Here is a 56,982-nt window from a genome sequence, read left to right as displayed (position 1 = left end):
AGCTAATCAGGCCGAATGACATCGAAGGGCTTTTTGGTGGCCAATCACGGCTACGCTCAGTCGCTTGCCGACGCAGCGAGTAAGTGAGATTGATCAGTTGCTGTCGCGTCGGTGGATACCGGACTGACTTGCGCAAGGTGAGTTGGGCGGACGCTTACCGCTCAATTCGTGATTGAACGGATATAGTAGCGTCGTGTGCGCATTGTCCAATGCAATACGTTGAAAGGAGTCGACATGAAGCTGATCGCCAATCGAATTAACGGGGTACACCTGCGCGACCTATTACCTGGGGCCGAGGTCGAGGTAGATGGCGTGTTGGCTGCGGTGGCCTATGGCAGTAGTGCATCCGATATCACCCAGGATCTGGTCGGCCATTGCGTCGTTAACAAGCTGCGTCTGGACCTATGGATGCGCTACGACCACACCGTGCCCGTTTCGGTAGAGCTGCTTAAGCGCCTGTTCAAACATCAGAAAGACAATGTATTTACGCGCTTTGTCCCCGACCGCTTCCACCCCAAGGTAATTTGGTGGAAAGGTTACGGCGCCTATATTGGCTCGGCCAACCATACTGATAATGGGTGGCTTACAAACATTGAAGCGGGAGTTTTCCTGACGGCGGACGAGTTGCTCGCCAATGGCATGGACAACCAGTTGGAAAACCTCTTCGACTACCTGCGTGAACTGGAAGTAACCATCCCTATTTCGGCGGATTACATCGCTGAAATGGAGCGCTTCAACCTCTGGAACAAGGGCATCTACGACGAGTCGCGCAAGAAGCGCAGCCATCCCGAATGGGAAGGGCCGAGCTTTGTCCAAGAGAAGGCCGCCTTTGACCGACGGAAGGACAATTTCAAGCAGGAGTGGTTAGAAACGCTCGGTATTCTGCAGAGCATTCAGCAACAACTGGGAGACTACCGACCCAAATGGGTGAGTGCCGATGTCCCAAGTGCTTGGCATGTCGATCAATTTCTGCATGGTTACTATTACAATCATGTCGGTGACGCCCAGCGCAAGCCATACGAGGACTTCCACGAAAACCATCGGGCCAACCCGCAGGCTGCACTGGAGGTTGAACTGAGGTGGTGGAAGTCTTTGTCGGAAGCGCCATCGTACGAAGACTACGCGCTTTATGAGAGTGCACCGGCGGTGCGTGAGTTGCTGGCCCAGGACAGGGTGCTCGAATTATCTAGTGAGGAATTCGCCGTCCTGTGTCGCAACACCCACGCGACCATGGAGCACATAATAAAAGTGCCAACCGCCGAGCTTGGCTTTCCTGAGCTGAAGACGCTGGACAGGGAGTCACGTGTGCGGCCCTTTGCCGAACTCATCCTGCGTCAGCGCAACCGCAAGGGATGGGATGTTCGTAAACTACTCCACCATGTGCTCTACGAAGGGCAAGATAATGAGATCTGGTTGCGCCTGTACCATGCTGGGCGCGACTGGGATTACAGCATCCCACGCTATGGCCTGAATTCTCTAGCCGAGGTGATCGGCTGGGCCCGGCCGGAAGTGGTCCCACCGCGCAACGGTCGCACCAGCAAGGCGTTGAGAGCACTGGGCTACGATGTGAAGGTTTATTGAATTCCACAGCACAGTTGCCACGTTCAAGCGCTGTATCGCTTGGCGGATAGTTGAAATATTCAGTGCAGGAGCGTCTGCTAGTGGCCGATAGCTTCTGCTTGCTGGGCGCGCGTCCAGTTGCCACCGGTCTGACAAATGCTCCTTTCTGGCTTGTCGGGTTGGGCGCAAAAAAAACCAATGCCACCATTGCGATGCGAACCGTTTGTTACGTCGCTCAATCGCTTCCAAAATGGGCACACTCTCCAGACTTTAGAGGGATTACCTCCACGATCTGCTGTATTAGCATCCATTCAGATTAGCATCCATTCAGCCCTGGACCGTTAAAACGGACTAGCATAGAGGCGTTGACCGAGCGCGAGGTTTGGCCAGCCACCATTGGCGTAGGGCTAGAATGTACAAAATTTGCGCCAGATGCCGGGAGCCTTTCCAGTCGATTTCAGCACGTGTACTGCGATAGCGCTGTTTCGAGTTGCTCGCGGACATGACAGCGAAGGTGCGCGGGCGACACGACTTCGACGTCTGCGGCATTGCTCATCAGGAATAATCTAAGACCCTGAGTGTCGAGCAATTCACACCGCAGCAACCATCTATCGCCATCTCTTTCGACCTGTTGATTCGCCGCAAGCGCGTTTTCCGTAAGGCGATTGTGAAGGTTCTCCTTCAACCGCAACACCAACTCTATCGTCTCGTTCGCGTGGACAGAAATTAGGTCTCGCTGAACCTCGATGGAGCGAACGTCATAGCCTTCAGGTTCTTGGATAGCATCCCTCGCCACCCGCACGTCCACCATCCGATGCAACATCAGCGCACAGGTTTTACCAATCCCGTTGCTGCTGTACTTTCCTCTTGGCAAGCCAGGATCGGGCGCCTCTCCATGCCAGGTCTCCTTTGCTACAAATGCTGACAGGTAGATGTTGCTGTCCTGGTACGCGAGCGCGAGCGGTTTCAGAAGGTAGGAGCACTCCACGCCGTTGGCATCTCGAGGTCTATAACGCACGGTCAGGCTATGATCGTCGATCATTGCACCTTGTATGAGCTTGAGGTGCTCATGGTCATGTTGCCCATGCTCCAGCACAGTGAACCGCGTGCCAGTGATGATGCGACCCTCGGCGACTAAATGCCGGGCTGATCGAGACTTCAGCTCCCAGGCCGCGTACTCGCGCAGCTTTGTAAGCTCTTTCGTGTCCATCCAGAAACCGAAGCGTTCAGCATGTTGGAAAATAGCGCTAAGGGTCATCGATTCTTGCGGCGAAAGCGCCAAGTCAAAACTGCCCTTGCCCAATTTCCAGCGATGCGCTCTGCGTCGCTGTCCTGATTCTTCGGGTACTTTTTCTACAAACCCTTCCGCCTTCAACTCAAACAGGTCACGCCGAGTTGTCCTCGGATTGGCGGTACCGTCCGCCCATTCGAGCAACTCTTGATGCAACTCCTCGGTCGACAAAGCGCGGCCTGCACGTTGGAGAATCTTGCGCAAATATTTGCGCCGCTTTTCTCGGTGTTCAGTTTCATCTGAAATAATTCGCATAATTTTTCAACTCGGACAAATCAGTGTCTAGTAGGGCTGCATCATAGCCCCGCTGGCACGCAATTGGGCGTTGAATATGCCAGCCCACAGGAGCATTCATGAACACTAAACACCCCTACGCTAAGCTTGATCACGTCCCCGAATTCATCGACTGGTTGGCGGGTCATCTTGATTCGGACACGCTCATCACGCATGAGTACGTTGATCGTCGCTCGGGAGTACGGTGGTCGTGTAACAGCCTGTACGGCGCGTTTACCTCGTATTGCTGGAATCACCCGGGTAATACCCGCCTCGCGTTCAACCCAGGGGTTAGCGCTGCCAGCAACGAAATGGCGCTGTCCGCACTGCGCGCAGACTTGATCGCTGCTGGCAGCAGCGATGCGTTGATCCTCCAGGCGTCCCTCGACGTCATGGCCTGGGGAGGTGTCACCTCCCGCAACAACGAATGGTTGAAAGCCAACAAGACTGGCCTTGCAAAGATGATTTCGGATGTCGCTACAGCATTGGTAGACAATGATCCCGACGCCCCGATTCTTCGTAATCAATCGCTGCGCTTCAATTCGGGAATGACCAAAATCTATTCGTTGCTTTGCCCTGATTTCATCATCTACGACAGCCGGGTAGCCGCTGCATTGGGATTGCTGGTGGTCAAATACTGCAATGTCAAATGCCTGACGAAAGTTCCGCCGGCGCTTAATTTCCCTTGGGCCGGGGCGAAAGAGTCGACCACTGCTCTCGCACCTAAACGCCGTAACCCAAGTATCGGAAGTCTTCAGTTCAAACGCCTGCGCTCAGGGTCGCATCACGCACGTTGGAACATGCACGCCAGCTACGTGCTCAGCCAAGTGGCAAAACATCCTCTCTGTTCTGGGAGTCCTTTCCGGGTCGGTAAAACAACCCAACAAACACTTCGCAGCATCGAACAGGCTCTGTTCAGTATTGGGTATGACTTGCCGGTGAACGACTGACCACCATTGCTTTGGTGAAACGATCTCACAAGTCACCCTGCTGGAGGAGGCGAGGGGGCGTCCTGCGCCCTTGCGCCCCCACTAACTTAAATCGGAGGCCCCAATGGCCGAGATGACCTCGCTGCAACTCATGATTGTCGAGTTGGCGAAAAGCGGTATTAGTTCGTCGGCGCTCAAATCTGCTGTCCTAAGCGTTCACCCACACCTGAACGATGGTGCTTACTTGGGGGAATTGGCCACCTTGCAAGTCGAAGGCTGGCTTGTTGGTGAAGAGGCGGAGGGCGCTTGGTTTTTCACGTCTTTCGTCGACGACGTGGTCGCTGACCGGGTACCTGAGTACAGCCCGGAGTTCGCCGAAATGATTGTGGCCGCGGATTGTGGCAACTGGACCGAATTGGACCCGGATGAACTCATAGCGCAGTTGGATGAAATGCTCAGAAAGGCAAACGCCCGGCGTTCGGGAAAAGCGTAGCGTTGGATTTACAGAGCTCCGTTGTTGTCTTCACCCTGACAACGCACAGAATAATGGAGTGACAACGCTCCATTCACCATCGGGGGATCCTAAAAATGGAGTGACAGCGCTCCAGTTAGGCCTTTCGCTACGCTAAAAATATTACTAAAGTGCCACTATCTAATAGCGAGATGATGGCAATGAATATCCTCACGCCTCAACCCATTCAGGTTTCGCTCGGCCAATGGTTTAGCCGCAACCTATCCTCCGTTCTCGCTGTCGCAGGTGCGCTGCGGGAAACGCAACACGATGCCGACGGCCCCGGGCCTTTGTCCGCGGTGCAGATCCAGCAGCAAACCGGCATCGCTCGTAGCACGCTGCGGGCCCTGAAATCACCAGCGCAAGGTAGCGATGCCAACCCGGACCTGAGCACTATCGAGCGTCTTGCCCAGGCTCTGGGGGTGCCACCTGCTTTCCTGTTGATGCGCCCCCAGGACTGGGCACTGCTGGCCAGCGCGATCGGCAACAGTGGCGATTACTTGGTTGCAGCTCACAAGTTGGAGGCCGAAGAGCGGCTTCAAGAGATTAATCCGGTGGAAAAGGTCTTGCGCGAATGCAAGGTCCATCCGGATCAGCGCCCCAGTATTGTGGGTGCCTCGCCGGAAGTTGCCCGGGCCAATGCCCGCGATGAGTGGCGTAGACGCGCATGTCTCAAGCTCGATGCGCTGATGCTGCGCGAGATTTCAAAATCCGGCCCACGCAAGTGGTTGGCCGCGATAGCGGGCGCCTGGGTCAGCCAGACCACGCCACACGATCCTTCTTCTAGCGAACAATAAGGAGTGCCGGGATGCCGATCATTCACGACCCCGATCTTGCCGATGTATTGATGAGTGCCAGCGCCGACGACGTGGGCCTGTTGATAGATGTGATCACCGACAACGGCAAGGGCCGCATCTCCCTGTCATCTTCAGTCTGTCGTCAGTTGATGTCCGACAAGGACAAGGGTGTCGGCGAGTCGACCCGGGCTATTTTCGCCGAGGAGCTTACCCGCTTTGGCGGCAACTCACTGGTCAACCTGTTCCGCGGCGGCAGTGGTGTGCCGTACCGCGAGCTGTTGGCTGATGTGGCCGGGCACGTCGGCGCGAAGAACAAGGCGAGCGCCAGCTGCGCCGAGATGGAAATGGCGATCATCACCAAGGTATTCGCCCAGTCCCTGGCGCGGATGAGCGAGGAAGACCGCAAAACACTGTTCGAATCCCTGGGCGGACTGACGTACCGACCCGGCATGGGGCCGGGGGCATTGGCGGCTTTGCTGGCTTCACTCGGTAGTTCCGGGTTGGCTTCCTACAACGTGGCGGCGGTGGTCGCCAGCGCGACCATGAGCAGCCTGGTAGGGCGTGGCGTGGTGCTGGCGGGTTCGAGCACCCTGGGTCGTGGTCTAGCAGTGCTGGCTGGCCCGGTGGGCTGGGCCATCACCGGGATCTGGACGGCATTCGACCTAGCAAGCCCGGCGTACCGGGTCACCGTGCCCTGCGTCATCCAGATCGGCCATATGCGCCAGAAGATGTTGCTCAAACCCACCTGTCCCGGTTGCCACGCGATAGTCGCGGCCGGCGCCAACTTCTGTGGCAAATGCGGGATACGCCTGGGCGCCTGATGCCCACTTTAGACGACCAAGGAGTGAGTCAATGAACCCTGTGATTTCCCCTCTCGAATTTCTCCTGACCAACGTCATCTGCTTCGCCGCTGGCGCGGCCACGGTGGTCGCGCTGAACCTTGCGGCGAAAGCCGTGCATGCCTCCGGCAAACGCGCCGCGCAGAGCGCCACCTGAACCAACGGATTGAGTAGGAGCGAGAACCGTGTACAGCAACCATCACGCCAAGCGACTGGTATCCCTCAAGGGGGAAATCATAAAGATCAATGCAGACATCCAGAATCTGCGTGCCGACCTCGAATGGTTCGAGCGATTCGACCAGGAGAGCAACCATAGCAGGCTCGCTCAGGTGCAACGGGAAACTCTCGCCGCGCGGGAGCAGCTTGCCAGGGTCGAACAGAGCATCAAGGCCAGCCGCGCTGAGCTGAACAGCGCCAAGGGCGTTGCCGAGGCGGGCTGGTCGCCGTTGCACTGGTTTTCCAGTGAACGGCGCGTGGCTGAGCGCCAGGTCAGCACCCTGCAGGAGCGGCTGGCGCAGTTCAAGAGCCGGCAAGAGGGCTTGGTATCCGGGCTCGGCGAAAGCGAACGGGAGCAGCTGCGCTTGAGCGCCAATTCGCGGCGATACCAGGGCTTCGATTCATTGCAGGCCAAGGCCACCATCACGCAACTGGACAACGACGTGCAACGCCTGCAGGGCGTCGCCGACGAAGTCAGAAAGGCCAGCGCCCACTGGGAGGCGGTGGCCGGAGAGGTGTATCGCAATTGGAAAACTACTCATGACCAGTTGCGGGCGACGGAGCGGGACATCATCGATGCCGAATGCTTCATCAACCAGTTGGACAATGCGCAAAGCTCATTCGATAAAAGGATGGCCCATGACGAATGTGAAAACCGCTTTGGTGTCGGGCAACGCAGTCCGGATAGGGTGTTGAAGGATCGGCAATTCCACCAGCGCAAACTGGAACGGGAAGAGGAAAAACGCAAGCGCCGCCTGCGCGACACCATTCGCCTGCTGGAAAACGAAATCCGCAACTTGGTGGTAGATGGCAATAATCTTTGCTACCTGAACGAAGCGGGCGGAAAACGGCGCTTCATCGGTCTGGAGGTGCTCAAGACACTTGTGCCTCACCTGGCCGCGACTTATGGCGTGACTTTGGTCTTCGATCCGGGCATCCGCCGCCAGCTCGATATGAGCGACAACGCACTCCAAGCGATGTTTCCGCAGGCCCGGGTACTGGTTATGCCGCCCACCCTCACCGCCGACCATCCGGTGCTGGCCGCCGCGGAGTTCGATGTCGAGACCTATGTGATCAGCAACGACCACTACAGCGATTACCCGGACATGGCTGCGGTCCGAGAGGATCGGGTACTGCATACAGTGGTCCATCGCGACTCCGTGCAGATCCCGCAACTGCAGGTATTGCAGCCTTACTGATGCCCCACGCGACCGGTGACTACCGGTCATGTGCAACCCACGCCTGTGCGCTCGTGCAGGCTAGCAACGAGTCAAGAAAGATGGATCTGAAAGGCCACCTGCTGTACATCGATATCACCCAAATTTGCGGCATCGGTTGCGCGTTCTGCATGTACGCCGACAAGCACAAGACGGGGATGAGCATGGAGTTATCGAGCCTCGCCCGGGAGAACCTGGCGGCGCTGATCAACGCCCCCGACGTCAAGCGCATCTCCATCAGCGGAGAGGGCGAACCCCTCAACAACGGCAGAGTCTTCCACGAGATTCTTGAGCTTTCCCAGGGCGGCAAGCGTTTCGAGTTCATCACAAGCGGCTTCTTTCCCCACGAGAAGATGGCGGAATTCTATGACACCACCAATCGCATCGTGGTCAGTCGGGGCGACACCTGCAATATCAGACTGAGCTCGGACAGCCACCATATCGAAAAGGTGAAATGGCGGGCTCATGGCTTCAGCCTGGATTACCTGCGACGAAACAAACCGGCCGGGCTGAGCTTTTCGTTTCGCTCGATCGACACTGATCGGGAGTTCACCCGCGACTACCTCCGGGAGGAACTGGCGCGCTGGGGCCTCGACGCCGGGATCGTCGCGGGCAATGCCCTGGAAGATACGCTGGTGGTCGGCGAGGAACGGTTCGGTATCGACTACAAGAACCTCGTCCACCCAGCGGCCGACACGCCACCAGGTTACCTGGATCTGCATGGCTACATCGACGCGATCGAAGCCCGGGTCAACAAGCGCTTCACCCTCGGCAGCCTCAACCCGCCTCCCCACGCCAACGGCATGGACCTGACGGTGAAACCTAATGGTGACGTCTACCTGTACGGCATCGAGCACCAACGCCTGGGCAATATTCACTTTGACCGGATTGGCTGGGAGCGACTGGCCAGCCATGTACGCGACACGCCCCTGGTCCGCGCCCTTTACAGCCAACCGCTGAGGGACCTGCTGGCGCGTCTCGACGACCTCGAACTGGTGCACAAGATCCTGCGCAAGGCGAATAACCCCTACTGGCTGGTCAAGGAACTGGCTAATCACGATGGTCTGTTAGAACGAATGGTGCCGGCATGATCGACTCCCACAGCCATACCTTTTATTCCAAGCATGCCGTCGGTACGGTGGATGAGTTGGTGCGGGCGTCAATCGCCGCCGGAGTGAAGATCCTCACCATCACCGACCACGCGCCGTTCCCGGTGGACAGCGACAATCGCCTGTTGGAGGCGGAACTGGAGCGCTATTTCGCCGAGATTGAGCGGGCACGACAGAAGCACCAGGGGAAGATCAAGATCCTACGCGGACTGGAGTTCGACTACATGCCGGGTGCGGATGCCTACAACCGCGAGATGCTGGCCCGGTACGAGCTGGATTTCGCCATCGGCTCGATCCACTACGTCGAGTTGCCGGGCGAGACCATGGCTAAGGTTTGGGAGTTGGCCCGGCTGTCCGCCCCAGCCTTTCTCGACCGTTATTTCGCCCATCTGCAAGCCTTGCTGGAGTGCGGGCTGTTCGACGCAGTCGGGCACGCCGACACGCTGCTGCGCGGCGTGGCGGAAGACGTAGTGCTGCGCCGGATGGAACCGCTGCTGCCGCTGTTCGCCCGCAATGGTGTGGCCTACGAACTGAATGCCTCGGGCATTCGCAAGTCGAGCCTGTTGCCCGGTTCGACTCGTGAGGTTCAGGGTGTCTGGAGCTATCCATCACGCACCCTGCTGCCCCAACTGATCGCCCACGGCGCGGCCTTCACCATAGGTTCAGACGCCCACGATCCGCTGGACGCGGGGGCAGGCATCCGCACTTTGGTCGACGAACTGCAACCGCTGGGCCTGGACCGGATCAGCTACTTCGAAGGGCGTCGACGCATCGACATGCCCCTAGACTTCTTCAGCCTGTCGTCTGGCACCGATACAAGGATTGTCCCGTGAACTCCCGATCGAATGACTGGAAACTACTCGCCAAGGCGCCTGTCGACGAACAGCTGGCGCGCTTTCGCGAGGCCGTGGCCCGGCCGCAGGCGGAGGACGTGAAAGGAGGTCTGCGCGCGTTCGCTGGCGGCTTGCTTGCGCAAGACCTGATCGATATGGACAGCTATGTCGCGGTGCTCGGTGGTCATGCCCTGAACTGTCTGACGCCCGACGGCACCAACGGATTCCGCGACATGAGCAGTGGCGCAAGCGCCTCCGCGCTGACAGCCATCTACAGCCGTGCCAAGTACGGCAGCCAGAAGGACATCCGTTTTCTCGCCGGCCTGGTGATCAACTATCTGGAGCGGCAGCTGGATGACCCGGCATCGCACTGGGCACGGCTGTTCACCAGCGCGCGGGAGCTCAACGACAATGTGGTGCTGATGACCACTGGCTGGCGCAACGTGCCTTCGACGGCCAACGTGCTCTACGACGTCGTGGTTGAGGAGATAAACGTCAAGCTCGCCCATATGGGCCTGCCCACCCTGATCAACGTCAAGCTGCCGCGCATCGCCCCTCCTTGCGAGAACTACGCGAGCCTGAGTACTGAAGAGCGCGAGCGGGTCAATCTTGTCCAGGACCATGTGATACCCGCGGAGAACTTCTATCGCTGGAGCGGTGTGCACGTCATCTTCGGCGACGATGTGCTGGTGACGGGGTCGACTGCCGACAAGGTGTTGCGTGAGTCCCTGCTAGCCGGTGCCCGCTCGTTCCAGGCGATCTACCCGGTTGCCATCGATCCGCGGGTCGCCCTGGCGGATGCCACCGTCGAGGAGCGCCTGAACATGGTGGAAATCAGCCATCAGCTGGACGACACATTGGCCAAACTGCTTGGAGCCGTGGATTACCAACCCATCCTGCGCACGTTGCGTCTACTGTTTTCGACGAACAACTACCAAGCCTTGCCGTCATTCCTGGCGCGAGTGCCGGCGGCCAATTGGTTGCGGCTGTACAAGGCGGCTCTCGGAAACGAGTTCCTGCGCCAGGCCGAATGCATACCCTCGCTGACGCTGCTGCGGCATTACCTGGAGGACCATGGGCTGCTTGGTAGTAGCGGCGTGAAGGCAAAGAGGGCCCCGTTGTGCGTGTGAACTACGTGAGCTACTGGGAAACGGCGGCGGGGCAGAGCATGCCGCCGTGGATCGCCTTGGCCCTGGTCTCCATGCAGCGGGCGCTGGGGGACCATTTCACCCTGCTAACCCCGGACAGCCTGGAGCATTGCATAGATGCTTCTATCCTCGGCAAGGTTTGGCGCTTCGAGCCGCTGACCTTCAACATGGACAAGGGGATCGAGGCGATCGTCGCCAGGAGCGACTTCATCCGCATGGCCTACGTGCATCGCCATGGCGGCGCATGGATCGACGCGGACAGCATCCTACTGCGCGACCCGACCTCGCTGCTGTTCCCGACGGGACTCGACGAGCGGCTGCACTGGCACAGCGAATGCCTATTCGCCTCACTGCCGGGAAATGTCCATCTCGCCGAGGCACTGGCGACCGGGCTGGCCGTCGAGGCACATGCCTGGGGCAATCCGGGGGGGATCAAGGAGATAGTTGCCAGGTTGCCGTACCAGCAGGTGCTAATTTCGCCCTCGGTATGCGACCCGGGTTTTCGACCGCTGTACAACTTCGACAGTTGCGCGGTGATGAGGCGCACGGACATTGACGTGAGCGATTTCCTGCTGCGCGACGTGAGCCTGCTCAAGCTGTACAACACCTGGTTCAAGCGGACAGCGACACGCGATGAGTCGGTGGCCGAGTTCCTCGACGAGGAAACTCTGCTGTCACGCATCTTCCTGCATATCGAACCCGACCGTGGCTATTGGCTGGGAGAGTGTGAGCGCTTAATCGAACGCTGCGGCTGAGGGTTCAGGCCAGATCCACCGCATGCGCCGGCAGGTGCACGCGGCAACGTTTGGCCCCGTTTAGCTCCAAGCGAGTCGCGATCACCTCGTGCACTGTCGGGGTCCGCCGGTGTGGCGAGCCATGGGCGACATATAGCCAGGCCGGCACGCGGTGGGCAAGGTGGTCGAATTCCAACTCGATGCGCAATAGGTCGAACACCTCTTTGGTACGTCCTCTCGGAGTCCAAGCCAGCGGCGCGCTGCGGTGATGAGGATGGATCAAACGCAACGGTCGTGACAGTTGCAGGTTCAGCGTGCCCGGATGGCACTCGGCGACTTCAGGAAAAGACCGGCTGATCAAGGGCAGCTGGCGGGCTAGGGTGCCAGTGGCCACGCCCAGGCCGGAAACGATATGCGCATCCACTGCGAGAGTCGCAGCGATCGACTCTTGCAGCAGTTCGGCGACGGGTTGAATCACGTCGACATCAGTGAATTCGTTCATGTTTTTCCTGCCGGTGTGCGGGTACTGACGTGGTCCCTGGCGACTAAACACAACCCGGGTATGGGGGGAAAGCGGCGGCAGCCAGGGATTGGAAGAGTTGCTGGCCGGATAGATCGCGACCAATGCCGCCTTCAGTCCGACGGCCATGTGCACGATGGCAGTATCGACACTGACAACCACTCTGGCCCGCTGGATGGAACCCGCGACCGCGCGGGGCGTATCCAGTTCGACCAGTGTCCGGACGTTGCTGCGGGCGATGGCGTGTCCGAGCTGCAGTGCCTCGGCACGGCTGGCGGGACTGCACAGAATGCCAATATGGTGCTGCGGCCAGACATCCGCCAGGGCACGGACCAGCGAGAGCGCTCTGGCGAACCCAAGGCTTTTATCAGGTCGGCTGGCATAGGGGTTGACCAGGATGTGCGCGACGTTGTCGTCCTGTCGTTCGGGAAGCGGGACGATATAGTCGCGGTTGATACGGGTCGCACCGAGGTCGAGCAGGACCCGGGTATAGCGCTCGACCACGTTGAGCTGCGCGGTTGCTTCACCAAGCTTGCCGCTGACGCAGTGCAAGGCATCATCCAGCGAGTAGACCCGGGCGGGCTTAAGTAAGCGGATGAACAGCATCTCGATGGGTTGGATACGGCCAACTAGGTGGACAAACACATCGACCGATCCCAATTCCCGTACCAGTGGGCCCAGCCCGGTCAGCGTGGGTGCGCAAGCGACAGAGATGACCCGGTCGACGCCGAAATCGAGCCGATGCAGGTCGACCAGCTCCGGTACGGTGAGCACGGTGACCCGGGCACCGAGCTTGTGCGCTTCGCGAAAGAAGAATGAAGAAACGATCGCGTCGCCCAGTTTGGCGTCCCAGCGGGGAAGCACGATATGCAGGGGTTGGGCAAGGTCGCGAGGTGCCAGCTGGCGGTCCACCAGGCAGCGCATCAACAGGCGCGCCATAGACTTCCGATGGTTTTGCAAAATCGGCATCAGTTCGCACTTTCCGGAATAGCTGGCGATGATATCTATGGCACGGGGCCGTTACCAGTATTGGCCTAAGGCGCGTGACATATGGCGACGAGACAGGTGCCCGCGTACCAACTGCCAAAATATATTCACTACGATGCTAGTGCCTAAGCTTAGCTGCGTTATCAGGGAAGAACTCAAAGCTGCTGGCTTCGCTGATACAGTTCAGTGACCCAAGGCGAGTGATTAGCTTTCTGAAAAACCAAACAGAGCTCTTTTCGAGGCCGCGTTACGCCGACATAGAACAGACGTCTAGCTTCGCGCATGCCTCGTTCTGACTTAGCGTCGCGCCAGTTGGGGAAGTCTTGAGCATTGATACCAAACATGATGACCGCGTCAAACTCGCGACCTTTGGCGCTATGTAAGGTACTCAAGGTCACTCGGCCAGAGCCATCTATCCGTCCCGCAAAAACATTGAGGGGCATATCAAGCTTCGACGCCGGGTCTGTCCGCACTAACAACTCAGAACAGACTTCCCATTCCTGATGAGTGTTTCGGGCAATTTTCTGCCAAGGCTCAATCAGCTCGCGGCAAAAGCGTGTCAACCAAGCATGGGCGGTTTCCTCTCGATCGATTCCGCTACGCAAGAAGCTGATCAAATGGTGGGTTATAGCCAGTTCTTCATCCGCGCTAACTCGCCCACCATACACAATCGCGAGAGCTTGGCCGAGTAACCGGTGATAGGTCGGCGAAGCATCACGCCAACCTCCAGTGACCCACCGGCTACAAGCTTCGACGAATCGGGCAAGACGGGAATTGCGCCTCACCAGCGCGTTACCATCAGTACGCAGAATGGCGATATCTGTATCCTTAAGTGCATTGGCAACCTTATCTCCGAGCCATGCAGCGCGATACAGAATTGCAATTTGATCGGGCTGGAACTCTCGGTCAAGCAGTGAGGGCAGGACTGCCTGAGCGATGTGTAGAGCCTGCTCATCATGGTCGCCATCTACCGCCCAGAATCCCAGTTCTCCATCGGGGGCACCCTCCACACCACGGTAGTCGCGCTCTTCGCCAAGTGCCCCTAAGGAGGCTCTGATGATTTTCGCACCAGATCGATAGTTGAAGCGCAGACGGATCGTTTTAATTTCGTCGCGCGCGATGAGACTTTGCAGCAAGCCTGGGTTGGCGCCGTTAAAGCCATAGATCGACTGATCAGCATCGCCAACTGCAAAGAGTCGGATTCCGCTCTCAAAACAGAGCAGGAGCACCAGTTCATGAAGTGCATGCCCCAGATCCTGATATTCATCGACAAAAAGGATGGGGAACCGAGCGCTTAGAGCGTTACGAATCCAATTGTGGTCCTTGATCATTCGGAAGGCGAGGAGTGGCATATCATCAAAGTCGATCAGCGCCTCGCAACGCAGTTCCGCCTCGTAAGCCTCGATAAAAGATGCAAGCTCTGGATTCTGTCCCTGCCAAGCTGGCAGAGTACGATCAACGTCTCGACGTCGCTTCTCCTCGGCAAGGCGCCAACGGTCCTGTGCATTGCCCATCTCGCCGAACACCGACTTGTATGCGGTTTCGACTGCAGCACGGCACTCGGTATTCGTAGCAACTCGGAAGCCGTCAGGGAGGAGATGAGGAATGCAGCGAGCATAGGGAGTAAGAACTTGAGTGAGCGCGAAGCTGTGGACAGTGCCGATGAAGCTGCGGTCGCTGTTAGCAACGCCAAATCTAGCTAAACGCTCCTCGAGCTCCGTAGCGCACTCATTGTTATACGTAATGCAGGCAACTCCACGCGGATCGACAACATCGTCCATCAGGGCACGTGCCATTGCGGTAGTCAGCGTCTTCGTTTTCCCGCTTCCTGGGCCAGCCAGGACAACGCAATGACCGCATTCAATGGCTGCATCATATTGTTCGCTATTGGGCTTGAGCTCTGCAAGCGCTTGTTCCAACGCGAACCTACTAGACATGGGACGCCAAGAACTTAATAGCCGAAGTGATATAGTCGGGCGGAGTGAGCCCTGTCAGTTTGCTCGCGAGCTTTGCACTCAACCGGCCTTTGCCGATGTCAGAAATCATTGCAAGCAGTTGAGTAGGATCGACGGGAGTGCCCGTACGCCAAGCCTTAATACGCGACGAGCGGACAGATCCGAATCCCTGCTCGTCAAGAATGTCCAGCAGCGCCCCTTGGAGGCCAGGTGTATTTGCCACAGCTACTTCGAAGGTCTGATCGTTCAGAAAGATGCCGAACGACGCCCAAGCCTTACTGAAGCTATCGAAGTCAGCTGTTTCACACCAAGTGCGGTTCTCGGGTGTCAATTGGCGCGCACCAACGGCAACCGCACAGTAGGCGTCCCAAATACCTACCGTCCTCGCTTTGCCGAGCGGAGGTTTTGTGCCGTCTAGCGGATCCCAATCAGTGATGACCGCGAAAGGCATACCGAGACTACCTGCCAGCTTCACGTAGGGAGCGAAATTCACGCCCGCCACGTTGCAAACGGTGATGCCAAGTTGGTCCAGGTTGTACCCCAGCGCATCGGCGAAGCCGGGGAGCAATGCTTCTTCCGCGTCGCCTTCGACGAAAATCACACCTCTTGCGAAGAGCAACTCAGACCGTGTAGCAGTGAGATACCGCTCGATATCGTCGAGTTCGTCAGCTGTCACCGGTAGCGCAGCAAGAGAGTAAGCCTTAGACAAACCATCTGGCGTTCGCCGCAGGGTTACGATTGAACGCAACGGCGCGATTGCGGCCAGAGTCGGAGAGTGGCTGGTCACGATCAAAGCCTGCGCGGCGTCAGGGTTATTGAAGAGCTTCTCAAAGACCGCCCTCTGCAACTGGGGATGGAGGTGGGCCTCAGGTTCCTCAATGCAAAGCAGCGAATAGTTCCGTTCATTCTTCGTGCGACGCCAAGCAAACTCAGCCAGCTTCAGAGCTATCAGCGCAACGTTCGCTGAACCAAGGCTGGCCTCCGCGATACCGCGCTTACCGTCGTCGATGAACATGGCGATAGAGCGAATGAGCCGGAGCGGGTCGGCGGGCGCGAAACGTAGCCTTGCGTTGAGATCATGCGCGTTACCAGCCAAATTGAGAATGCCACTCCGTAAAGAACTCTCCAGAGCTTTTACGGATGGGATGCTCTCCATCTTTGCTGTAGCCGCCTCTAAATCATTTGCGACGCTGTCCAGCTCGGCCCGGCTGACTGAAGCAAATGAGTCCTCAAGCAAAGGCCGGAGTGGGGAGTGTCGCCAGGAAGCGAGCTGTCCTTCGGCGTCGCGCAAGGCATCCAGCATGTCAATTGCAATACGACGGCGTACTCGGCTGGGAATGCTGCGGGACTCATCACCCCCGCCGAAGACAATGAACTCACAATCCTCGCTGGATTGTAGTCCGCCAGTAACATCGGCTTTTTTGCGGTAGACATAGCTCAGCCGTGCAACCGTTGGATTGCCTGCAGTGCGGAAGTCAGTGAGCAAAGCAACGAGCATGGGGTCGCTATCGAAATCAGCAAAATCTAGATGCACTTCGATCTGAGGGGTTGCTGTCAAATCGCTACCGTCCGAAAAATCAGACAGTCTCAACTGCCGCAGCGAATCAGGAAGGGCGGGATCAAGCACAAGGCGAATGGCGAGCAGCAGGTTGCTTTTGCCGACACGATTCTCGCCGAGCAACACAATGTTGCCCGCAAGCGGGATATCGACCGATAAAAAATTGCGGAAGTTGCGAATGCTCAGGTTTGCCAGGCGCATCAAACTCCCTCTCGCATGCGGATCGCGTATTTCGGCTTCACAGCTGTCATCTCGAATCACCTTCCGACAGTTAGGCAAGGAGCTGGCGAGGATGATTTATGATGGCCACTGGCCTACATCCTAATTCCTATACCTACGAGCTGTCTGCTAGATTTTGTTCTGAATTAGACAATACCACCTAGCCGCTCTTGGCCGTTCACTACCGGTTATGGTTGCTAGGGGGGCAAATCCGTTGCAAATGGCTGGTTAGGTCGATTGCAAATGAGTCGTCAAGTCAGTGCAAATCCCCAGGTGTCAGCGGATCTGGAGAAGTGGCTCCAGCCAGCGGCGTGTTCAGCTAGTCTTCCCACACCATTTACTCAAGGACGATCCCAATACCAGATAACTCTGAAGCCAACATAGCCACAGCGGACGCTCTCACACTGCTCCTCCACAACCAGCACGCCCTGGCAGCGGCCCTTGAAGAAGTGACCAAATGGATCTCAGAGGATGGAGTGGAAAGTGTCGCCGCTAACGCAATGGGGGCCATGGAAACGCTGGACGAGAATGCACGAGCCATCACCGATGCGATTATGCGCCTACGCCAGTTATAGGTTTCATCTAAGGCCCGCTGCCCCCTTGCAGGTAGCGAAATGATTCTGCTGAGTCAACCTGTAATCTGCCACTCGACTCGCTGGATCTGGTCATTTGAGATGTGGGGGAGTATTGATGCGAATTGACCAACCTTGTTCCCTCCGGAGAGTAGTGCTCAGAACACATTCCGGTGCTGGAAACTGCCTCGCCAAGACTAGCTGTTAGAATGGCGCTGGTTTAGTGATTAGGCCCTTGAGAAGCAGTATGAACAAAGAATGGACCGAAGAAGATATGCGCCAAGCGTTGTTCGGCAACGCTGAAATATCTGCACCGGTGAGCACCTCACTCGTGGAAGAAATCCAGCCGGACGTCGCTGCCGTGCCCGTATCAAAGGTGGCGAAAAAGAAGGTCTCCAAAGCCTTTACCCCGAGGCTTTTGGTGACTCTCCGAGTGAGCAATGAGTTTGAAGGAAGGATGCTTGAGATCGTCCATGAAGCCGATACGCTGAGTACGCTGGTGGCAGAGCAGGAAGCCACCAAAGCAGCCAGGAAAAAATTCCGCTATGTAGAAGTGGTATCGGTCAAGTCGATGTAAATCATGTTTCCATCGAGAGGGCTTCTTTTGCAGTTGCGTCGCGCAGCGCTATGAAGCTGATTTTTTGAGCTTTAGCATGGCCAGATTTGTTAGGGCATTGCGATGGCAAAGGATCAAGAGGTAGGGATCGAGTGAGCTTAAATACATATTTGCCAGGACGGCTGCGAAATACACCTCTACCACGTAGCCACGGTTTGATGCCGCTGTTCGAGGCTGTCGTGAATTCGATTCATTCGATTGCCGAAACTAGCTTCGATCCTGAATATGGCTGCATTAGGATTGAGATAGTCCGCGTGCCGCAATCCAGTCTGGCTTTGGATGCTACCAAGGCGAAGCGGGGCGCTCCTACCCAAGAACCAATCATGGGTTTCAAGATTACTGACAATGGCGCCGGCTTCCACGACAAAAACATGGCCTCGTTTGAAACGCTTGATAGCGAATATAAGGCTCAACAAGGGTGTCGGGGGGTAGGGCGCTTGCTTTGGTTGAAAGCGTTCGAAGCGGTCAACATCAGTAGTGATTACAAGGATGAAACCGGTGCTATCAAACATCGCTCATTTGCGTTCACGGCAGCTCAAGGCGTTTCAACCCTCTCTTCGAGGATGAAGCCCGTTGGCACAGAGTTGCAGACCTGCGTACATCTCTCTGGATTCAACAAACCGTACAGAGAGAACTCGGCAAAGACGGCCCGAAAGATCGCCACGAGTCTTTTCGAGCACTGTCTTTGGTACTTTGTGCGTGACGCCGGCGCGCCCAAAATTCAGATCAAGGACGGTGAAGAGGAGATTGACCTTGATGAGGTGCTTGATCAATACCTGTTTACGTCGTCACAAAAGGAATCTATTCAGATCAAGGGGCAGCCATTTGAGCTCACCCATCTGAAGCTTAAGGCTAGCTCGGCCAAGCAACCTTTCATTGCTTGGTGCGCTGCCAGTCGCGTTGTTGAAGAGGAAACTCTTTCAGGTAAGGTGCCAGGGTTGTACGGAAAAATCCGCGACGATGAAGGTGATTTTGTCTACGCCTGTTATGTGACGTCTCCCTTTCTTGACCAGAATGTGCGACCCGAACGAATTGGTTTCGATATAGAGGAGATGAGCGACGATTTGTTTTCGGAAACGGAAGTCAGTTTGAGCGATATTCGCAAGGCAGTTATTGCTTCTTCTAGTGGTTACCTCGAGGGCTATCTGCAGGAAATCCGAAAAACTGGGCGCGAGCGTGTAGAGCGGTTCGTGTCGGTCCGTGCGCCGCGGTATCGACCCATACTGCGTCGAATCGATGAGGAAAAGCTCCGCGTCGACCCGGATATTTCAGATAAGGACCTTGATCTTCTGCTTCACAAACAGCTTTCCGAAATTGAAAACGCCTTGCTGTCGGAAGGGCACGACGTGATGAGCTTCGGCAGGGGGGAAACCACAGCCCAGTACCAGAAAAGGCTCGTCAGCTACCTTGAAAAGGCAGATGACATCAAGAAGTCGGATTTGGCCAACTACGTATTCCATCGAAAGGTTACGCTCGATATTTTGGCGAAAGCGCTTGAGCGTGGGGATGATGGCAAGTACGCCAAAGAAGAGCTGATTCACGAGCTCATCATGCCAATGCGTAAAACATCGGATGACGTTTTCCTCGATAGCTGCAATCTGTGGTTGCTCGATGAGCGTCTGGCTTTTCACGACTTTTTGGCTTCTGACAAGTCACTGCGCTCCTTCCCTATAACGCATTCAACTGACACCAAAGAGCCGGATATTTGTGTGTTGAATGTGTTTGATGAGCCTCTGCTGGTTTCCGAGAACAGGAGAATGCCGCCGGCGGCTCTGACAATCGTGGAGATCAAGCGGCCGATGCGAAATGATGCTGGCGAAGGAGAGGAGAAGGATCCGATTGAGCAGGCACTTGGTTATCTGCAGCGGATTCGCGATGGGAACGCCCAGACGTCCGCGGGACGACCGATCCCCAAAGGGGATGATATTCCGGGATTCTGCTACGTGATTTGTGATCTCACGCCTTCGATGGAACGGCGCTGCAAGATCCATGACTTGACGCGCGCGGCCGATGGACTGGGGTATTTCGGGTACAAAACCCGCTTCAATGCCTATGTGGAGGTCATGTCGTTTGATGGGGTCATCAAGTCAGCGACTGAGCGTAATAAGGCATTTTTCGAAAAGTTGGGATTGCCAACGAACTGACACGGTCAGGATGTACCGTCCTGGTAGATTGGCAACGGGGTACGGGTGACATGTCCAAATGTCAGCGATGTTGCGCCAGCCGAGTGTGTCACGCTGCTAATATGTAATGGTAGGTGAGTTGGTTTTGAGCTTGTCCACCAGATGAGCAGGTTGATCGCAGAGGGAACGAAGCGATCACGAAGAGGAAGAGGTTCTACGATGTTTCTTATGCAAGTCTCGCTACGCAATGTGCGCTCGATAAAGTCTCTGGACCTTGACTTCAGATCCTCAGAGGGCAATGCACGTCGCTGGACGCTTCTGTTGGGGGAAAATGGCTGTGGAAAGAGTTCGGCTCTGCGTGCCATTGCGCTGTTGCTCGCAGGCAGCGAAGCGCTCCCGGATTTGCTGGGCGAGCCTGATGCATGGATTCGAAATGGATCGAAGAAATGCCTTATTTCAGGAATTTTAGCCACTGCCAAGGGGGAGATTCGTGAGATTGCATTGGAAATTAATCGTGGAGATGGAATAAGACAAATATTTTCTCGAAACCACTCTTCGCTAGAAGCTTTGGATAAAGCGTTATCCTTCGCGGAGCGTAACTATTTTGTATTGGGTTACGGCGTATCTCGGCGTCCAGCTGCGCCTAAATCGAGATCGACCTTCCCGGATGAGCGCTCTAGAGTTCCTCGTTCAATGGGTGTCGCTACGATGTTCTCCCCCGACGCGACCTTAATCTCACTAGAGCAGTGGGCGATGGATCTCGAATATCGCAAAGGTAGCAGCTCGATGGATGCGATACGTCGAGCGCTTAATCAGTTATTACCTGATATGCAATTCTCCAGAATCGACCGTGAATCTCGGCAAATTATTTTTGACACAGTTGATGGGGAAATTCCATTAAGCCAACTATCTGATGGATATCAAAATATCGCTGCCTGGTGTGGAGACCTTTTGTATCGAATTACAGAGGCTTTTCCAGATCGCAAGGATCCCTTGTCCACGAGAGGGGTTTTGCTTATTGATGAAATTGATTTGCATCTTCACCCAACATGGAGACGTAAATTAGTTGAGTTTCTTTCTCTGACATTGCCGAATTTTCAATTTGTTGCGACGACCCACTCAGCATTAACTGCTCAGCAAAGTGGTGATGGGGAGCTGTATGTTATTCGCCGCGAGGGCAAGGATCACCTTCCGACATTGACTCCATTTGTGGGTGAGCCTCGTAATATGATGCTACACCAATTGTTGATGAGCCCTATGTTCGGCTTGCGAACGATGGACTCGGTGGCAGTTGAAAACGCAAGATCTGTCGTGCGCACTCTCAGCAGTAAAAAAACTCCTTTAAGCGTCGGCGAGAGCAGGGAGTTGAAGCATATGTATGAAGTTTTAAGTGAGGCGCCGAATTGGGACGCGATTCCGGAATATGCGAAAGAGCAAATAGATTTACTTAAAAGAATAAACTCAACTTTGGATAAAGATGGAAAGCGCCCAGCCGTATCGGCGCGGAAACTGAAATCGGTCGTCAAGGAAATAGGGAGCAGCGATTGATCCAGATTGCGAGGACACGTACCGGTCGGGGGCTGGATGGATTTACTGGCGTGCAGCTCCAAGCAAAGCTTGAAAAGCTCTTGCAGTATTACTACGACGATGGCGCCAACGGCAAGGTCGACTTTAAACCCAAAAAACGTCAAGTTTGGGGGAAGGCGAAGCCACAGCTAAAAACAGAGTCGTTCAGCAAATGTGCTTACTGCGAGGCAGACACCGCAGTAGTAGCTTATGGGGATGTAGAGCATTTTCGTCCTAAAAGTGAGTACTGGTGGCTAGCGTACTGCTATGACAACTATACGTTTAGCTGTCAAGTATGCAATCAAGTGCACAAGGGGGATAAATTTACGGTCAACGGTACAAGGTTGCCCGCACCACAGGTTCCCCATTCTCTTCCTACTGACTCGGCTCAGCTAGAGTCCCTTTTGGCCAGTCTTTGTCCAGATCCTGTCATCACTACAGATGTTGCGATCGGACAGATCTATTCAGCAGAAGATGCTGATCTGATTAATCCCTATGTAGTGAATCCTGAAGAATACTATGCTTGGAAAGCAATTCCTGCCACTGAGGAAGTATGGCTGGTCCCCAAGCCTAAGTCCCAACGCTCGGTGAGAGCAGTTAAAGCAGCTGAAGAAATTCTTGGTTTAAATCGAGAAGAACTTTTACGACTACGTTGGAATGCTTACGATGAAATCGAGACACTTGCGCTCGCAATTCAAGAGGGCACATTTACCGATGAACAAAAAAGAGACCTTTTGATTCGCATTAAACGCACTGCGGGTAATGACCGACCGTTTGCAGGGATGAAACGCTTTTTTCTACGTGCTTGGGGGGTGCTCACATAATGGGAGCGTCTTCCACACTCTCGGCGGGTTTACCGGTTACGAGTTTAAACAGCTGCTTCGTGATAGAGCGGCCCTCACTCTGAAGACAGTGAAGAAAATATCTGCACGATTAAGCCAGTGGGCAGATGATTGGTTGCGGGGAGTGGGAGTAAACCGATCGAGTGATGAGCTTCATCGCAATGACGAGGCCCATCGCCGGCACTGCTCAGTGCTTCAAAAACCATCGTTCAAATAGCTTGTTGGTGCGTTCAATCATGCTCCGGATACCAATAGCTGCTTCCAGCTTGAATCACACATGGTAGGTATCCGTACCTCTCTTTCAGTATTCGTTGCAGGTCATGGTAGCTGCTCCCTACCGTATCTTGAATCATGGCAACGTAGGCTTCAAAGGTAGGATGCTTACGCCAATATTTGCCATGGATCGCATCTGCCAGCGACCGATCAAACCAGCCACGTAAAAGCATCAGAACGCCCTCCACTCTAATCTCCACGGACTGACCAGATTCAGCCTGTTCCCGTCCATCACGTTTCATAAGCTCCCGTTGCACGTAGTTACCGGGTTGGTAGCCCAGAGATACGCACGCTTCGTGAAATTGCTCATGGATTTTGCGATGTGATTGAAGATCCTCCTTGATATCTGGGGCAAAGATGAATTCACAGTAGGTACATTTGCTTACTCGGTCAGCATCCTCTGAAGGATGGGCATGGAGCATGACCCATTTGTCGTACAGGCAGTGCACTTCATGATAGTTCCGGACACCCAAATACTGCTTGGCTGCTTTGTCCAGGCGTTGGCCCAGTTTCAGTGTGGGGTAACTGCTTTCAAGCTGTTTGGCCAGACGTTTGACCTGCTTGATATGGATAGAAGTAATCTGCATATACAGCTCCCGGAAGGGCTGTGCCTGGCGTCCACTACGAGGTCACCTGATTGGGGGTCAGGTTAGGTGTTTCGACTAATCACGACAGCGCTATTGCTTCGCCAGTGTGGACGGCAGGTACCTACCGAGTACCTTAAGGGAGGGAGGCTAGCATTCGGGGATAGATGAGTTCAAATCAGTGCAAGTCGTGGCGAGCGAGTTGTCACGGTCGAGCACCTGGAATCGGACCTTGCCATCGACCTGGGGAGGTTTGGGTTTGCGTTGTCGCTGCTTCTTCGATTTGGCCCAGTGGCCACGCCCAGGCAGACGGATGCCGGCTTTGCGACAAGCTTTGCCGACGGCGACGTCGGAAACACCAATGTTATGGGCCAGTTTGATCATGGGTGTTTGCCATACTTTTTCGAACAGTTCCACGACGGTGAAGTTCACGAATCTGTACATGCAGTCTGTCACCTTTGCTCATGGCTAATTTAAGGTCATGACACAGGGTGTCGCGGTGTTAAATTCCGGAAAACTCTGGGTGCAACAGCCTATGACGGTGTTCGCGTCTCTGGCGTCGCGTACGCTGGAAAAGACAACATCGACTCGTTTGGCGTGTGCTCGTAAGTTGAGGACAGCACGGCACTGAGCTGATCGCTTAACAGGTTCCAGGCGTTTTTCTTCTCTCCGGCATAGTCGTGATGCAGGTAATGGCGCCTCACCCGAGAGCCTGCCAACACATGGTTTTGGCAGCGATCGATGACGTCCAGGTTGACCCCCAAAGCCTGCATCATGGTCGCGCCCGTGCGGCGCAGGTCATGCGGCGTCCAGTCGCCGTTTTGGCCGTCGGCAAGGACCAGGGTATCGTCATGGCACCGTCTGGAGAGGGCCTTGCGGTTTTTGAACCGGGCTTGGCGGTCACCCACCTGCTTGCTCACCACTTTCACGTCCACATGTCCGTCATCCTGCTTGTTCGGAAAGCACCACTGGGAGTCTCCCGTCAGGGTCTTGAGTTCCTGAAAGAAATGCAGGGCAAAGGGGGAGAGGAAGACATAGTGGTCCTGTTTCTTGCCGCGAGTGCCTTTGACGTTTTCGCTGGGGAGGAACCACGTCTGCCGGTCCAGATCGACATTTTTCCATTCGGCCTGGAGCAATTCACCAATCCGGCACAGCGTGCCCAGGCTAATCCAGAGCGCGAGCTGCGTTTCCTTCTTTAGTGGACGAATGCCGTCGTATTTTTGGCCCGCGGGGAGGGCGTCGTAATCGGCGGTCATTTGCTGGAAGCGGTTGTGCAGTTCTAACAGCTCCGCCGGGGAAAGGATGCGGCTTCTTTCCGCTTCGTAGTCGGCAGGGATCAAGGGGGAGATGTCGACCAGCTCAGTTGGATCACCCTCGATCAATAAGGCCCGCCAAGGTTGGCGCTTTCTAGCCCAGCTAAACATCTGGGTGAGGTCGGCGAAGAAGCTGATGGCTTGCCGGTGAGCGCCGCGGTTGACCACGGTGCGGATCAGCGCCCGAACATCGTGTTCGGAGACGCTGCTCACTGCGGTCTTGCCGAGTGCTGGCAAAAGGTCCTTGTTAAAGCGTCTTTGCAACTCGGCATTGCCGTCTTTACGCGCGACGCCATCCAATAGCCAGGCCTTGACCAGGTCCTGGACGGTCAGCGTTTTCACCTTCGTCGTGTTTACTTGTTCGGCCTCTACGTTAGCAGCAGCGTATGCCTGTGCCTTGGCGGTTTTCTTTTGCTCGTTGGGATTGATCTGCTCATCAAGGAGCGCCCTGGCCTGGTTACGCGCCTTGCGGATGTCCGTCAGGGATTTGCGCGGCCAGGTTCCGCAGGCGTACTCTTTGTTCTGGTCGCCCCAGCGATAACGATAGAAAAAGCTGACCGATACACCGTCCTTGCGGGCTGAGATTCGACCGGCCAGATTGCCGTCCTCTCGGAGGATTCGGCCGGCATCGTTGGGAGTCAGCGACTCGAGTTCTTTGATGGTGATTTTGGCCATGAAATGGACTCCCCCTACTTTTACCCCCACAAAAACGTCGGCTCTTGATGGACGTTCCTGGACTCTCGTAGAGCAGAACACCGCTGGAGCTCAAGTAAATACTAGCTTAGTAAAATCCACAGTAAAGTTTTGGAAGCTTTCAAGAAGTATGAAAAAGGAGATGGGGTGCTAGGGGTCGAGTGTTCGAATCACTCCGTCCCGACCATTATTCCTGAGTAAAGTCAGACATTTGAGCCGATCAACTAGATCGGCTTTTTTGTGCCTGCGCGAAACTCGCGAATAACGCAAAAGCTGATTGGGCGGGTACTTGGAGATGGCTAACTATTTCCATTGGGAATATTCTTGCTGAATGACGAACGACAGACGCCAATTGCTGGACTGGGAGCGCGATGAGTGCGCAGCTTTGAAAAAGGCCCTTGCGGACTACAATTCCGCACGCGCAAAGGACAAGCGCCTCACCCAGGATGAGATAGCCCATGCGGTAGGGATGAGCCAGGGAACGCTGGGCAGCCATCTCAATGGGCACCGACCATTATCCCAAAAACTTGCGGTTTCCATGGCGCAAATGCTCGGCATCCCAATTGGGTGTTTCAGCAAGCGGATCGAAGCCGACATAGGCCGAATGGCCTCTGCCGTTGGCATCAACTCGACAATCGCCGGCGCGAATGTAGACGAGCGCATTCCACCGCGCGGCTTTGACCTCGCTGGTGACGAGAGCTACACCGGCGTGTTGCAACTGAGCGCTCGCGGATCAACCGGTGGCGGCGATGACAACTCGCACGTCGAGATACGTGGTGTGCTGGCTTTCAAGACAGAATGGTTGCGCGCCAACAACCTCAACCAGCGTCATCTGGACGTGATCTACGCCAGCGGCCACAGCATGGAGCCGACCATCAATGATGGTGACGTATTGCTGATTGATGAGTCGAAGATCGAGCCAAAGGACGGCCAGGTCTTTGCCATGCAGAGCGTTTCCAAGGGGACGATCGTAAAGCGCTTGGTGCGGTCCGACGTTGACGGCTGGATTATCCGCAGTGATAACCCTGACAAGACGCGCTACGGCGACGAGGCGCTGCGTGACGGGGAGATAAATGAAATTCGTATCATTGGGCGCGTGGTCTGGCGCGGCGGCGTGCTTTAGTTACCTGAATGCCTTTGCAAGCCTCATCCAGCTCACCAAGCCCGGCCCAGTGCCGGGCTTCTTGTTTCTGCTTGCCACGGCTTCACCCGCAAGCTTGCCACTGAGTGTTTTTTATCTCCTTGGGAAATAAAATCTCCAATGGAGTTGACATTAATACTTCCATAGGAGATATTTACTCCATCGCCGGGTAACAACCGGCCAGACAGTAGGCAGCGACGAACCGACCTCCGCGAGCACCGTCCGGTCCTGGAATTTTTAGCTTCCTACACTGACTTGAGCCTCACCCAATGCGAGGTTTGTGATTGCCCACGGAAAGGGCGGTTCAGCAAAAAGGAGTTTGCTGATGTTGAAAGAGTTCAGATGCGGCAACTGCAAAAGACTGCTCGCCCGTACGGGTGGGTTTACAGAGCTCCAGATCAAGTGCACCCGATGCGGGACCTTGAATCATGTGAAGGCCACGAGCCTCGAGCAATCGCCTTTGAGCGACATGAAAGCGGAATTCTCCGCGACCAATCATTCGACTCAAAGGTAAATAATCATGGAACAATTGAAAGTAGGTGCAAAATTCATCAACTACGACGGCTTCGTTGAGCCTGTTCGTCCAATTATCACACCGGCAGAAAATACCACCGGCATCGTGCTGCGAACCTGCTACGCCTACGGCGGGAAAATGCTTACCGGCACGGTAACTCCCGTTCCAACTAATGGCGAGTTTACGGCGTTCCCGATTGTGTTCCTTGGCTTGGGCAGCCCGTCGGGCGAAGTTGTCATTCCGGCAGGTCAAGGTCTTTGGTGGGCGCCGGTCGAAGGGGGGTTCAGTCCCTCTTACGCTTACACCACCTATGACGATCTTGCCTGATTGAACGGGTCTTAAAGAGGGTTTTGCCCTCTTTGGCCACCCCTAAGGCCCAGCTCAGTGCTGGGCCTTACCTATCCAGAGCCTCTGCAAAGCAGGGGCTTTTTCGTCTCCAGCGCCAGAAAAGGCCTGATTTGCCGACGTATCAGCGCGGGCGAGGCGTTCTGCCTGGGAGCCGCTCAGGTGTTTGGCCCGTTCCCGTGTCGACCAAATGTCACCGCCCCAATCACGCGTCGAAGAACACCAGCGCTCTTACCTCGATACTTCGCCGTGGTGGTGCACCATCTGGCGTTGTGGGGTCGTCAAACGCCGTGTGTGCGCTCAACCTCGCCACATCCTGCCGCGAATCATGGATCTTCAACAGCAATGCTTCATCAGGTCGCAATTGCGGGTAGTAATACCAACGATGTGCCGGGTTGGCCTTGACTGAAAACGTCTCGCCGACCTTGTCGCGATACACCAGGTCACTGGGCAACAGGTCACTCGCCGCCATACTGCGTGCGTCGCACAACGCCAGCGGGGTGCTCAAAACCGGCGTTCCGATCGGTCGCCATACATTAATAATCGCAAACCGCTTGAGCAGCCGCTGCTGCGCTTCATCGCTGGGCAGGTGGTCATGCACTCGGCGAACGGCCGAGCGTTCGGTCTGGTCGTTGTGCACGTACCGCACGGGTTCGCGCAGCCCGCGTGCTTCTCGACCTGGGTTATCCACGCGAATCGTATGATCGAAAATCACCACCTTCACGGCACCCGTCTGCTGCTTGAGCAGGGCTTCGGTTTCTGGGTAGTACAGCAGGCGCACTTGTTCATCATCTTCCAGGTTGGCGACGGCGCTGATGTGATCAACTTTCTCGAAGCCGTTGCGATTGATATGGGCCGGTTCAGCCAGCAGCCGCGCGTTATGGATCGTCACCTGGGTGGGATCAAGCACACCGCTGCGTTGGGCGACGCCTTCGGGCGGGGGATAGGTGTAGTTCACCGGACGTTCTCCGGTGTCCAGCAGGTAATTGAGCACGCCGCGCACCGAAGCGGGGGCGAGCTGAGTCTGATGGGTTCCCATAAAACCACCTCTTTATGCGGTCGCCGTCGATCGAGCCATCGATGACAAAATGAGCGACATGGACATTTTCAGGGCCGAACTTCCTCGCGAAGGACTGCGCTACCGAACGCTACCCAGTCCAGCCACCGCGCCGATCCCTGCGATCCACACCACTGATTCCGCCATCAACCTTCGCTCCCATGAAGTCCATGGCTATCAATCTACCGATCCGGCCCCGCCAGGAATAAGAATATCGACAGCTAAGGATATGCCCTCACGCTGTTACTTCCGCCCACCAACGGGGCGTTTTCTGAGCCTTTTGGTAGCAGATTCCTACATCTGCATTCCGGCCGATCAGCCGCAGACCTCATCTATCCCATCCGAATCAACCACTTGCCCCACCACCCACCCAATTGGCACGCATCCTGCTTTTTTGCATCCATGGATAATTGGATACAAAAATACAAAAGGTGCTGCCGATGCAATTTGCCCCCGCTTACGTTGACCGCCAGCCCCTCACCGCCGAGGAGGAGGCCTACAACTTCCTGCTTGATGCCATCTGCAGTGGCCGCTACCGCAAGGGCGACCGGCTGATTGCCGAGGACATCGCCAGTGAAATCGGCATGAGCCGCATGCCGGTGCGCGAAGCCTTCCGCCGCCTGGATGCCCAGGGCCTGGTCACCCTCAGGCCCAACCGTGGCGCCGTCGTCAGCGGCCTGGATATCGACGAATTGCACGAAGTCTTCGAGATGCGCAGCGCCCTCGAAGGCCTGGCAGTACGTGTGGCCGTCAGCCGGATCGGCGAACGCCAATTGGCCGCGCTGGAGCGCATGCTCGACGAGATGGACGACTACCGCGACGAAAGCGCCGCCTGGGTCAGCCGCCACCGCGCCTTCCACGAATACCTGTGCAGCCTCAGCGGCCGACCGCGCTTGATGAAGCAGATCTCGGCGCTGTACTCGCTGGTGGAAGCGCCCATGCGCCTATGGCTGCAACACGGCGATAAACCCCTCAGCGCCCGCGAAGAACACGCGGTGATCCTTGATGCGATCCGCGCCGGTGACGCCGCTCGCGCCGAAGCCGTGGTGCGCGAACACATCGAAGGCACCGTGCCGGCGCTGATCCAGTTTTTGCAGTCGGAAAAATAATCAGAGGTGGGCCCAAGCCCACCCGTGTTTTGACTTTGAGTCCTGCCCCGTTAACCAACGAACTGGAGTGTCTGGTCATGCATAAACGCCGCGCCTTGCTGGTGGCTGTCTCCCTCGGCCTCTGTACCCAATGGGCCTCTGCTGCGCCCCAGGTACCGGAGCGCTTGAAGAACGTCGACAAACTCGTCTACTGCTCGGGGATGGATTCACCGCCCCTCGTGTCCTTCGATGAAGCGCAGAAACCGCGCGGGCTCACCGTCGACCTGGGTCTGGAAATCGCCAAGCGCCTGGGCGACAAGCAGGTGCAGTGGCGGGTGATTCCGTTCTCCGGCCTGGTGCCGGCCTTGCTCGCCCAGCAGTGCGACATGATCGTCGACCAGCTGTTCGACAAGCCCGAGCGGCGCCAGGTGATCGACATCGTCAACTACATGTACTCCAGCCAGTCGGTGGTGGTGCCCAAGGGCAACCCCAAGGGCATCAAGACGCTGGATGACTTGTCCGGGCACAAAGTCGCGGTGCTCAACGGCTCCACCATCAAGACCTTGCTGGACACACAAAACGAAAGCCTGTCCAAGGCCGGCAAGCCACCGATGAAGCTGGTGGTCTACAACACCGACACCGACGCCTTCCAGGCCCTGCGCATCAACCAAGTTGATGCCTACGGCACCACCGTGGAAACCGCTGGCTACTACGCCGCCATGGCGCCCGACTTGTTCCAGGAAGGCGTGCCCGCCTTCAGCCGCATCCTCACGGGCCTCGGCATGCGCAAGGACGATCCGCAACTCGCCGCCGCCGTGCAGCAAGTGATCAGCGATATGCGCAGCGACGGCAGCTACGTGGCGTTGCTGAATAAATGGCATGTCAGCAGCGACACTCTCGACTGAGGTTTCCAGCCATGAACTTCAATTGGGATGTGTTCTGGCAGTACCTGCTGCAGCCCAGCGGGGTGTACCTCACCGGGCTCTGGCTGACGTGCCTGATCGCGGTGTCGGCGATGCTGCTGGGCTGCGTGCTGGGCTTGGCGGCGGCGCTGTTGCGCCTGTCGAAGAACCCGCTGCTGCACCTGCCGGTACGCTTTTATGTGTGGTTGATGCGCGGCACGCCACTGCTGGTGCAAATCGTGTTCCTGTACACGGCGCTGGCGGCGGGCGGGATTTTCCGCTTCGAAGATATCGAACTCTTCGGCCTGATCGTGCCGGGCAATATCCAGGCGGCCATCATCGCCCTGGGCCTCAACGAAGGCGCGTACATGGCCGAAATCATCCGCGCCGGCATCGGTGCCGTGGACAAGGGCCAGTACGAAGCCGGGCGTTCCCTGGGCATGGGCTTTGCCAAGTTGATGCGACGCATCGTGCTGCCCCAAGCGTTCCGCGTGATCGTGCCGCCCCTGGGCAACGAGTTCAACGTGATGCTCAAGAACACCACCCTGGTCAGCGTGATCGGCGTGCAGGAGTTGCTGCTCAGCACCCAGATGGTCACCTCGGCGACGTTCCGCGTGTTCGAGTTGTACCTGGTGGTCGCGATCTATTTCTTGATGCTCACCACGCTCTGGGGCTTCTTCCAGCGTTGGCTGGAGGCGCGTTTCGGCCAGTCCGACCGGCCTTCCGCACCGCCTCCCGCGTCCAGCCGCATGTTCGGGCGCAGCACCTTGAAACTGCTGAGAGGACGCTGACCATGGCGCACCAAAGTGAAGAACTGATCATCGAGGCCCTCGACCTGCACAAGTCGTTTGGCGACCTGCAGATTCTCAAGGGCATCTCCTTGCAAGTGCGACGTGGCGAAGTGGTGGTGCTGATCGGCGCCTCCGGTTCGGGCAAGACCACTTTCATTCGCTGCATCAACCTGCTCGAAGACATCCAGGGCGGGCGCATCCGCGTTAACGGCCGCGCCATGGGCTATCGCGAGCGCAGCGACGGCAGCCTGGTGCGCGATTCGGAGCGCAACATCGCCCGTCAGCGCCGTGACATCGGCATGGTGTTCCAACGTTTCAACCTGTTCCCCCACATGACGGCGCTGGAAAACATCATCGAAGCACCGATTCACGTGCTCGGCACGCCACGCGCCGAAGCCTTGGAACAGGCCCGTGGCTTGCTGGCGCGGGTGGGCCTGGCGGACAAGGCCAGCCATTACCCGTCGATGCTCTCCGGCGGCCAGCAGCAGCGGGTGGCGATTGCCCGTGCCTTGGCGATGAAACCCCAGGCCATGCTGTTCGATGAACCTACCAGCGCCCTCGACCCGGAAACCGTCGGCGAGGTGCTGCACGTGATGAAGGAGCTGGCCGAGGAGGGCATGACCATGGTGGTCGTCACCCACGAAATGGGCTTTGCCCGTGAAGTGGCCGACCGCGTGGTGGTGCTCGACCAGGGCGAGCTCATCGAACAAGGGCCGCCGGAACAGATCTTCAGCCGCCCCCGCCATCCCCGTACCCGGGCCTTTCTCAGCCGCGTGCTGTGACCTTCATAAGGAACTGTGCCATGCGTTTATCGAGTGTGTTAGCGGCGCTGTGCTGCGCCGTCGCTGTGCCCATGGGCCAGGCTGCCGACTCGGTGGTCAAGGTCTACAACTGGTCCGACTACATCGGCCCCGATACCTTGAAGAACTTCGAGCAAGACAGCGGCATCAAGGTGCAATACGACATTTTCGACACCAACGAAATGCTCGAAGCCAAGCTGCTCTCCGGTCACTCGGGCTATGACGTGGTGGTGCCGTCCAGCCAGTTCCTGTCCAAGCAGATCCGCGCCGGCGCCTACCAGCCGCTGCAACGTAACTTGCTGGATAACTGGAAGCACCTCGACCCACGCCTGATGCAACGCCTGGAAGCCGCCGACCCCGGCAACCGCTACGCCGTGCCGTACATGTGGGGCACCGTGGGCATCGGCTACAACGCAGAGAAAGTGCGTGCCGTGCTGGGCAAGGACGCGGTGCTGGATTCCTGGTCGATGGTCTTCGAGCCGGCCAACCTGGCCAAGCTCAAAAGCTGCGGCGTGGCCTTCCTCGATGCGCCGGTGAAGATCATCCCCCAGGTCATGCTCTACCTCGGCCTGGACCCCAACAGCACCCGGCCCGACGACTACAAGCAAGCCTCGACGCGGCTGATGGCGCTGCGCCCGTCGGTGACCTACTTCAACTCCTCGAAATACACCGCCGACCTGGCCAACGGTGATATCTGCGTGGCGGTGGGTTATTCCGGCGACGTGATGCAGGCCCAGAGCCGCGCCAAGGAAGCCGGTAAAAATATCGACATCCGCTACCTGATCCCCAAAGAGGGCGTGAACCTGTGGTTCGACATGCTCGCCATTCCCAAGGACGCCGCCAACCCCGCCAACGCCCACGCCTTGATCAACTACCTGTTGCGCCCCGAGGTGATCGCGCCCGTCAGCGACTACGTGGGCTACGCCAACCCGAACAAAGACGCCACGCCCCTGATGGACCCCAAAGTCAGTGGCAACCCGGGCATCTACCCCGGTGACGACGTGATCAACCACACCTTTGTCTCCGCCGACCTGCCGGAAAACATCCAGCGCCTGATGACCCGGGAATGGAACCGCATCAAGTCCGGCCAATGAATCGAAGAGTCCCTGCCATGTTGAAATTTTCTGCTCACGAGTATCCCTATCCATCGCAACGCCAGAGCGTGTTCGCCAGGCGCGGCATGGTCGCGGCTTCCCAACCTTTGGCCGCCCAGGCCGGTATCGAGATCATGCAACGGGGCGGCAACGCCATCGATGCGGCCATCGCCACGGCGGCCGCGTTGACCGTGGTGGAGCCCACCGGCTGCGGTTTGGGCGGCGATGCGTTTGCCTTGGTCTGGTGTAAAGGCCAACTGCACGGCTTGAATGGCAACGGCCACGCGCCGGCCGCCTTGAGCATCGAGGCGGTGAAAGCGGCGGGGCACGACCAGATGCCGCTGTATGGCTGGACGCCCGTCACGGTGCCGGGCTGCCCATCGGCCTGGGCCGAGCTGTCCGAGCGCTTCGGCCAGTTGCCGTTTGCCGAGTTGCTGCAACCGGCCATCCGCCTGGCGCGCGACGGTTTCCCACTGTCGCCGGTGATCGCCCAGCTGTGGCAGGCCGCGCTGGATGAGTTCAGCCCCCACCGTGACCCGGTACTGGACGCCTGGTTCGACACCTTCCTGATGGACGGCCGTGCACCTCGCGCCGGGGAGATATTCCGCAACCCGGCCCAGGCTCGCACCCTCGAAGAACTCGCCGCCACCCGTTGCGAAAGCCTGTATCGCGGCGCCCTGGCCGAACGCCTGGACGCCCATTCGCGTGCCAGCGGTGGCTACCTGCGGGCCAGCGACCTCAAGGACTACCGCGCCCAGTGGGTGGACCCGATCCACATCAATTACCGGGGCGTGGACGTGTGGGAAATCCCCCCGAGCGGCCAAGGCCTGGTGGCGTTGATGGCGCTGAAGATCCTCGAAGGGTTCAGCTTCGATCACCGCGATAGCCAGCAGACCTGGCACCGTCAGTTGGAGGCCATGAAGCTCGCCTACAGCGATGGCCTGCATTACATCACCGACCCGCTGCACATGCGCGTGGCCGTGGCGGATTTGCTCAGCGATGCTTACAGCAGCCGGCGCCGCGCTCAGATCGGTGAGCAAGCCCAGCCGCCCAAACCTGGCGATCCCCATGCCAGTGGTACGGTGTACCTGGCCACGGCCGACGCCGAGGGCAACATGGTTTCGTTCATCCAGAGCAACTACCACGGCTTTGGCTCCGGCGTGGTGCTGCCTGACAGCGGCATTGCCCTGCAAAACCGCGGGCAGGAATTCAGCCTCGACCCGGCCCATGCCAACTGCCTGGCGCCGGGCAAGAAAACCTTCCACACCATCATCCCTGGCTTCCTCACCAAGGACGGCCAGGCCCTCGGTCCGTTCGGCGTGATGGGCGGCTACATGCAGCCCCAGGGGCATGTGCAGATGGTGATGAACCTGGTGGACTTCGGCCTCAACCCCCAAGCGGCTCTGGATGCACCGCGCTGGCAATGGCTGGGCGACATGAAAGTCGGCATTGAACAGGGCGCCTCCCGCGACCTGGCCAACGCCCTGGCGCGGCGCGGCCACAAGGTGCAGATCGACAGTGACCTCACCGACTATGGGCGAGGGCAGATCATCCTGCGCGACCCGGTCAGCGGCGTGCTGTGCGGCGGCACCGAGCCCCGCACAGATTCCCACATCGCGGTGTGGTAACCCGGCTTCAACCTTTGCGCTGCGGTCTACCCTGACACACCGCAGCGCGGGGCAAGCCCGCCCATCTCCAACCTCACCCACATCCCTGTAGTGAGCGGGCTAGCCCCGCGCCGCGTTCTACCCGACACCCTATCCTTACCTGACATACTGCGGCGCGGGGCAAGCCCGCTCACTACAGGTTTTGGGTGGTTCATAGATTTCGGGGTGGCGTATAGAGGCTCGGGGGGCCACCCAGATTTCGGAGGAGGCGTTGATAAAATAATTGAACAAGCCTGTCCCTTTTTTTGCCGTCACCGGTCATTCCAGGTAAGTGAACAAAATCGAGAGCTTCCTCCAATGCCCGTTGTCCGTCCCTTGCTCAAGTTGAGCCTGCTGCTGAGCCTCAGCGCCAGCCCGTTCTTCGCCGCCGTCAGCTATGCCGAAGACACCACCACCCGCCGCAGCTACCAGGTGCCGGCCGGCAGCCTGAGCGCGGCGCTCACCCGTTTTGCTGGTTTGGCGGGGGTCAACCTGTCGGTAGACCCTGCATTGGTCAGCGGGCGCACCAGCGGCGGGCTGTCGGGCGAGTTCGGTGTGGAGGAGGGCTTTGCCCGCTTGCTGCAAGGCTCCGGCCTGCAACTGCAGCCGATGGGTGAACAGGCCTACATGCTGGTGCCGATACCGGACGGCAGTACGTTGGAACTGGCGCCGACTGCGATCCTCGGCACCACCGGCCTGTACGACGGCGACACCTACGCCGGCGGCCAGGTGGCACGCCGCACTGCGCAGGGCATGCTCGGTACGCGGGACTTCATGGAGACCCCGTTCAGCATCACCACCTACACCGCCGAGGCGGTGAAGAACCAGCAGGCCCGCACCCTGGGCGACCTGATCGCCGCCGACCCGTCGGTGCGCGCCACCAACCCGGCCGGTGGGCGTTACGAGCAGTTCACCATTCGCGGCTTCAGCCTGTTCAACAGTGACGTGGCCTACAACGGTCTCTACGGCGTGCTGCCCACCTACACCATCGACATGGAAATGGCCGACCGTGTCGACATCCTCAAAGGCCCCAGCCAGTTGATCAACGGCATCTCGCCACGGGGCAGCGTGGGCGGCGGGATCAACGTGGTGCCCAAGCGTGCCACCGACAAAGACATCAACTCGTTCACCGGCACCTGGGCCTCCGAAAGCCAGGCGGGTGGGGCGGTGGACGTGGGCCGGCGCTTTGGTGAAGACAATAAGTTCGGTATTCGCTTCAACGGCGTGAAACAGGCTGGCGATACCGACTGGGACCACCAGAGCGTCGACCGCGAAATGGCCGTATTGGGCCTGGATTTCCGTGGCGAGCGCCTGCGCCTTTCCACCGATATCGGTCACACCGAACGCAACACCGACGCCCCCCAGGAGCGTGTCCAGGTCGCGGCTGCCGCTCCGGTGCCCAGCGCCAACGACGTGCGCCGCAACTATGCGCAAGCCTGGAGCAAGGCGCGCACCAAGGACACCTTTGGTACGTTCAACGCTGAATATGATGTGAGCGATGACGTGATGCTGTACGGCGGTGTCGGCTTACGCAAAAGCAACCACGACTTCCTGCGCCATGCGGTCTCCGTCACCAACGCGGCCGGTGATTTCAGCGTGCTGCCGCGCGACTTCACCCGCGATGAAAACGTGCGCACCTACACGGCCGGGGTACGCAACTGGTTCCACACCGGGCCGGTCAGCCACGAGGTCAACCTGGCGGCCAGCTACTTCGACATGGATTTCACCAACGGTGGTGCACGTTATGCCGCCGCGCCGAGCAACCTCTACAACCCCGTGCAAACCCCGACACCGTCCACGGCGACGCGTCAGGACGCCAAGGTCTACACCGAGAACAAATTCAGTGGCGTGGCCTTGTCCGACACCCTGGGCTTTTTCGATGACCGTCTGCTGTTGACCCTTGGTGCCCGCTGGCAGCGGGTCAAGGTGGATGACTGGAGCGATGGCATCAAGGGCGACACCGCCTACGACGAAGAAAAAGTCTCGCCGTCGGGCGGGCTGCTGTTCAAGGCCACCGATAAACTGTCGCTGTACGCCAACTACATGGAAGGCTTGAGCCAGGGCAAGATCGCGCCGTCCACCTCGATCAACGAAGACCAGATCTTCCCGCCGTTTATCAGCCGCCAAGTGGAAGTGGGCGCCAAGTACGACGCCGGCGCCTTCGCCGTGACCGCCGCCGTGTTCCGCATCAAGCAGCCGGCCTATGAAACCAACGCCACCTCGCGGGTGTTTGGCCCGAATGGCAAGCGCCAGAACACCGGGGCGGAACTGAGCGTGTTCGGCGAGCCGCTCAAGGGCGTGCGCTTGCTCGGCGGTGTGATGTACATCGACAGCAAACTCAAGGACACCACCAACGGCACCTGGGACGACAATCGCGCCCCGGCCACGCCCAAATACAACGTCAACCTCGGCGCGGAGTGGGATGTACCGGGCCTGCAAGGCCTGACCCTGACCAGCCGTGGCATCTACTCCAGTTCACAATACCTGGACCAGTCCAACGTCAAGGAAATCGACGCCTGGAACCGCCTCGACGTGGGGGCGCGCTACGCCTTCAACGTCGACGACAAACACGTGACCCTGCGCGCGAACGTGGAGAACGTCGCCGATAAACGCTACTGGAGTTCGGCCGGTGCCTCGGATGACAGCGAACCGGGGCTCACCTTGTCCACCCCGCGCACCTACCTGCTTTCCGCCACGGTCGACTTCTAACCGCAGGACAAAATGTGGGAGCGGGCTTGCTCGCGAAGGCGGTAGTTCAGACAACTCTTTGTGTGACTGACACACCGCTTTCGCGAGCAAGCCCGCTCCCACAGTTGATCGATGGTGCCAAGGTGAATTTCATGACTTTAATGAGAATGTTTTTTGATTGCGCCGCCACGATATGGAATAGTACCCGCCGTTTTCCCCGGCCCGTCTAGCCGGGGTGTTTTAACGCCGAGGTACTTGCCATGCGACTGTTGCGCTCCATTCCGACCCTTGCCGCCTGCCTCCTGGCGTTGTCTTCCAGCGTACTCAGCGCTGCCCCCATCGACCTCAATGACGGCCAGCACACCGTGCATCTGCCCGATGCTCCCAAGCGTGTGGTGGTGCTGGAGTTCTCCTTTCTCGACAGCCTCGCCGCCGTTGACGTGACTCCGGTAGGCGCCGCCGATGATGGCGATGCCAACCGGGTGCTGCCCCGTGTGCGCCAGGCCATCGGCCAATGGAAGTCCGTGGGCTTGCGCTCGCAACCGAGCATCGAGGAAATTGCCCGGCTCAAGCCGGACCTGATCGTCGCCGACCTCAACCGCCACCAGGCGTTGTACAGCGACCTGTCGAGCATCGCGCCCACCCTGTTGCTGCCGTCACGCGGGGAAGATTACGAGGGCAGCCTCAAGTCCGCCGAACTGATCGGCAAGGCCCTGGGCAAGCGCCCGCAGATGGAAGCGCGAATCCAGCAGAACCGTGCACACCTCAAGGCAGTCGCCCAGCAGATTCCCGCCGGCGCCAGCGTGTTGTTCGGCGTTGCCCGTGAAGACAGCTTCTCCGTGCACGGCCCGGACTCCTACGCCGGCAGCGTGCTGCAAGCCATCGGCCTGAAAGTGCCGTCGGTCCGTGTCAACGCCGCGCCCACCGAGTTTGTCAGCCTGGAACAACTGCTTGCACTGGACCCGGGCTGGCTGCTGGTCGGCCATTACCGCCGTCCCAGCATCGTTGATACCTGGAGCAAACAGCCGTTGTGGCAAGTGCTCGGCGCGGTTCGCAACAAGCACGTAGCCGAAGTGGACGGCGACAGCTGGGCGCGCAACCGTGGTGTGCTGGCCTCGGAGCAGATCGCTGAAGATGCGCTGGCGATTCTCAAGGGCGGCAACGCCGTACTGAGCCAATAGCCGTGCAGCGCAGTCTCGCCGCCCTCGGCATTGGGCTGCTGGGGGCCCTGTTGTTCTGGTACTCGCTGTACAGCTGGTCGCCGTTCGTGATCACCCCGGCAGATGCCTGGAATGGCCTGGTGCACCAGGGCAGCGTGGGCGGCAACATGGCCTACATCGTTGCGCAGCTGCGCGTGCCGCGCGCGGTGTGCGCAGCGTTGGTCGGCGCCTGCCTGGGCCTGGCCGGCGCCTTGATGCAAGGCATTACCCGCAACCGCCTGGCCTCGCCATCGCTGTTTGGCGTGACGGCCGGCGCGGCGCTCGGCTTGGCGTTGTTTTCCACCGGGTTGGTGGCGCTGCCGTTTGCCGGTGGCGCGCTGTTGATGACCTGCGTGGGCGGTGCGCTGGCCTGGATCACCGTGTTCAGCCTGGGCGGTGCCTGGTCGCCGGCCACGGCGCAAGGGCGGCTGGTATTGGCCGGCGTCGCCGTCGCCGCGTTGTGCGCGGCATTGACCCGCCTCACGGTGATCCTGGTCGAGGCCCAGGCGCAAAGCGTGCTCAACTGGCTGGCCGGTTCCCTGGCCAATGTGGGCGCCGCGCAAGTTCAACTGCTGTGGCCGTGCACCCTGATCGGCGGCCTGTGGGCGCTGTGGTGCGCGCCGCGCTTGAACCTGATCAACCTCGGCGAAGACGCCGCCCGCTCCCTGGGCGTCGGCATCACCAGCCTGCGCCTGCAGGTGTTTGTCGCCAGCCTGTTGCTGGTGGGCGCGAGTGTCTGCGCGGTGGGGCCTATCGGCTTTGTCGGGTTGATTGCACCGAACATCCTTCGCCAGTTCCTGGGCAACGACTACCGCTGGCTGATCCCCCTGAGTGCCGCCTTGGGCGCGGTGATCGTACTGGGCGCCGACCTGCTCAGCCGCGCGGTGGCGTTCCCGGTGGAAACCCCGGCCGGCGTGGTCACTGCGCTGATTGGTGCACCGTTCTTCCTGTTTCTTGCCAGGCGCGCCCTATGACCCGCCCACGATTGCGCCTGTGGGTGCTGCTCGCCTTGTTGTTGCTGGCGACCTTTATCAGCCTCAGCGCCGGCACCTTGTGGCTCAAGCCCTCCACCGTGCTGGAGCGCCTATTGGCCCACGATGCCCTCGACTTCGAAGTGTGGAACCACCGCCTGCCGCGCAGCCTCATTGCGATCCTCGCCGGTGCCGCCTTCGGCCTAGCCGGGGCGATTGTGCAGGGCGTGATCCGCAACCCGCTGGCCTCGCCGGAAATCCTCGGCGTGACCCAGGGCGCAGGGCTCGCGCTGACCGTGGCGATCATCAGTTGGCCGCATTTGCCAATTGCCTGGCTGCCGCTGGTGGCGTGCCTGGGCGGTGCCGGTGGCGCGTTGCTGTTGGCGCTGTACAACACCGGCGTGAGTTTTTCCGGCGTGCGTTTTGCGCTGTCCGGGGTGGCGATTGCGGTGACCTTGTCCAGCGTCACCGAATTTCTGATCCTGTCCCATCCGCTGGACATCAACACCGCCTTGCTCGCACTCACCGGCAGCCTGTGGAGCCGCAACTGGCACCATGTGGCGCTGGTACTGCCGTTCCTGCTGCTGATCCCGTTGGGCCTGTGCCTGGCCAAGCCGCTGAACCTGATCGCCCTGGGCGATGAAGCGGCCCACAGCCTGGGCACGGCGTTACGCCGTACGCGCTGGCTGGCGATGACGTGCGCGGTGCTGCTCACCAGCCTCGGCGTCGGCGTGATCGGGCCGATCGGCTTTATCGGCCTGGTCGCGCCGCATATGGCGCGGCGCCTGGTGGGCGGGCATCACCAATGGCTGTTGCCCGCCGCGATGCTGATCGGCGCGCTGCTGCTGGTGCTGGCCGACACGCTGGGGCGCACGTTGATCGCGCCCAGTGAAATCCCCGCCGGGGTGCTCACGGCGGTGATTGGCGCGCCGTATTTTCTTTGGTTGCTGGCACGGTTCAAGGGCTGATCCCATGAGTATTCTTCAAGCACGACAGCTCGATATCGGCTACGGCGACACCCGCATTGTGCAAGGTCTGTCGTTCACGCCGCCGGCCGGAAAAGTCACCGCGCTGATCGGCCCCAATGGCTGTGGCAAGTCCACTTTGCTCAAGACGTTCGCACGCATCCTCAAACCGAGCGCGGGCGAACTGAGCCTGGACGGCCAGGCCTACGCCAGCCTGTCCTCCCGTCAGTTGGCGCAGCAGATCGCCTTTTTGCCGCAAGTGCTGCCGGTGCCCGAAGGGGTCAGCGTGCGCCAGCTGGTCGCCTACGGCCGCAGCCCGCATAACTCATTGTGGGGGCGTTTGAGCGGTAGCGATCAATCCCATGTTTCGCGCGCCATGCAGCGCCTGGAACTGGAGGTTTTGGCCGACCGCGCGCTGGCGGACCTCTCCGGTGGCCAGCGCCAACGTGCCTGGTTGGCCATGGTGCTGGCGCAGAACGCGCCGGTGGTGTTGCTGGATGAACCCACCACCTACCTCGATATCAGTCATCAGGTAGAGCTGTTGGACTTGATGGGGGAGTTGGCCGCCGAGGGCAAGACGGTGATCACGGTGTTGCACGACATCAACCAGGCCTGCCGTTATGCCGATCACTTGGCGGTGATGCGCAGCGGCAAGTTGGTGGCGGACGGTGCGCCGGGGGCAGTGATCAGTGCCGAGTTGATGCGCCAGGTGTTTGATGTGCAGGTGCAGGTCATCAATGAGCCGGTGTCTGGCACCCCCATGTGCATTGTCGAGAAAAGCACCCGTAATCACGTCTGACTCGGTTCAAAAGTGGGAGCTCAGTGGGATTCAGATCTCCATACGGCCTTGCTGACGTCAATGGCTCTAGGCAGCAAGCGGTTCTGGTAAAACAAATCCGCCGTCGCCTGCTGCGCCTGGATGATCTTCTCGTCAATCGGCAAGATCGGCGACGGCGGGCGGTTATCCATGTAGCGCGCAATCACCTCGGCAGGCAGCCCCATAAAGCGGGTCAGCACGCTCAAGCTGTCTTCGCGCTGGCTGCGGGTCAGCGCTTCAGCCGCCGTCAGTTCACCCAGCAGGTCCTGTACAAACGCACCGTTGGCCTGCGCATAGTCGCGCCGCGCGGTGTACACCGGGCCCGACAACCCCAACCCTTCGCCATTGGCCAGCACGTGGCTGGGGCTCTGGCTCAACGCCAGGGACGAGTAGGGTTCCCAGATCGCCCAGGCATCCACGCTGCCTTGCTCGAACGCCGCGCGCGCATCGGCAGGTGGCAGGTACACCGGCTGAATCTCCTTGTAGCTCAGCCCGGCTTTGTTCAGGGCGCGCAGGATCAGGTTGTGGGAGCTGGAGCCTTTCTGGAACGCAACCTTCTTGCCCTTCAAGTCGGCCACCGAATGCAGCGGGCTGTCGTTGCGCACCAGGATGGTTTCCGCGCTGGGCTTGGGCGGCTCGGCGCCGATGTAGACCAGGTCGGCGCCTGCGGCCTGGGCGAACAAGGGCGGGATATCCCCGGTGGAACCCACGTCCAGCGCGCCGACATTGAGTGCTTCCAGCATCTGCGGGCCGGCGGGGAACTCGACCCATTTGACCTGCGTATGGGGGAAGCGCTTTTCCAGCAGCCCGTGTTCCTTGGCCAGCACCAGGGCGATAGAGCCTTTCTGGTAGCCGATGCGCAGGGTGGCGGGGTCGGCCGCCAGTGCGGTGTGCGTAACGGCCAACAGGGCGAGTAACAGCGCCGGAATTTTCATGCATCGTCCTTTTTGAAGCGGTTTTCGGGGCGCGCCAAACCGAGGTTTTCACGCAAGGTCGTGCCGCTGTATTCAGTGCGGAACAGCCCGCGCCGTTGCAGTTCGGGCACCACCCACTGGGCGAAGTCCTCCAGCCCACCGGGCAGGTGCGGTACCAGGATATTGAAACCATCGGCGGCGCCCTGTTCGAACCAGTGTTGCAGCTCGTCGGCGATCTGCGCAGGCGTGCCGATCAGGCTGTAGTGCCCGCGACCACCGGCAATTCGCCGCCCCAACTGCGCCAGCGTCAGCTGCTCGCGGTTGGCCAGGTCACTGAGCAACTGCTGGCGGCTGCGCTGCCCGCTGTCGGTCAAGGGCAGCTCCGGCAATGGCCCGTCCAGCGGGTAGCCCGACAGGTCGAAGTTACCCAGCATGCGCCCCAACAAGGCGACACCCACCTCGGGCTCGACCAGGTCCTGGAACGCTTCGAACTTGGCCTGTGCCTCGGCCTCGGTCGGCCCGACCACCACAAACACGCCGGGCATGATTTTCAGCGAATCGGGTTCACGTGCGTATCGCTGGAGGCGACCCTTGAGGTCCGCATAAAACGTCTGGGCATTCGCCAGCGACGTCTGTGCGGTAAACACCACCTCGGCCGTCTGCGCCGCCAGTTCGCGGCCCGCCTCGGACGAGCCCGCCTGCACGATCACCGGCTGGCCCTGGGGCGAGCGCGCCACGTTAAGCGGGCCCTTGACGCGAAAATGTTCGCCGACATGCTCCAGCACATGCCGTTTCGCCGGGTCGTAGTAGGTGCCGCTGGCCTTGTCGCGCACAAAGGCGTCGTCTTCCCAGCTGTCCCACAGCCCGGTCACCACCTGATGAAATTCCCGCGCGCGGCTGTAGCGCTCGGCGTGGCCCAGGTGTTCATCGCGGCCGAAATTCTGCGCCTCGGCGGCGTTGTCCGAGGTCACCAGGTTCCAGCCCGCACGCCCACCGGACAGGTGTTCCAGCGAGGCGAATTTACGCGCCACGTGGTAGGGCTCGTTGTAGCTGGTAGTGGCGGTGGCGATCAGGCCGATGTGCTCCGTCACCGCACTGAGCGCCGAGAGCAAGGTCAGCGGCTCAAAATGATCCGAGCGCGCCATATGGCTGGCGATTTCGCCGGTGGCCGCCGCAATGCTGTCGGCCACGAACAGCGTATCGAACCTGGCCGCTTCGGCCACCCGCGCCAGGTGCGTGTAGTGCTTGAAATCCAGCCCGGCGTTCGCCGGCACATCGGCGTGGCGCCAGGCGGCCACGTGGTGCCCGGTGGCCATGAGGAAAGCGCCGAGTTTCAGCTGACGGCTCATGCTTAGAAATCCTTGCGCAGTTGCACGCCGAAGTAACGCTCATCGTCACGGGGCACGGCGCGGTAGATGTAGTTGCCGCCGCTGGCCAGCAGCGGGGAATAGGATTTGTCGGCGAGGTTCTTCGCCAGCAGCGCGACACGCCATCCGTTGCTGTAGTCGGCCAGGGCCACGCTGGCGTTCCAGATGCCGTAGGCGCCCTGCTTGGTGTCGACGTTCTGGCTGATGTCGTACTGCACTTCGCTCTGCCAGCTGTAGTCGGTGCCCAGTTCGATATCCAGGCCGTTATCCAGCGGGATCGTGTAGTCGGCGCGCACGTAGCTTTTCCAGTCGGGGCTGTACGGCAGCGGCTTGCCGTTCACGTTGCAGGTGGCCGCGGCACCCGCTGGGCAGGCGAACTCGTCGATGCGCGCACGGGTGTAGGCCAGGGCGCCAGACAGCTTGAGTTGTTGGGTGGCTTGCAACGCGTAGTCCAACTCGACACCTTCGGTGCTGACGCTGCCGGCATTGATCAGGCGGGTCACCACCTGGCCGGCGACGGTGTCGAAAAAGTTGGCTTGATAGTTGTCGTAATCGCTGTGGAACACCGCGAGGTTGGTGGTCAGGCGGTTGTTCCAGGCGGTGGCCTTGATCCCGGCCTCCCAGGTGTTGGAGGTTTCCGGCTTGAGCGCGTCGGTGTCACGCGGCTGCATGTTGAAGAACACGTTGTACGCCGGGCCTTTGTAGCCACGCGAGTACGTCAGGTAGCTGGTGATGCTGTCGGTGAGGTCGTACTGCACACCGAGGCGGCCGGACCAACCGTCTTCATCCACCGAGCCCGAGCTGGAGGTGGCCGGTTGAATCCCGCTGACCGTGGTGGCCGAGGTCGAGACGCGGCGGTGATCGTATTTGAGGTCGTCATGGGTGTAGCGCAGGCCGGCGATCCCGCGAAAGCGCGAGGTGAAGTTCAGCGTGGTCTCGCCGAACACCGCGTAGCTGTCGTTGGTGGTGCTGTAGTCGGCGATGCCACGGTCGGTGCGTGTGGTGGTGGTGAGTGTGCGTTGGTAGGTTTCTTCGTCCTTGCCATGCATGTAGTACAGGCCGCCGACGTATTCCAGGAACTCACCCTTGGGCGAGGCCAGGCGCAGCTCCTGGGAGTATTGGTTGAAGGCCAGTTGGCCTTTGTCGGCGGTGCCGGGGAACGCAGCGGTCACGGTGCCGAGGCGGTCGCCGTCCTGGTACTGGGTGTTGTCCCAACCCCGCCAGGCGGTGATCGAGGTCAGGGTGTAGTCACCCAGGTTCCAGTCCAGTTGCGCCGACACGCCCTTGTTGGTGTCGTCGACGTACGTGCGGGTGTCGGTGTTGATGTCGCGGTTGTCACCGGTGGCGCGCACCGGGCTCAAGGCGTTGGTAAACGCAGGTGACAGGGACTTGCTCACCACCCCATTCGGCGCGTCGTCGTGGGACTGCATGTAGTCGGCGATCAGGGTCAGTTTCACGTCGTCGTTGGGGGTGAACTCCAGCTTGCCGCGAATACCCTTGTGGTTATAGCCGTTGACCTCCTGGCCGTTGTGATGGTTATCCACGTTACCGTCGTAGCTGCCGAACAGCGTGCTGATCGAGCCTTTGAGCACGTCCGGCACCAGGCTGCCGCCGATGCCGAACCGAGTGCGGCTTTCATTGCCGCTGTAGTAGGACTGGTCGATGTAGCCGTGGGTCTCGGCAGTCGGGGCCTTGCTGGTGATGTTCAGCACACCGGCCGAGGCGTTCTTGCCGAACAGCGTGCCTTGGGGGCCGCGCAGCACTTCGATGCGCTCCAGGTCCAGCAGGTCAAGCGTCGCCTGGCCGGGGCGGGCGTAGACCACGCCGTCGATCACCGTGGCCACGGTCGGCTCAACGCCAGGGGAGGTGGAGATGGTGCCCACGCCGCGCACGAACAACGAGGTGTCCTTGTTGGACGCCCCCGTGCGAAAGTTCAGCGACGGCACCTGCTGCGCGATGCTTGCCACGCCGTTGCGGTTGTCGCGCTCTAGCTGTTCGCCGTCGAGTACCGAAACCGCCACGGGCACTTTTTGCAGTGACTCTTCACGGCGGGTGGCGGTGACCGTCACGGGTTTGAGGGTCGGCTCCGGCTCATCGGCCGCGAAGGCGCCGGAGACGGGCAGGGCGGTCAGCCCGGCCAGGACCAGCAGGTGTGCTCTGGCGTATTGGAAGTTGTGCATGGTGTGCCCGCTCGAAAAAAATGCCCTGAACCGTTGCCGTTCTGCGACGACAACGCCTGTAAATGTGTCTTTGGCATTCGCTTGAGCGAGTAGCAGACAGAACGCTTTGTTAGCGCTAACATCGGCATAGTGGTGGGTCTGATTTAGAGCGTCAAATACTAAAAAATTAGTCCTATATTCTTTTTGGTTTTTAACAGGATCGTCCCTTGAGCGAAGAAAAACCGCGCAAACGCCGTGGCGTCGGGCGTGTCACCTTAAACACCGTGGCGCGTCAGGCGGGCGTGTCGGCGATCACGGTGTCGCGTTATTTCAACCAGCCGGAGCAAGTGTCGCCCGAGCGGCGTGAGCGGATTGCCGAGGTGGTGGCCGAGCTGGGCTATGTGCCCAACCTGGTCGCGGGCGGCTTGGCGTCGGCGCGTGGGCGGATCGTGGCGATGGTGATCCCGAACATCTCGGGGCCGATCTTTGCCAATACCATCCAGGGCTTCAGCGACACCCTCAGCCGCCACGGTTACCAACTGCTGTTGGCGTCGAGCTACTTCAGCGCCGAACAGGAAGAAAGCGCGGTGCGTGCCTTCCTCGGCTGGTCGCCCGCAGCGCTGGTGCTCACCAGCCGATTCCACAGCGCGGGCACCGAAAAAATGATCGCCGACGCGGATATCCCGGTGGTCGAAACCTGGGACTACGTGCCCGAGCGCGAGCCCTTGCAGATCGGTTTTTCCCATTACCAGGTGGGCGTCACGGCGGCGCGCTACCTGCACGGCAAGGGCTACCGGCGTATTGCGTTTGTCCAGAACAGTGCGGCGGGCGACTTCAGCGCGTTGGAGCGGCGCGATGGGTTTACCGCCACCCTGGTTGAACTCGATATGCAGCCCTGGGTGTTCGCCCCGGACGCCGATCGCGCGCCCTTCGAGGCGGGCAAGCAGGCAATGGACGTGCTGATGGGCCACGCCAACCCGCCTGACGCGATCTTCTTCGCCAATGACAACCTCGCCGCAGGTGGCTTGCTTGCCGGGCAGCGTGCCGGGCTCAAGATCCCGCACGACTGCGCCGTGCTGGGTTTCGGTGATTACCCGTTCGCCGAAATGTTGCTGCCGAGCCTGAGCACAATCAAACCGCCAGCCCTGGAGATCGGCGTATTAGCGGCCACGCGCGTACTTGAAAGTTTGGGTGTTTTGCCCTGTGATGACCAAGTTAAGCGCTTGAATCTATTAGCCTGCCATTTGATAGAACGCGAGAGCGCTTAATCAACTAACCCGACCTGTAGTGAGCGGGCTTGCCCCGCGCCGCGGTGTGTCAGGAAAAGTTGAGGCGTCAGGTCTCCCGCAGCACAGCCCAAGCCCAACAACCACAAGGCCTGCGCCAGGGCTGTCAGGGAAATCCGGGACAGATGATGGCCATTCATTTCAGTTTGTTTCCCCATCTCAGGAACTAGCGTTGCAACTTCCAGTCGATTAACCCGGCCAACTTTGTCTCCGGGCGTGGCTAACTAATGGCACTTATCAGTAGTTCCAAATAGCCATACTTTCTCGCAACCAGACAACCAACATTATGTCGTCAGCCCTTATCGATGCCTGCCACCTGCAGATACCGCACACCGATCAAGTGTGCGCGTGGCTGAGGCAGCACGCCGGGTTGAAAACCGTCGACCTGGAGCGTGCCCAGCGCCTGTCCACAGACGCCAGCGACCTGCTGGGCCTGCTGACACGCCTGGGCCTGGTGTCCGAGATCGAACTAGCCAGCGCCTGGGCCCACCTGCTGGACGCGCCGCTGTTGTTGGCGGATACCGCGCCCCCGCTGCTCGACCCATTGCCCCCACTCACCGAACGCTTCATGCGCCACTACCAAGTGGTGCCCATGGGCTGGAGTGCAGCCGGCCTGCACGTACTGGCCGCTCACCCGGCGCAGCATTATGCCTTCCAGGCGTTGGCCTACGCCTGCCAGGTGCCGGTGTGGCTGGCCGTCGGCCCGCGCACCGAAGTCGACACGCTGATCGAACGCTATTACGGCCAGGGCCGTTCGGCCATGGGCACCCTGATTGAGAACCTCGATGAGCGCAGCGGTGCGCTGGAAGACATCGAACACCTCAAGGACATGGCCTCCGAAGCCCCGGTGATTCGCCTGGTCAACCTGATCCTCCAGCGCGCCGTGGAACAACGCGCCTCAGACATCCACATCGAACCCTTCGAAAACCAGCTCAAGGTGCGCTACCGCATCGACGGCGTGCTGCATGAGGCGGAGGCGCCACCGGCCAGCTCGTCGGCGGCGGTGATCTCGCGGGTGAAGATCATGGCGCGCTTGGACATTGCCGAACGCCGGCTGCCCCAGGACGGGCGCATCATGCTGCGCATCCAGGGCAAGGCGCTGGACCTGCGGGTGTCCACCGTGCCCACCAGTTTTGGCGAGTCGGTGGTGATGCGCCTGCTTGATCGCCAGACCGTGCAGTTCGATTTCCAGCACCTGGGTTTCGACGGCCAGCGCCTGGCGGCCTTCCTCGACTTGCTGGAACGGCCCCACGGCATCCTGCTGGTGACCGGCCCCACCGGCTCGGGCAAGACCACCACGCTGTACACCGCGTTGTCGCGGCTCAACACCGCCGAGCGCAAGATCATCACCGTGGAAGACCCGGTGGAATACCAGCTCGAAGGCATCAACCAGATCCAGGTCAAGCCCGCCATCGGCCTGGATTTCGCCGGGGCGTTGCGCTCCATCGTGCGCCAGGACCCGGACGTGATCATGATCGGCGAAATCCGCGACCTGGAAACCTGCCGCATCGCCATCCAGTCGTCCCTCACCGGCCACCTTGTGCTCTCCACCCTGCACACCAACAGCGCCGCCGCCAGCATTACCCGCCTGCTCGACATGGGTGTGGAAAGCTACCTGATCGCATCGACCGTCAGCGGCATCCTCGCGCAACGCCTGGTGCGACGCCTGGACCCGGCCACGCGCACGGCGTTCGAAGCGCCCCCGGAACTGATCGCAGAACACGGCCTGGACCGCCTGACCGACACCCGCCCGATCCTGCTTTACCGGGGCCGTTATGAAGGCCGCAGCGCCCTCACCGAATTGTTGGTGATGAACGACGAATTGCGCAGCCTGCTGATGCGTCATGCCGACGCCGCCACCCTGGAGCAGGCTGCACGTCGCGCCGGTTTGCGCACCTTGCATGAAGAAGGTTTGCGCCAGGCGCTGGCGGGCGTCACGTCACTGGAAGAAGTGTTGCGCGTCACCCGGGGAGAGGGCGCGTGAGCCTGTTCAAGTTCCGTGCCCTGGATAGCCAAGGGGCCGCTCACAACGGCACGCTTGAAGCCAAGGACCAGACTGCCGCTGTTGCCCTCTTGCACAAACGCGGCCTGCTGTTGCTACAGATCGAGTCGGCGGGCGGCCTCAGGTCGAACGCCACGCGCGGGCAGTTGAAGGGTGCCGCCCTGGTGAGTTTCACCCAGCAATTGGCGACGCTGCTGGGCGCCGGCCAGCCCCTTGAGCGCTCGCTGGGCCTGCTGCTCAAACAACCCGGCCAGTCTCAAGTGCGAGCATTGGTCGAGCGCATCCGCGATCAGGTCAAGGCCGGCCAGCCGTTGTCTGCGGCACTGGAGGCGGAGGGCGGCTTCTCGCCGCTGTACGTGAGCATGGTGCGCGCCGGTGAAGCCGGTGGTGCGCTGGAAGGCACCTTGCGCCAGCTCAGCGACTACCTGGAACGCAGCCAGTTGCTGCGCGGCGAGGTCATCAATGCGCTGATCTACCCGGCCTTTCTGGTGGTCGGCGTGCTGGGGTCCCTGGCGCTGTTGCTGGCGTATGTGGTGCCGCAGTTCGTGCCGATTTTCGAGGACCTCGGCGTGCCGATTCCCCTGATCACCGAGGCGATCCTTGCGCTCGGCGAGTTCCTCAGCCGCTATGGCTGGGCGGTGCTGGCCGGGTTGCTGGTGATTGCCTGGGGGCTCGCCGCTCGCCTGCGCGATCCCCGGCACCGGGAAGCGTTCGACCGGCGCCTGCTCGGTGTGCGCCTGATTGGCCCGCTGTTGCAACGGGTCGAAGCCGCCCGGTTGGCGCGCACCCTCGGCACCCTGCTGAGCAACGGGGTGGCGTTGCTGCAAGCCCTGGTGATTGCCCGGCAAGTCTGCAGCAACCGTGCGTTGCAGGCGCAAGTCGCGGTCGCGGCCGAGTCGGTCAAGGGCGGTGGCACCCTGGGTGCGGCCTTTGGCACTCAACCCCTGTTGCCCGACCTCGCCCTGCAAATGATTGACGTCGGCGAACAGGCCGGGGAACTGGACAGCATGCTGCTCAAGGTCGCTGACATTTTCGACGTCGAAGCCAAGCGCGGCATCGACCGCCTGCTCGCTGCCCTGGTGCCGTCGCTGACCGTGGTCATGGCCGTGCTGGTGGCGGTGATCATGCTCGCGATCATGCTGCCGCTGATGAGCCTCACCAGCCATTTATGAAGGAGCAGACCCCATGAAGACTTCACGCCGCCAAGGCGGTTTTACCTTGCTCGAAATGCTCGCGGTGATCGTGCTGTTGGGCATCGTCGCGACCATTGTGGTGCGCCAGGTCGGCGGCAATGTGGACAAGGGCAAGTACGGTGCCGGCAAGGCCCAGCTCGCCAGCCTGAGCATGAAGATCGACAGCTATGCGCTGGACGTCGGCTCGCCGCCCGGCACCCTGCAACAGCTGGTGGACAAGCCCGGTGGCTACGCTAAGCCTTCGGACCTCAAGGACCCCTTCGGGCACGCCTTCGGCTATCGCTTCCCGGGTGAACACGGGCCTTTCGACCTGATCTTCTACGGCCGCGACGGTCAACCCGGTGGCGAAGGCTACGACGCCGACCTGGGCAACTGGGAATAACCGGGCCATGGCCCAGCGCGGCTTTACCTTGTTGGAGATGCTGGTGGTCATCCTGTTGATCAGCCTCGCCGCCAGCTTGCTCGGCCTGGGTGTGCGTCAGGGACTGCAGGTCGCCAAGGAGCGCCGAGCCGTCGGGCAGATGGTGGAAGCGTTGCGTGCCACCCGGGCCGGAGCAATTATCGGCGGCCAGGCGGCGCGCACCGAGTTTGACCTGCCCGCCAGGACGTTCCAGGCACCGGGACGTGCGCGGCAGCAATGGCCCGAGCCATTAAAGGTGACCTTGCACACGGCCGAGCAGGTGGGGCCGGCTGTCGAGTTCTACCCCGACGGCAGCTCCACCGGGGGCAACCTCCTGCTGGCCAGCGGCACCCGGCGTTGGCGCATCGACATCGGCTGGCTCACCGGCAGCGTGCAGTCAAAGGCCCTGCCATGAAGCGCCAGGCCGGTTTCACCCTGCTGGAAATGCTCGCCGCACTGACGCTGATGGCGGTGTGCAGCAGCGTGTTGCTGGTGGCGTTCGGGCAGAGCGCGCGCTCGCTCTCCCAGGTGGCCCACAGTGATCGGCTCACGCACGCCGCGCTGTCGATTTTCGATCAGGAGGCGGCGGGGCCGTTGAGTGTCGGCGTGCGCCAGGGTGAGCTGGATGGCATTCACTGGCAACTGAACTGCACCCGCCAGCAACCCCAGGTGTTTCGCCTCGACCTGAGCCTCAGTGAGGGCCCGCACCAGGCCCGTTTCAGCACCTTGAAGGCGCGCCTGTGAAGCGCCGCGAGCAAGGCTTCACGCTGCTGGAGATCCTGGTGGTGCTCAGTCTGCTCGCCGTGTTGCTGGTGCTGGTGGGTGGGGCATTGCTGGGGGCTAATCGTGCGGTGTCCAAGGCCCAGCGTTACACGATGAGCCTGGACGAAGTGCGCGCCGCCCAGCAGTTCCTGCGCACGGCAATCGGCGAAGCGCTGCCGTTGAGTGGGGTGGACGAGGCGGCTGTAACGGAAGGTTTTTTTGTTGGTGCGCCCGAGCATGTGCAGTTTGTCTCGACCTTGCCTGGGGTACTGGGTGGCGGGATTCAGCGCTTCACCCTGCAACGGGTCGAGCAGACGTTGCAGGTGGCGTTTCCTGGCCGCGAACCCCAGGTGTTGCTGCATGACCTCGACAGCCTGCAAATGAGTTATCGCGGCGTCTCCCCGTTGGGCCAGGCCACCGGCTGGCTCGATGCGTGGCCGTGGCCCAGGCGCTTGCCCTACGCGGTGCGCATCGCGGCCCAGCTCAACGGGCCGGTGCCCTGGGTGACCCAAGTGATTGCCCTGCGCTTGGACCTGGCCAGCGGGGCGGCGGGAGAATGAAGCGTCAGCGCGGTGCGGCCCTGCTGCTGGTGCTGTGGGTGCTGGCGTTGCTCAGTGTGTTGCTGGGCGGGCTGGTGGGTTGGGTGCAACTGGAAAGCCGCCAGGCCCTGTGGTTTCGTCAACATACCCAGACCGTCCTGGCCGCCGAAGCCGGCATCGCCCTGGCCATGACTGACCCGCGCCGGGTGGCCGATGGCCGTGAGATCGGCCTGACGTTCGACGACGCCCACCTGCACGTCAGCCTGCGCAGCGAGCGCGGCAAGTTGTACCTGGTCAACGCCGAGGCGGATGACTTCATGCGCCTGGCCCTGGCGTGCGGGGCCAGCCAGGCCCAGGCGAGCGCGTTGGCCAAGGCCCTAGAAACCCGCCGCAGCAGGGGCCTGGCGCCGTTCCGCGTACTGGAAGAAGTGCGCCAGCTGCCGGGCATGACGCAAGTGCTCTACAGCCAACTGCTGCCTGAAATCACCTTGTGGAGCGACCTGGATCGCCCCGACGCGGCTTTTGCCAGCCCGCTGATGCGCAAGGCTCTCAACCTGCCGCAACAGAAGGCCGAGGGCGCCGACCCTGGCCTGGTGCTGCAGGTCGACAGCCGCGCCGAGCGCCCGGGCGGGTATCAGGCGCGCGTGCAAGCCACCGTTTTATTGAGCCCATCGGAGGACAGCGCACAACCCTATCGGGTAGTGCGGTGGCAAGAATGAATCGACTGGAACCCATCGCCCGACATTGGCGCGGCAGCCTGTTGCAACAGGGCTGGCGCCTCTGGCTGGCTGAATTGCGCGGCTGTGTGCCGGGCTGGCTGGCCCTTCACGAGCCGCCCGAGCAACGTCATCACTGGCCGTTGAGCGAGCCGGTTGCGCCGGGCAACACGCGCCAGGTGCTGGTGTTGGCCACCGACGCCGTGTTGCTGCAAACCGTGCAGTTGCCCCTGGCGGCGGCGCGCAACCTCACCGCCGTGGTGGGCTATGAGCTGGACCGCTACACCCCGTTCAACGCCGACCAACTGTACTTCGTCGCGCAGCCGCTGCGCCGCGCACCCGCCCACCTGGAGGTGCGGCTGGTGGCGATCCTGCGCGAGCACCTCGACCAGATTCTTGCTGACTGCACTGCCCTTGGCCTGCAGCCCCACCGCGTGGAAGTGGGCGACCTCGGTGTCGACTTGCTGCCCGCGCCGTTGCGACCGCGCCAGCACCCACCGGGCAAGGGCTTGCAGCGCAGCCTGCCGTGGCTGTGCGGGGCCTTGCTGATCGCGGCGATGCTGCTGTGGCTCAACGATCGCCAGCGCGTGCTCGACGTCATGCAGGCCAGCGTCCAGCAACAGAAAGCCCAGGTCGCCGAGGTGCACGCCCTGCGCCAGCAACTGCTCAACACCCGTGGCGCGGCGCAGTACCTCACCCGCCGCAAACTGGCGCAGCCCCCGCTGGCCGCGCTGCTCAATGACCTGACCACTTGCTTGCCGGCCGACACCTGGATCGACCAGTTGGACGTGAAAGACGGAGAAGTCTCGTTCTCTGGGCAAAGCGCCAAGGCCAGCGGCCTGATCACCCGGATCAAAGGCTGCCATCGCCTGGAAAACGCCCAGTTTGAAGGGGTGATTCAACCGGATGCGCGCACCGGCAAGGACCAGTTTGCCTTGCGCGCCCACCTGCGCCAGGAGGTGGCCGATGCGCCGACCCCTCACACCCCGTGAACGTCGTGGTTCGGCGTTGCTGATCCTGGCGCTCGTGGTGGGCGCCGCCTACTGGCTGTTGATCGACAGTTGGTTCGCCGGGCCATTGCGCGAGATGGGCGAGCGCGCCGATCAGCTGCGCGAGCAGCAGCAACGCTATGCCGGCGTGCTGCGCCAGGGCGATGCGCTGCGCGCGCAATTGCAGCAGGCGCGCGAGGACCCGGCCAGCAGCACCAGCCTGTTGCCGGGGGACGATCCCGACGTGGTCGCCGCCGACCTGATGCAACGCCTCGCCGACCTGATCAACAGCTATGCCGACCTCGGCGGCGGCTGTCGCCTGACCCAGCGCAAACCCATCACCCCGGAGCAGGATGACGGCGAGCCGTACCGCCAGGTCAAGGTCAGCCTTACGCTGAACTGCGCCATCGAACCCTTGGAGGCGCTGTTGCATGAACTCGAATACCAGCCACCGTTTCTGTTCGTCGATGAGTTGCGTATCCGCCGCAGCCAGCAGGCCCCGGCCAGTGGCGGTGCGGGGCAACTGGTGGTGCACCTGCTGGTGCGCGGTTACCTGCAACCGGCGCGGGTGACGCCATGACGAGCGTACTGCGGCCCCTGGAATGGGGCCTGCTCGGCCTGGCCGGGTTGCTGGGTGTGTTGATGGCGGTAATCCTCAGCAGCATCGGCGACGAGCCGCAGTGGCTGCCGGAACCCAGCGCCCCGGCCCAGCCTTCGAGCCGTGTGCAAACAGCCCCGAGTATCGCGCTGCAAGACCTGGCCGCCACTTGGCAAACCCCGCTGTTCAGCCCTGATCGCAGCCCCGACCGTGTAGTGGGCAAGGCCCAGGTGTCGAGCCTGGCCAACCTCACCCTCAGCGGGATCATGATCACCGGCAACCTGCAGATGGCGATGCTCAAACCGGCCAGTGGCGCGCCCCTCACGGTGCGCCTGGGCCAGACGCTGCCCAACGGCTGGCGCCTGGAACACCTCACCCCGCAATACGCCCGATTCAGCCTGGACGGCCGCACCCAGACCTTGAGCCTCTACGCCAAGCGTTTGCCACCGCCGTCCAGCCGCCCCCCGATGACTTTGCCCCGCGAGCCTCTCCCTTGATTGATATGCGCACCTCAACGTTTTGCCTGGCCACCGCTCTTGCCTTGGGCGGCTGCGGCTCCTTTCCAGACCGCGCCGACCCGGATGAGGACCTGATGCACGAAGCCCTGCAGGGCACCGGCACACAACGCCCGCCGCTCGAGCAGTCGGCGGCCGAAAGCCCGCAGCCGTCGATAAAAACGCCACCGCAGCGCCAACTGATTCGCGGCAGCCAACAGTTCGTGCGTGCACCCGGTGCGGCACCGAGCGCACAGGAGGAGGGCGGCGACATCGTGTTCAACTTTGCCGACCAGCCCATTGAAGCCGTGATCAACAGCGTGATGGGCGACCTGCTGCACGAGAACTACAGCATCGCCCAGGGCGTGAAGGGCAGCGTGAGTTTTTCCACCTCCAAGCCGGTGAGCAAGCAGCAGGCGCTGTCGATCCTCGAGACCCTGCTGTCCTGGACCGACAACGCCATGATCCGCCAGGGTTCGCGCTACGTGATCCTGCCGGCCAACGAGGCCGTGGCCGGCAAACTGGTGCCGCAGATGCGCGTGGCCCAGCCGCCCAGCGGGCTCTCGGCACGGTTGTTCCCGCTGCGCTATATCTCGGCCACCGAGATGCAAAAACTGCTCAAGCCTTTCGCCCGCGAGAATGCATTCCTGCTGGTGGACCCTGCGCGCAATGTGCTGAGCCTGGCCGGTACGCCGGATGAACTGGCCAACTACCAGGACACCATCGACACCTTTGACGTGGACTGGCTCAAAGGCATGTCGGTGGGCGTGTTTGGCCTGCAACGCGCGTCGGTGGCCGAGTTGATGCCTGAGCTGCAACACCTGTTCGGCCCCGACAGCGGCATGCCCTTGGCGGGCATGTTGCGGTTCCTGCCGATCGAACGCACTAACTCGGTGGTAGCAATTTCGTCCCAGCCGCAGTACCTGAGCGAAGTGGGGGATTGGATTCGCACCATCGACGAAGGCGGCGGCAACGAGCCGCAGATGTATGTCTACGACGTGCGCAACATGAAAGCCGCCGACCTGGCCAAGTACCTGCGGCAGATCTACGGCACCGGTGCGATCAAGGACGACACGCCGGCCAAGGTGGCGCCGGGGTTGCGCACCACCACCCTGGCCTCGCCCGGCATGGGTGGCTTGCAGAACACACCCCCAGTGCCAGATGAGCCGGAACCTGCGCCCGAAGAAAAGACCGTCGCCCCCAGCAGCGACCTTGAAGCCGGCACACGGATCACCGCACAACAGAGCAGCAATCAACTGCTGGTGCGCACACGCCCGGCGCAATGGAAGGAGATCGAAGCGGCAATCAAACGGCTCGACAACCCGCCACTGCAGGTGCAGATCGAGACGCGCATCCTGGAGGTGAAACTGAGCGGCGAACTGGACCTGGGCGTGCAGTGGTACCTGGGGCGCCTGGCGGGTAATTCGGCCAGCACCACGGTGGCCAACGCCTCCGGCAGCCAGGGCGCACTGGGCGGTGGCGGGGCAGGGTTGGGGGCGACGGACTCGTTGTTCTATTCGTTTGTCAGCTCCAACCTGCAAGTGGCGCTGCATGCCCTGGAAAAGAACGGGCGCACCCAGGTGCTGTCGGCGCCGTCGCTGGTGGTGATGAACAACCAGCCGGCGCAGATCCAGGTGGGGGACAACATTCCCATCAGCCAGACCACTGTGAATACCGGTGTGTCGGACACCACGTTGAGCAGTGTGGAGTATGTGCAGACGGGGGTGATCCTGGACGTGGTGCCACGGATCAACCCGGGTGGGTTGGTGTACATGGACATTCAGCAGCAGGTCAGCGATGCGCAGGATACGGCGGCTAACAGCGATACGCCGGTGAACCCGCGGATCTCGACGCGCTCGGTGTCGACCCAGGTGGCGGTGCAGAGTGGGCAGACGGTGTTGCTGGGGGGGTTGATCAAGCAGGACAACGCCGAGGGGGTGAGTGCGGTGCCCTATTTGGGGAAGATCCCGGGGTTGCGCTGGTTGTTTGGGAGTACCAGCAAGTCCAAGGCGCGCACGGAGTTGATTGTGTTGATTACGCCTCGGGTGGTGACCAACAGTGGGCAGGCGCGGCAGGTGACGGATGATTATCGGGAGCAGATGCGGTTGTTGCGGCCCTCTTTGGACCGGTAGATCGGGGGGCATATCCGTTATTTGGGTGATGACTGATATTGGTTCCGCCCTTACGGCGGGTCACTTTTGGAAAGAGCCCAAAAGTAACCAAAAGGCTCTTGCCCCAACACTCGGCACCTCGCCTAGGCTCGGTGT

Annotated in this window: 54 protein-coding genes and 1 pseudogene (1 of these 55 only partly in view); 43 read left to right on the top strand and 12 right to left on the bottom strand. The window is 60.1% G+C overall.

The features are described 5' to 3' along the window. Together M2394_RS19010 and M2394_RS19005 are read left to right on the top strand one after the other, a co-directional pair. A protein-coding gene (locus M2394_RS19010; RefSeq protein ID WP_310522024.1) for a helicase-related protein crosses the window boundary here: on the top strand, positions 1-83 show its final stretch. Its footprint begins 793 nt before the window's first position; only the last 83 of its 876 coding nucleotides appear in the window; its start codon lies off the left edge, out of view; its stop codon occupies positions 81-83. A gap of 151 nt (positions 84-234) precedes the next feature. Further along, positions 235-1,581 (top strand): phospholipase D family protein, encoded by a 1,347-nt coding sequence (locus tag M2394_RS19005; RefSeq protein WP_259173533.1) that lies wholly within the window; start codon positions 235-237, stop codon positions 1,579-1,581. A 436-nt stretch (positions 1,582-2,017) separates the two neighbouring features. Here the strand turns inward: M2394_RS19005 and M2394_RS19000 are convergent, their stop codons facing one another. Further along, on the bottom strand, positions 2,018-3,106 hold the full coding sequence (locus tag M2394_RS19000) for a YafY family protein (RefSeq protein ID WP_259173532.1): 1,089 nt from the start codon (positions 3,104-3,106) through the stop codon (positions 2,018-2,020). A 98-nt stretch (positions 3,107-3,204) separates the two neighbouring features. Between M2394_RS19000 and M2394_RS18995 the strand changes: the two genes are divergently transcribed. The 10 genes from M2394_RS18995 (at position 3,205) to M2394_RS18950 (ending at position 11,478) form a co-directional block, all read left to right on the top strand. Then, positions 3,205-4,074, top strand: coding sequence for a hypothetical protein (locus M2394_RS18995; RefSeq protein ID WP_259173531.1), 870 nt, complete (start codon positions 3,205-3,207; stop codon positions 4,072-4,074). Between the two features lie 103 nt (positions 4,075-4,177). After that, positions 4,178-4,546, top strand: coding sequence for a hypothetical protein (locus tag M2394_RS18990; protein ID WP_259173530.1), 369 nt, complete (start codon positions 4,178-4,180; stop codon positions 4,544-4,546). 179 nt (positions 4,547-4,725) lie between these two features. After that, positions 4,726-5,361 (top strand): helix-turn-helix transcriptional regulator, encoded by a 636-nt coding sequence (locus M2394_RS18985; RefSeq protein WP_092254351.1) that lies wholly within the window; start codon positions 4,726-4,728, stop codon positions 5,359-5,361. Positions 5,362-5,372: 11 nt separating this feature from the next. Then, the gene (locus M2394_RS18980; RefSeq protein WP_092254160.1) at positions 5,373-6,182 is read left to right on the top strand and encodes a ubiquinol-cytochrome C chaperone family protein; all 810 of its coding nucleotides are present in this window, start codon (positions 5,373-5,375) and stop codon (positions 6,180-6,182) included. Between the two features lie 31 nt (positions 6,183-6,213). Further along, positions 6,214-6,357 (top strand): hypothetical protein, encoded by a 144-nt coding sequence (locus tag M2394_RS18975; RefSeq protein WP_164488184.1) that lies wholly within the window; start codon positions 6,214-6,216, stop codon positions 6,355-6,357. 28 nt (positions 6,358-6,385) lie between these two features. Beyond that, positions 6,386-7,615, top strand: a complete 1,230-nt coding sequence (locus M2394_RS18970; protein WP_259173529.1) for a hypothetical protein — start codon at positions 6,386-6,388, stop codon at positions 7,613-7,615. Between the two features lie 80 nt (positions 7,616-7,695). Next, on the top strand, positions 7,696-8,724 hold the full coding sequence (locus tag M2394_RS18965; RefSeq protein ID WP_259173528.1) for a radical SAM protein: 1,029 nt from the start codon (positions 7,696-7,698) through the stop codon (positions 8,722-8,724). Next, entirely contained in the window at positions 8,721-9,575 is an 855-nt protein-coding gene (locus tag M2394_RS18960; protein ID WP_259173527.1) for a histidinol-phosphatase, read from the top strand. The genes M2394_RS18965 and M2394_RS18960 overlap by 4 nt, the downstream gene beginning before the upstream one ends. Further along, a complete protein-coding gene (locus M2394_RS18955; protein WP_259173526.1) occupies positions 9,572-10,705 on the top strand; it encodes a phosphoribosyltransferase family protein in 1,134 nt (377 codons plus the stop codon). Before M2394_RS18960 ends, M2394_RS18955 begins: the two co-directional genes overlap by 4 nt. Then, positions 10,696-11,478, top strand: a complete 783-nt coding sequence (locus M2394_RS18950) for a glycosyltransferase (protein ID WP_259173524.1) — start codon at positions 10,696-10,698, stop codon at positions 11,476-11,478. Before M2394_RS18955 ends, M2394_RS18950 begins: the two co-directional genes overlap by 10 nt. 4 nt (positions 11,479-11,482) lie before the next feature. On the opposite strand, the gene M2394_RS18945 is transcribed toward M2394_RS18950, so the two are convergent. From M2394_RS18945 to M2394_RS18935, 3 genes are all read right to left on the bottom strand, one after another. Continuing rightward, entirely contained in the window at positions 11,483-12,946 is a 1,464-nt protein-coding gene (locus M2394_RS18945) for a glycosyltransferase family 9 protein (protein ID WP_259173523.1), read from the bottom strand. 173 nt (positions 12,947-13,119) lie between these two features. Then, on the bottom strand, positions 13,120-14,901 hold the full coding sequence (locus tag M2394_RS18940; RefSeq protein ID WP_259173522.1) for an ATP-dependent helicase: 1,782 nt from the start codon (positions 14,899-14,901) through the stop codon (positions 13,120-13,122). Further along, complete coding sequence (locus M2394_RS18935) at positions 14,894-16,678, bottom strand: AAA family ATPase (RefSeq protein ID WP_259173521.1); 1,785 nt, start codon at positions 16,676-16,678, stop codon at positions 14,894-14,896. The genes M2394_RS18940 and M2394_RS18935 overlap by 8 nt, the downstream gene beginning before the upstream one ends. Positions 16,679-17,052: 374 nt before the next feature. On the opposite strand from M2394_RS18935, the gene M2394_RS18930 reads away from it, so the two are divergent. From M2394_RS18930 to M2394_RS18910, 5 genes are all read left to right on the top strand, one after another. Then, positions 17,053-17,271 (top strand): hypothetical protein, encoded by a 219-nt coding sequence (locus tag M2394_RS18930; protein ID WP_259174347.1) that lies wholly within the window; start codon positions 17,053-17,055, stop codon positions 17,269-17,271. A 244-nt stretch (positions 17,272-17,515) separates the two neighbouring features. Beyond that, positions 17,516-17,845 (top strand): hypothetical protein, encoded by a 330-nt coding sequence (locus M2394_RS18925; RefSeq protein WP_071492941.1) that lies wholly within the window; start codon positions 17,516-17,518, stop codon positions 17,843-17,845. 197 nt (positions 17,846-18,042) lie between these two features. Then, positions 18,043-20,028: an ATP-binding protein gene (locus M2394_RS18920; protein ID WP_259173520.1), complete on the top strand. Its 1,986-nt coding sequence runs from the start codon at positions 18,043-18,045 to the stop codon at positions 20,026-20,028. Between the two features lie 198 nt (positions 20,029-20,226). Next, complete coding sequence (locus tag M2394_RS18915; protein WP_076955206.1) at positions 20,227-21,555, top strand: AAA family ATPase; 1,329 nt, start codon at positions 20,227-20,229, stop codon at positions 21,553-21,555. After that, positions 21,552-22,397, top strand: a complete 846-nt coding sequence (locus M2394_RS18910; RefSeq protein ID WP_259173519.1) for a hypothetical protein — start codon at positions 21,552-21,554, stop codon at positions 22,395-22,397. Before M2394_RS18915 ends, M2394_RS18910 begins: the two co-directional genes overlap by 4 nt. Before the next feature lie 248 nt (positions 22,398-22,645). On the opposite strand, the gene M2394_RS18905 is transcribed toward M2394_RS18910, so the two are convergent. The 3 genes from M2394_RS18905 to M2394_RS18895 form a co-directional block, all read right to left on the bottom strand. Beyond that, the gene (locus tag M2394_RS18905) at positions 22,646-23,275 is read right to left on the bottom strand and encodes a hypothetical protein (RefSeq protein ID WP_259173518.1); all 630 of its coding nucleotides are present in this window, start codon (positions 23,273-23,275) and stop codon (positions 22,646-22,648) included. 147 nt (positions 23,276-23,422) lie between these two features. Further along, positions 23,423-23,704 carry a hypothetical protein gene (locus tag M2394_RS18900; RefSeq protein ID WP_259173517.1) on the bottom strand — a complete coding sequence of 94 codons (282 nt, stop codon included), beginning with the start codon at positions 23,702-23,704 and terminating at the stop codon, positions 23,423-23,425. A gap of 101 nt (positions 23,705-23,805) precedes the next feature. Continuing rightward, on the bottom strand, positions 23,806-25,260 hold the full coding sequence (locus M2394_RS18895; protein WP_259173516.1) for a site-specific integrase: 1,455 nt from the start codon (positions 25,258-25,260) through the stop codon (positions 23,806-23,808). A 349-nt stretch (positions 25,261-25,609) separates the two neighbouring features. Between M2394_RS18895 and M2394_RS18890 the strand changes: the two genes are divergently transcribed. From M2394_RS18890 to M2394_RS18880, 3 genes are all read left to right on the top strand, one after another. Next, positions 25,610-26,401, top strand: a complete 792-nt coding sequence (locus tag M2394_RS18890) for a LexA family transcriptional regulator (protein WP_259173515.1) — start codon at positions 25,610-25,612, stop codon at positions 26,399-26,401. A 343-nt stretch (positions 26,402-26,744) separates the two neighbouring features. After that, a complete protein-coding gene (locus M2394_RS18885) occupies positions 26,745-26,933 on the top strand; it encodes a Com family DNA-binding transcriptional regulator (protein WP_259173514.1) in 189 nt (62 codons plus the stop codon). 6 nt (positions 26,934-26,939) lie between these two features. Next, positions 26,940-27,260, top strand: coding sequence for a hypothetical protein (locus M2394_RS18880; RefSeq protein ID WP_178925211.1), 321 nt, complete (start codon positions 26,940-26,942; stop codon positions 27,258-27,260). Between the two features lie 223 nt (positions 27,261-27,483). On the opposite strand, the gene M2394_RS18875 is transcribed toward M2394_RS18880, so the two are convergent. Both M2394_RS18875 and M2394_RS18870 read right to left on the bottom strand, forming a co-directional pair. Continuing rightward, entirely contained in the window at positions 27,484-28,317 is an 834-nt protein-coding gene (locus M2394_RS18875; RefSeq protein ID WP_178925213.1) for a CmcJ/NvfI family oxidoreductase, read from the bottom strand. 10 nt (positions 28,318-28,327) lie between these two features. Next, positions 28,328-28,426, bottom strand: a pseudogene (locus M2394_RS18870) (glucose 1-dehydrogenase); the annotation flags it as partial. Between the two features lie 349 nt (positions 28,427-28,775). Here M2394_RS18870 and M2394_RS18865 point away from each other — a divergent pair. From M2394_RS18865 to fecE, 11 genes are all read left to right on the top strand, one after another. Then, positions 28,776-29,444 carry a GntR family transcriptional regulator gene (locus tag M2394_RS18865; RefSeq protein ID WP_259173513.1) on the top strand — a complete coding sequence of 223 codons (669 nt, stop codon included), beginning with the start codon at positions 28,776-28,778 and terminating at the stop codon, positions 29,442-29,444. A 77-nt stretch (positions 29,445-29,521) separates the two neighbouring features. Continuing rightward, complete coding sequence (locus M2394_RS18860; RefSeq protein WP_259173511.1) at positions 29,522-30,328, top strand: ABC transporter substrate-binding protein; 807 nt, start codon at positions 29,522-29,524, stop codon at positions 30,326-30,328. Between the two features lie 11 nt (positions 30,329-30,339). Continuing rightward, positions 30,340-31,116, top strand: coding sequence for an amino acid ABC transporter permease (locus M2394_RS18855; RefSeq protein WP_176998767.1), 777 nt, complete (start codon positions 30,340-30,342; stop codon positions 31,114-31,116). 2 nt (positions 31,117-31,118) lie between these two features. Then, entirely contained in the window at positions 31,119-31,898 is a 780-nt protein-coding gene (locus tag M2394_RS18850) for an amino acid ABC transporter ATP-binding protein (protein WP_259173510.1), read from the top strand. 20 nt (positions 31,899-31,918) lie between these two features. Continuing rightward, positions 31,919-33,010: a polyamine ABC transporter substrate-binding protein gene (locus tag M2394_RS18845; RefSeq protein ID WP_178925223.1), complete on the top strand. Its 1,092-nt coding sequence runs from the start codon at positions 31,919-31,921 to the stop codon at positions 33,008-33,010. A 17-nt stretch (positions 33,011-33,027) separates the two neighbouring features. Beyond that, positions 33,028-34,638, top strand: coding sequence for a gamma-glutamyltransferase family protein (locus tag M2394_RS18840; RefSeq protein WP_259173509.1), 1,611 nt, complete (start codon positions 33,028-33,030; stop codon positions 34,636-34,638). A 336-nt stretch (positions 34,639-34,974) separates the two neighbouring features. Continuing rightward, the gene (locus M2394_RS18835) at positions 34,975-37,365 is read left to right on the top strand and encodes a TonB-dependent receptor (RefSeq protein ID WP_259173508.1); all 2,391 of its coding nucleotides are present in this window, start codon (positions 34,975-34,977) and stop codon (positions 37,363-37,365) included. Positions 37,366-37,604: 239 nt separating this feature from the next. Further along, positions 37,605-38,525 carry a Fe(3+) dicitrate ABC transporter substrate-binding protein gene (locus M2394_RS18830; protein ID WP_259173507.1) on the top strand — a complete coding sequence of 307 codons (921 nt, stop codon included), beginning with the start codon at positions 37,605-37,607 and terminating at the stop codon, positions 38,523-38,525. Between the two features lie 2 nt (positions 38,526-38,527). Continuing rightward, positions 38,528-39,517 (top strand): iron-dicitrate ABC transporter permease FecC, encoded by a 990-nt coding sequence (gene fecC / locus M2394_RS18825; protein WP_178925231.1) that lies wholly within the window; start codon positions 38,528-38,530, stop codon positions 39,515-39,517. Then, positions 39,514-40,482: an iron chelate uptake ABC transporter family permease subunit gene (locus tag M2394_RS18820; RefSeq protein WP_259173506.1), complete on the top strand. Its 969-nt coding sequence runs from the start codon at positions 39,514-39,516 to the stop codon at positions 40,480-40,482. The genes fecC and M2394_RS18820 overlap by 4 nt, the downstream gene beginning before the upstream one ends. Positions 40,483-40,486: 4 nt before the next feature. Further along, on the top strand, positions 40,487-41,278 hold the full coding sequence (gene fecE, locus M2394_RS18815) for a Fe(3+) dicitrate ABC transporter ATP-binding protein FecE (protein ID WP_259173505.1): 792 nt from the start codon (positions 40,487-40,489) through the stop codon (positions 41,276-41,278). A gap of 20 nt (positions 41,279-41,298) precedes the next feature. Here fecE and M2394_RS18810 read toward each other — a convergent pair whose 3' ends face one another. From M2394_RS18810 to M2394_RS18800, 3 genes are read right to left on the bottom strand one after another with little or no spacing between them, the layout of a single operon-like run. After that, complete coding sequence (locus tag M2394_RS18810) at positions 41,299-42,231, bottom strand: sulfonate ABC transporter substrate-binding protein (protein WP_259173504.1); 933 nt, start codon at positions 42,229-42,231, stop codon at positions 41,299-41,301. Beyond that, positions 42,228-43,559 carry an LLM class flavin-dependent oxidoreductase gene (locus tag M2394_RS18805; RefSeq protein WP_259173503.1) on the bottom strand — a complete coding sequence of 444 codons (1,332 nt, stop codon included), beginning with the start codon at positions 43,557-43,559 and terminating at the stop codon, positions 42,228-42,230. The genes M2394_RS18810 and M2394_RS18805 overlap by 4 nt, the downstream gene beginning before the upstream one ends. A gap of 2 nt (positions 43,560-43,561) precedes the next feature. Then, positions 43,562-45,757 carry a TonB-dependent receptor gene (locus M2394_RS18800; RefSeq protein ID WP_259173502.1) on the bottom strand — a complete coding sequence of 732 codons (2,196 nt, stop codon included), beginning with the start codon at positions 45,755-45,757 and terminating at the stop codon, positions 43,562-43,564. 206 nt (positions 45,758-45,963) lie between these two features. On the opposite strand from M2394_RS18800, the gene M2394_RS18795 reads away from it, so the two are divergent. From M2394_RS18795 to gspD, 12 genes are all read left to right on the top strand, one after another. Next, positions 45,964-47,004: a LacI family DNA-binding transcriptional regulator gene (locus M2394_RS18795; RefSeq protein WP_259173501.1), complete on the top strand. Its 1,041-nt coding sequence runs from the start codon at positions 45,964-45,966 to the stop codon at positions 47,002-47,004. Positions 47,005-47,308: 304 nt separating this feature from the next. Continuing rightward, positions 47,309-49,006, top strand: coding sequence for a type II secretion system ATPase GspE (gspE, locus tag M2394_RS18790; protein ID WP_259173500.1), 1,698 nt, complete (start codon positions 47,309-47,311; stop codon positions 49,004-49,006). Further along, entirely contained in the window at positions 49,003-50,196 is a 1,194-nt protein-coding gene (gene gspF, locus M2394_RS18785; RefSeq protein ID WP_259173499.1) for a type II secretion system inner membrane protein GspF, read from the top strand. The genes gspE and gspF overlap by 4 nt, the downstream gene beginning before the upstream one ends. 13 nt (positions 50,197-50,209) lie before the next feature. Next, positions 50,210-50,599: a type II secretion system major pseudopilin GspG gene (gene gspG / locus M2394_RS18780; protein ID WP_178925249.1), complete on the top strand. Its 390-nt coding sequence runs from the start codon at positions 50,210-50,212 to the stop codon at positions 50,597-50,599. A 7-nt stretch (positions 50,600-50,606) separates the two neighbouring features. After that, complete coding sequence (locus M2394_RS18775) at positions 50,607-51,032, top strand: Tfp pilus assembly protein FimT/FimU (protein WP_259173498.1); 426 nt, start codon at positions 50,607-50,609, stop codon at positions 51,030-51,032. Then, positions 51,029-51,361 (top strand): type II secretion system protein, encoded by a 333-nt coding sequence (locus M2394_RS18770; RefSeq protein ID WP_259173497.1) that lies wholly within the window; start codon positions 51,029-51,031, stop codon positions 51,359-51,361. Before M2394_RS18775 ends, M2394_RS18770 begins: the two co-directional genes overlap by 4 nt. Next, positions 51,358-51,939: a prepilin-type N-terminal cleavage/methylation domain-containing protein gene (locus M2394_RS18765; protein WP_259173496.1), complete on the top strand. Its 582-nt coding sequence runs from the start codon at positions 51,358-51,360 to the stop codon at positions 51,937-51,939. Before M2394_RS18770 ends, M2394_RS18765 begins: the two co-directional genes overlap by 4 nt. Beyond that, positions 51,936-52,637, top strand: coding sequence for a general secretion pathway protein GspK (locus tag M2394_RS18760; RefSeq protein WP_259173495.1), 702 nt, complete (start codon positions 51,936-51,938; stop codon positions 52,635-52,637). Before M2394_RS18765 ends, M2394_RS18760 begins: the two co-directional genes overlap by 4 nt. After that, positions 52,634-53,626, top strand: coding sequence for a PilN domain-containing protein (locus tag M2394_RS18755; protein WP_259173494.1), 993 nt, complete (start codon positions 52,634-52,636; stop codon positions 53,624-53,626). The genes M2394_RS18760 and M2394_RS18755 overlap by 4 nt, the downstream gene beginning before the upstream one ends. After that, positions 53,601-54,203, top strand: a complete 603-nt coding sequence (gspM, locus tag M2394_RS18750) for a type II secretion system protein GspM (RefSeq protein WP_178925261.1) — start codon at positions 53,601-53,603, stop codon at positions 54,201-54,203. Before M2394_RS18755 ends, gspM begins: the two co-directional genes overlap by 26 nt. Continuing rightward, the gene (locus tag M2394_RS18745) at positions 54,200-54,718 is read left to right on the top strand and encodes a general secretion pathway protein GspN (protein ID WP_178925263.1); all 519 of its coding nucleotides are present in this window, start codon (positions 54,200-54,202) and stop codon (positions 54,716-54,718) included. Before gspM ends, M2394_RS18745 begins: the two co-directional genes overlap by 4 nt. 5 nt (positions 54,719-54,723) lie before the next feature. Continuing rightward, entirely contained in the window at positions 54,724-56,847 is a 2,124-nt protein-coding gene (gene gspD / locus M2394_RS18740; protein ID WP_259173493.1) for a type II secretion system secretin GspD, read from the top strand. The last annotated feature ends 135 nt before the right edge of the window (positions 56,848-56,982 follow it).

The organism is Pseudomonas sp. BIGb0164, assembly GCF_024810135.1.
Lineage (GTDB): Bacteria > Pseudomonadota > Gammaproteobacteria > Pseudomonadales > Pseudomonadaceae > Aquipseudomonas.
Note: the sequence above shows the minus strand (reverse complement) of the source record. Positions and strands in the feature narration are given on the sequence as shown.

Bases quoted from the DNA above. Each gene is read 5' to 3' on its own strand.
- M2394_RS19005 (WP_259173533.1), top strand. From the start codon at position 235: ATGAAGCTGATCGCCAATCGAATTAACGGGGTACACCTGCGCGACCTA.
- M2394_RS19000 (WP_259173532.1), bottom strand. From the start codon at position 3,106: ATGCGAATTATTTCAGATGAAACTGAACACCGAGAAAAGCGGCGCAAA.
- M2394_RS18995 (WP_259173531.1), top strand. From the start codon at position 3,205: ATGAACACTAAACACCCCTACGCTAAGCTTGATCACGTCCCCGAATTC.
- M2394_RS18990 (WP_259173530.1), top strand. From the start codon at position 4,178: ATGGCCGAGATGACCTCGCTGCAACTCATGATTGTCGAGTTGGCGAAA.
- M2394_RS18985 (WP_092254351.1), top strand. From the start codon at position 4,726: ATGAATATCCTCACGCCTCAACCCATTCAGGTTTCGCTCGGCCAATGG.
- M2394_RS18980 (WP_092254160.1), top strand. From the start codon at position 5,373: ATGCCGATCATTCACGACCCCGATCTTGCCGATGTATTGATGAGTGCC.
- M2394_RS18975 (WP_164488184.1), top strand. From the start codon at position 6,214: ATGAACCCTGTGATTTCCCCTCTCGAATTTCTCCTGACCAACGTCATC.
- M2394_RS18965 (WP_259173528.1), top strand. From the start codon at position 7,696: ATGGATCTGAAAGGCCACCTGCTGTACATCGATATCACCCAAATTTGC.
- M2394_RS18960 (WP_259173527.1), top strand. From the start codon at position 8,721: ATGATCGACTCCCACAGCCATACCTTTTATTCCAAGCATGCCGTCGGT.
- M2394_RS18945 (WP_259173523.1), bottom strand. From the start codon at position 12,946: ATGCCGATTTTGCAAAACCATCGGAAGTCTATGGCGCGCCTGTTGATG.
- M2394_RS18940 (WP_259173522.1), bottom strand. From the start codon at position 14,901: ATGTCTAGTAGGTTCGCGTTGGAACAAGCGCTTGCAGAGCTCAAGCCC.
- M2394_RS18935 (WP_259173521.1), bottom strand. From the start codon at position 16,678: ATGCGCCTGGCAAACCTGAGCATTCGCAACTTCCGCAATTTTTTATCG.
- M2394_RS18925 (WP_071492941.1), top strand. From the start codon at position 17,516: ATGAACAAAGAATGGACCGAAGAAGATATGCGCCAAGCGTTGTTCGGC.
- M2394_RS18920 (WP_259173520.1), top strand. From the start codon at position 18,043: ATGCCGCTGTTCGAGGCTGTCGTGAATTCGATTCATTCGATTGCCGAA.
- M2394_RS18915 (WP_076955206.1), top strand. From the start codon at position 20,227: ATGTTTCTTATGCAAGTCTCGCTACGCAATGTGCGCTCGATAAAGTCT.
- M2394_RS18905 (WP_259173518.1), bottom strand. From the start codon at position 23,275: ATGCAGATTACTTCTATCCATATCAAGCAGGTCAAACGTCTGGCCAAA.
- M2394_RS18895 (WP_259173516.1), bottom strand. From the start codon at position 25,260: ATGGCCAAAATCACCATCAAAGAACTCGAGTCGCTGACTCCCAACGAT.
- M2394_RS18890 (WP_259173515.1), top strand. From the start codon at position 25,610: ATGACGAACGACAGACGCCAATTGCTGGACTGGGAGCGCGATGAGTGC.
- M2394_RS18885 (WP_259173514.1), top strand. From the start codon at position 26,745: ATGTTGAAAGAGTTCAGATGCGGCAACTGCAAAAGACTGCTCGCCCGT.
- M2394_RS18880 (WP_178925211.1), top strand. From the start codon at position 26,940: ATGGAACAATTGAAAGTAGGTGCAAAATTCATCAACTACGACGGCTTC.
- M2394_RS18875 (WP_178925213.1), bottom strand. From the start codon at position 28,317: ATGGGAACCCATCAGACTCAGCTCGCCCCCGCTTCGGTGCGCGGCGTG.
- M2394_RS18865 (WP_259173513.1), top strand. From the start codon at position 28,776: ATGCAATTTGCCCCCGCTTACGTTGACCGCCAGCCCCTCACCGCCGAG.
- M2394_RS18860 (WP_259173511.1), top strand. From the start codon at position 29,522: ATGCATAAACGCCGCGCCTTGCTGGTGGCTGTCTCCCTCGGCCTCTGT.
- M2394_RS18855 (WP_176998767.1), top strand. From the start codon at position 30,340: ATGAACTTCAATTGGGATGTGTTCTGGCAGTACCTGCTGCAGCCCAGC.
- M2394_RS18850 (WP_259173510.1), top strand. From the start codon at position 31,119: ATGGCGCACCAAAGTGAAGAACTGATCATCGAGGCCCTCGACCTGCAC.
- M2394_RS18845 (WP_178925223.1), top strand. From the start codon at position 31,919: ATGCGTTTATCGAGTGTGTTAGCGGCGCTGTGCTGCGCCGTCGCTGTG.
- M2394_RS18840 (WP_259173509.1), top strand. From the start codon at position 33,028: ATGTTGAAATTTTCTGCTCACGAGTATCCCTATCCATCGCAACGCCAG.
- M2394_RS18835 (WP_259173508.1), top strand. From the start codon at position 34,975: ATGCCCGTTGTCCGTCCCTTGCTCAAGTTGAGCCTGCTGCTGAGCCTC.
- M2394_RS18830 (WP_259173507.1), top strand. From the start codon at position 37,605: ATGCGACTGTTGCGCTCCATTCCGACCCTTGCCGCCTGCCTCCTGGCG.
- M2394_RS18820 (WP_259173506.1), top strand. From the start codon at position 39,514: ATGACCCGCCCACGATTGCGCCTGTGGGTGCTGCTCGCCTTGTTGTTG.
- fecE (WP_259173505.1), top strand. From the start codon at position 40,487: ATGAGTATTCTTCAAGCACGACAGCTCGATATCGGCTACGGCGACACC.
- M2394_RS18810 (WP_259173504.1), bottom strand. From the start codon at position 42,231: ATGAAAATTCCGGCGCTGTTACTCGCCCTGTTGGCCGTTACGCACACC.
- M2394_RS18805 (WP_259173503.1), bottom strand. From the start codon at position 43,559: ATGAGCCGTCAGCTGAAACTCGGCGCTTTCCTCATGGCCACCGGGCAC.
- M2394_RS18800 (WP_259173502.1), bottom strand. From the start codon at position 45,757: ATGCACAACTTCCAATACGCCAGAGCACACCTGCTGGTCCTGGCCGGG.
- gspE (WP_259173500.1), top strand. From the start codon at position 47,309: ATGTCGTCAGCCCTTATCGATGCCTGCCACCTGCAGATACCGCACACC.
- gspG (WP_178925249.1), top strand. From the start codon at position 50,210: ATGAAGACTTCACGCCGCCAAGGCGGTTTTACCTTGCTCGAAATGCTC.
- M2394_RS18775 (WP_259173498.1), top strand. From the start codon at position 50,607: ATGGCCCAGCGCGGCTTTACCTTGTTGGAGATGCTGGTGGTCATCCTG.
- M2394_RS18770 (WP_259173497.1), top strand. From the start codon at position 51,029: ATGAAGCGCCAGGCCGGTTTCACCCTGCTGGAAATGCTCGCCGCACTG.
- M2394_RS18760 (WP_259173495.1), top strand. From the start codon at position 51,936: ATGAAGCGTCAGCGCGGTGCGGCCCTGCTGCTGGTGCTGTGGGTGCTG.
- M2394_RS18755 (WP_259173494.1), top strand. From the start codon at position 52,634: ATGAATCGACTGGAACCCATCGCCCGACATTGGCGCGGCAGCCTGTTG.
- gspM (WP_178925261.1), top strand. From the start codon at position 53,601: ATGCGCCGACCCCTCACACCCCGTGAACGTCGTGGTTCGGCGTTGCTG.
- M2394_RS18745 (WP_178925263.1), top strand. From the start codon at position 54,200: ATGACGAGCGTACTGCGGCCCCTGGAATGGGGCCTGCTCGGCCTGGCC.
- gspD (WP_259173493.1), top strand. From the start codon at position 54,724: ATGCGCACCTCAACGTTTTGCCTGGCCACCGCTCTTGCCTTGGGCGGC.